Raw genomic sequence first — 57,671 nt, forward strand, 5'->3', positions numbered from 1 at the left:
GTGGCGCGGTAAGTCGGTTTGCGTCACATCACCGGTAATAACTGCCTTGGAGTTAAAGCCCATACGGGTGAGAAACATCTTCATCTGTTCGATGGTGGTGTTCTGGCTCTCATCCAGAATGATAAAGGCATCATTGAGTGTCCGGCCCCGCATATATGCCAGCGGAGCCACTTCAATCACGTTACGTTCGATCAATTTTTCAACGCGCTCAAAGCCAAGCATTTCAAACAGTGCATCATAAAGTGGGCGCAGGTATGGATCGACTTTCTGACTCAGGTCCCCGGGCAGGAAACCCAATTTTTCGCCCGCTTCAACGGCCGGGCGGGTCAGTAAGATACGGCGCACATTCTGGCGCTCCAGAGCATCAACTGCCGCGGCTACCGCCAGATAGGTTTTACCGGTCCCGGCAGGACCAATCCCAAAGGTAATATCGTGATCAAGAATATTGGCGATGTATTGCGCCTGATTGGGGGTACGCGGTTTAACCATGCCGCGCTTGGTACGGATATTCACGGCTTTTCCGTAATCGGGTACGCTCTGTGCCGTTTGCTCCAATACATGACTCTCTTTCACCGCAAGGTGGATATCTTCTGGGGATATCTCTGGGGTAACACCCCGAATGGGGGCGGTGTCAACATACAGATGGCGCAGGATATCTGCCGCTGCAACAACGCAGATATTCTTACCGACTAACTTGAAACGGTTGTCTCGGCGATTAATTTCAATACCTAACCGGCGCTCCAACTGCTTGATGTTGTCATCAAAAGGGCCGCACAGACTCAACAAACGCTGATTGTCGGTGGGCTCTAGCAAGATTTCTTGTGTCACTACGTGCAAACTATTTCTCTGAGTCACTGTGTTCCTCTGGATATATCATTCACGGATATTATTTGTCTGATACCCGATTATACCTTTCGTATTGGAAATGGCCTTGGGCATATAACGTCAATCATACATGTCATTTAAGAATTATTCATGGTGCATGGTGCTGACGCAAGTTTACTTATCAATCCGTGCTTTCACGCTCTATTCAAGTAGCGACCCTCTGGAGGTGCAACTTAAACAGTCCGAATCTGCGCAGCAGCCCACTAAAATAAAACAGGCACTGACAATGCAGCGCCTGCTAATGCGAGTCAACTCGAACAACTATGGTCAGGGTTGATACTGCCCCACGCCAATTTCATTTTCTTTTCGGGTCCGCGCAATGACCGATTGTGGCGATTCATGAACCCGTAGCGCCATCTGGTCTTCGGTGCGCTGCAAAATACCGCGCAGTGAACTGGCATAAACGTCTACAATTTCGACATCAACGAATTTGCCAATCATCTCTGGTGTACCTTCAAAATTCACCACCCGGTTATTTTCGGTACGCCCGGCCAGCTCCATCGCACTTTTGCGGGAGGGGCCTTCTACCAGAATACGTTGCACACTACCAACCATCTCGCGGCTGATTTCCATGGCCTGCTGAGTGATACGCTGTTGCAAAATATGCAGTCGCTGTTTTTTCTCCTCTTCACTGACATCGTCTGGTAGCTCTGCCGCGGGTGTGCCAGGGCGTGGAGAGTAAATAAAGCTGTAACTGGTATCGAAATGAATCTCCGCGACCAGCTTGATGGTTTGTGCAAAATCCTGCTGAGTTTCACCAGGGAAACCGATAATAAAATCGGAACTTATCTGGATATCTGGCCGCGCCTGCCGCAGTTTGCGGATGATAGCTTTGTACTCCAGTGCGGTGTGGGCGCGTTTCATCATGGTTAAAATTCGGTCGGAACCACTTTGCACTGGCAGATGCAGAAAACTCACCAGTTCTGGCGTATCGCGATAAACATCGATGATATCGTCGGTAAACTCAATCGGATGGCTGGTGGTAAAGCGAATGCGATCGATACCGTCAATGGCGGCAACCAGCCGCAATAACTCGGCAAAACTACAGATATCGCCGTCATAGGTGGCACCGCGATAGGCATTGACATTCTGGCCGAGCAGATTCACTTCCCGCACCCCTTGGGACGCTAACTGTGCAATTTCAAACAGAATATCGTCACTTGGGCGGCTGATCTCTTCGCCACGAGTGTAAGGCACCACGCAGAAGGTACAATATTTATTGCATCCTTCCATGATAGAAACGAACGCGGTCGGGCCTTCAGCACGCGGCTCTGGCAGCCGATCAAACTTTTCAATCTCAGGGAAGCTGATATCTACCACCGGACTGTGGGTGCCTTGGACGTGGTTAATCATTTCTGGCAGGCGATGCAGGGTTTGCGGCCCGAAAATGACATCAACACAGGGCGCGCGTTGGCGCAGATGTTCGCCTTCCTGTGATGCTACACATCCACCGACACCAATAATCAGATTGGGATTCTTTTCTTTCAGGAGCTTCCAATGGCCCAGCAGGCTGAATACTTTTTCTTGTGCTTTTTCGCGAATTGAACAGGTATTCAGTAGCAGTAAATCGGCTTCTTCCGGGATCTCAGTCAACTGGTAGCCATGGGTGCTGGCCAGCAAATCTGCCATTTTAGATGAATCATATTCATTCATCTGGCAGCCCCAGGTTTTAATATGCAGTTTTTTCGTCATGGCTTATCTACCATCAAAAATTCATCATAAATGTCACATCGCGCGGTGCGGTGATCCATGTGTTCGCCAGGCGCAAAGGCTCACTAGTTGCGGGGTATTGTAGTCATTTGCAGTTGCGATGACCACCGCAGTTCGGCTTAGTTATTCTGTGGGGTGATGAAAAATCCGGTACACTGAGGGCAGATAAAGTATGGATGTTATTTTAACTTTTAAAAAATGGCCAAAATGAATAAATCGCAACCAAATTATGATGTTGTGGTGGTGGGGGGCGGTATGGTCGGTGCTGCTGCCGCGCTTGGACTGGCACAAACAGGCTGGTCAGTCGCGTTACTTGAGCATGAAGCCCCAGCCCCATTTGAGGCTGACAGCGTGCCCGATTTACGAGTTTCCGCTATCGGCTGCACTTCGGTGTCGTTGCTGAAACAGCTCGGTGTCTGGCCGCAGGTACAGCAGATGCGTTATGCACCTTATCGTCGGTTGGAGACCTGGGAGCAGCCCGGTTCACAGGTGGTGTTTGATGCCGCCTCGCTCTCTTTGCCTGAGCTGGGGTTTATGGTTGAGAACCGGGTTTTGCAGTTGGCATTATGGCAACAGATAGCGGAATGCCCCAATTTAACGTTGCTGTGCCCGTCACGGCTGCAAACTATGGTTAGAGTAGATGAGTGCTGGCAAATCACGTTAGACGCTCAGCAACAGATACAGGGCCGTTTAGTGATAGGTGCTGATGGTGCCAACTCTCTGGTACGACGGTTAGCCGGTATCGGCACCAATGGCTGGCAGTATCGCCAGTCTTGCATGTTAATTACAGTAGAGACGGATACAGCTCAGCAAGACACCACCTGGCAGCAGTTTTCCCCAACGGGGCCGCGTGCTTTCTTACCGCTATTTGGCCAGTGGGCATCATTGGTCTGGTACGACAGCCCGCAGCGTATTCGTCAGCTTCAGGCGCTGCCGATGGCACAGTTGAATCAGGAAATTGCCAAGGCTTTCCCATCACGTTTGGGGGCTGTTAAAGCGATTGCTGCTGGCTCTTTCCCGCTAGTGCGGCGCCATGCACAACGTTATGTACAGCCGGGATTGGTCTTACTCGGGGATGCAGCCCATACCATTAATCCACTGGCCGGGCAGGGGGTGAATCTGGGATATCGCGATGTTGATGCGCTGTTGGAGGTGCTAAATCAAGCGCGTGAACGGGCAGAACCGTGGCACAGCGAGCGGGTATTACTGCGTTATCAACGCCGCCGCCGCACTGATAATCTGATTATGCAAAGTGGTATGGATGTGTTTTACACCACATTCAGCAATGATCTGCCACCGGTGAAATTCGTACGGAATCTGGCGTTGATAGCCGCTCAGCGCGCGGGCAAATTGAAAGAACATGCGTTGAGGTATGCATTGGGGTTGTAGGGGATGTCTGTTTTTTTGAGTTCAATACTTAATATTTGGGACAGTTCGGAGCTGGTTTCGGTTGATATTCGATCTGTTCTTTTGGCGGGCGTTGTCGCCTCAAGCAACCATCAATCGAAACCTAATCCAACCTGGACTTGAGACATCGGACTCAAGTAAGAGGGAATATAGTGAAATCCCAGAATGCAAAAAGCCCGCCGAAGCGAGCTTTTCTAAATTTGGCTGGGGTACGAGGATTCGAACCTCGGAATGCTGGAATCAGAATCCAGTGCCTTACCGCTTGGCGATACCCCAAAAGATGGTGGCTACGACGGGAATCGAACCTGTGACCCCAGCATTATGAGTGCTGTGCTCTAACCAGCTGAGCTACGTAGCCATCTTTAAATCTTTAATCTTGAGAAGTTGTATGGCTGGGATACCAGGATTCGAACCTGGGAATGCCAGGATCAAAACCTGGTGCCTTACCGCTTGGCGATATCCCAACTGAAATACAATTCTTTTTTATATGACAACTCTCTTGCCTTACAGCTATCCATCCAAAAAAAAGATGGCTGGGATACCAGGATTCGAACCTGGGAATGCCAGGATCAAAACCTGGTGCCTTACCGCTTGGCGATATCCCATCCGCTGTGACAAACCGATGAACGAATAATGGTGCGGGAGGCGAGACTTGAACTCGCACACCTTGCGGCGCTAGAACCTAAATCTAGTGCGTCTACCAATTTCGCCACTCCCGCAAAAAGATGGTGGCTACGACGGGAATCGAACCTGTGACCCCAGCATTATGAGTGCTGTGCTCTAACCAGCTGAGCTACGTAGCCATCTTTTTCCGCATTACCTTCATCGGCGTTGCGGGGCGCATTATGCGTATATGGCCGAATTGCGTCAACTAATTTTTTCCCAAAAAAGCGCTGAAAGGGTTCGTTTGTGTGGCTTGTGAACAGTCTGGTGATTAAAGCAGCACTTATGGTGATTAATTGTTGAATTTGCCAGCAAAAAACAAGGCTACCCTAGGGCAGCCTTGAGATTGGACAGTCAATATAGGCAGACCATCACATTCAATTATTTATAAGCGTCCTGATGCACGCCAACCGCACGGCCGGAAGGGTCATCCATACTTTTGAATGATTCATCCCACTCGATGGCTTTTGCTGATGAACAGGCGACTGATGGGCCACCAGGGACACATTCAGCGGCACTTGGCAGCGGGAACAGCTCTTCAAAAATTTCGCGATACAAGTAGCCTTCTTTTGACGATGGCGTGTTGTATGGGAAACGGAAGTGGGCAGTTTCCATCTGTTGATCAGTGACTTGCTCTGCGGCTTTCTCTTTTAGTGTGTCAATCCAGCTATAGCCGACACCATCAGAGAATTGTTCTTTCTGACGCCAGGCGACGCTGTGTGGTAAGTAAGATTCAAAACATTCACGCAGGACATGTTTTTCCATTTTGCCATTACCACACATTTTGTCCTGCGGATTGATACGCATCGCAACATCGAGGAAGTTCTTATCTAGGAAGGGGACGCGGGCCTCAACACCCCAGGCAGACATCGCTTTGTTGGCACGCGCACAGTCATACATGTGCAGGGCTAGCAATTTACGCACAGTCTCTTCATGCAATTCTTTCGCATTTGGTGCTTTGTGGAAGTAGAGGTAGCCGCCGAACACTTCATCAGACCCTTCGCCAGACAGCACCATCTTGATCCCCATCGCTTTGATTTTACGCGACATCAGATACATTGGTGTTGAGGCACGGATGGTGGTGACATCATAGGTTTCAATGTGATAAATCACATCACGGATAGCATCCAAACCTTCTTGCACGGTGAAATGAATTTCATGGTGCACGGTACCTAAATGGTTGGCGACTTCTTTCGCAGCACGTAAATCCGGTGAGCCAATCAGACCCACTGCAAAGGAGTGAAGTTGTGGCCACCAGGCTTCACTGCGCTCATCGTCTTCGACACGACGGGCGGCAAATTTTTTGGTGATAGCAGAGATAACGGAAGAGTCCAGACCACCGGACAGCAATACACCGTAAGGCACGTCAGACATCAAGTGGCTTTTTACCGCGTCTTCTAACGCGTTAGCCAACTGAACTTTGTCAGTTACATTGCCTTTGACGTTGTCGAAATCAAACCAATCGCGATGATAGTATTCGCGAATTTCACCCTCTTTACTCCACAGATAGCTGCCAGCCGGGAACTCTTTAATGGTGCGGCACACCGGCACTAATGCTTTCATCTCTGAAGCCACAAACATGTTGCCGTTTTCATCATGGCCCATATACAGCGGGATAATCCCCAGATGGTCACGGCCAATCAGATAGGCATCTTTCTCTGTGTCGTACAGGATGAAAGCGAACATACCTTGCAGGTCATCAAGGAAGTCTGGGCCTTTTTCCTGATACAACGCCAGAATCACTTCACAATCTGAGCCGGTTTGAAACGCGTAACGGTCACCATATTGCTGACGTAATGCCTGATGATTATAGATTTCACCGTTAACGGCCAAAATATGCGTGTGGGCCGCATTAAACAGGGGCTGGGCACCGGTATTGACGTCAACGATAGACAAACGTTCGTGGGCGAGAATGGCTTTATCATTTGCCCACACACCAGACCAATCCGGGCCACGATGGCGCATTAAACGTGACATTTCCAGCGCTTTTTTACGTAACTCAATGGGGTCGGTTTTAAGGTCGAGGACCCCGAAAATAGAACACATAATAATCTCCCTAACTTCTCTGCTTTGGCGGTGATGATGTTGAATTTGAGTCGTTCATCGCTGGATCTGTTTTTTCACACTTGCTTATGAGTGATGCAAGTTATGCCCCATGACGATGCAGTCATCCAAATTATTTCTAAACTAGATGTGAGAAATACATGCAATTTATACGCCAATTCACAGCGCTATTATTTTGGTGCAATGGTTGGTACGGCAATGGGTACCTATACCCAAAGCACTTGACGTTGCAGGCAGGCAGCCAGCGAGTCAGTCCCGATGAGCTTAACTCAGTCAAGTGATTCGGGTGAGTGAACCCAGCTAACACCCCAGCAGCTTCAAGGACGAAGGCTATAAAAGAAAATGCGCCAAAATAGGGCGTAATGGCAAGAAACTTTGGTGCACTGCACTAAAAAAAGGCATAGCGCTAAAGGGGGTGGGGGCAAAAAAGAGAGTGGCGGCCATGACATGACCGCCAACAGAGATTAGATAATATTGATATCAACCACGGAAGAGAAAACGTAGTTCGGGCGAAATGGCATGGCTTCAATATCTGTTAGCGTTGAAACACCGGACAGGACCAAAATCGTTTTCAACCCAGCCTGGAAACCGGCCAGAATATCGGTACGTAGGTTATCACCGACAATTACCGTGCTTTCTGAATGGGCATGCATTTTATTCAGCGCCGCGCGAATGATCCACGGGCTGGGCTTGCCCACATAAAACGGCTTGCGACCGGATATTTTCTCAATAGGTGCGCACAATGCGCCACACGCCGGAGCAAACCCGTGCCCGTGGCTATCGGGGTTGGTGGCAATAAAACGCGCACCATTGGCGACAAAATAGGCGGCTTTATGCATCATGTCCCAGTTGTAGGACCGGGTTTCACCGACAATCACAAAGTCAGGATTGATATCGGTGATAGTAAAGCCAGCTTTATAGAGTTCATGTACTAATGCACCTTCACCCACAACATAGGCTTTTTTACCTTCCTGATTGCGCAGGAAGTCGGCAGTGGCCATTGCCGAGGTATAAAAGGCACTTTCTGGGACATCCAGCCCAGCAGAACTGAAGCGGTTAGCCAGATCCTGCGCGGTTTGTGACGGATAGTTGGTCAGAATAACCAGCGGCATTCCGGCATTTTGGATCCGGGCCAGAAAGTCGTTAGCGCCCGGTATCGCTTTATTATCATGTAACAACACACCATCGATATCGCAAATAACGCTTTTAATTGTCATGGTTAAACCCAAATTAATTGGAGTTACAGTTAGGCAGCAAATGAGTGCATCCCGATGTGCTGACGCTGGTCAGTATTCGGGTCAGTGAGAGCAGCAGCCTCAAGTCAGAAGGGTATTATATTACTCATTTTTGCACGGCAATGGTCCACTATAACATGACCGATAAGACGTTTACCCCTGCCGTTGCCTTATTTGCATCTACGCGTTAGCTTTCCAGCAGGCGTTGCAATAATACACCGTTCAACATGGCGCGCTTAGCCAGAGCAAAAGCACCAATTGCAGACTGATGATCAAGCTGCGACGTCACGATAGGCAGATTCAGGCGGAAGTTTTTCAATACTTGTGTATTGATGCAACTCTGAATGGCTGGCAGTAGGATTTTATCGGCTTCAATGATTTCACCCGCAATAACGACTTTTTGCGGATTAAATAAGTTGATGGCGATAGAAATGGCTTTGCCCAGATAGCGGCCCACGTGCTCAATCACTTCGCTTGCCAGCAAGTCACCCCGGTTAGCCGCTTTGCAGATAGCGCCGATATGACAATCATCCAACGTTAATTTGCTTGGGTAGCCCTGAGCGAGCAGGTGGCGCACTCGATTTTCAATGGCTGCATTGGAGGCAACCGTTTCCAGGCAGCCAAAATTGCCGCAATAACAGCGCTCACCCAATGGATCAATCTGGATATGGCCGATTTCACCCACGTTACCGTTACTGCCCAAGAATATCTGGCTGTTTACGATAATACCCGCACCGGTACCACGATGCAGACGAACCAAGATGGAGTCTTCACAGTCACGAGTTGCACCAAAGTAGTGCTCCGCCAGTGCCAAACTACGAATATCGTGGCCAACAAAACTGGTGACATTAAAACGATTTTGCAGATTTTCGACTAATGGCCAGTTGCTGACACTGATATGGGGCATATAGCGCACGATACCTTTGTGCGGTTCAACCAGGCCTGGGAGGATAACCGCAATGGCAATCAGCTCACGCAATTTGCGCTGATAGGCTTCGATAAACTGACTGATAATAGTAAACAGCGCGTGTTCCAGCGTTTCTTGCGTGCGTTCAGGTAGCGAATAATGTTCTTCACCCAGTGATTTACCGCTCATATCAAACAGGGTAATAGTCGCATCATGGCGGCCCAGGCGCACCGCAATGGTATGGAACTGGCGGTTTTCTGTCACTATAGATATAGCACGGCGACCGCCGGTAGAGGCTTGCTGATCAACTTCCTTGATAAGCCCCCGTTCCAGCAGCTGACGCGTAATTTTGGTGACACTGGCGGGGGCGAGTTGGCTGAGATCGGCAATCTGAATGCGCGAGATCGGGCCTTGCTGATCAATAAGCCGGTAAACAACGGCACCATTGAGTTGTTTCACAAGATCCACATTACCAATTTGTGACTGTCCGCCGGTGCTCATCAATAAAATTACTCGCTTATTTTAAAACCTCGTTACCGTTAACGATGGTTTTAGTGATTTTATAATCGCGGGTAAAGGCAGTCAGGTTGGCCACTTTGCCGACTTCAATACTCCCTAACTGCTTATCCACGCCAATAGCGCGGGCCGCATACAGTGTCGCCATACGCAATGTTTCGTCCAGTGCGATGCCAACGTGTTCCACACTATTTTGTACCGCTTCGATCATCGTCAGTGCTGAACCGCTTAATGTGCCATTCTCATCCACACATAAACCATCGCGATAGTATATTGTTTTGCCAGCAAAAATAAATTGATCAATTTCAGCACCCGCCGGAGCGGTAGCATCAGTTACCAGTACCAGCTTGTCACCTTTCAGACGTTTTGCGTTGCGAATATTGGCCCAGTCGACATGCAGGCCATCTGCTATCACCCCGGTGTAGATTTCCGGCGTATCAAAAATCGCTCCGATCAGGCCGGGTTCACGCCCGGTGATGTATGGCATGGCATTATACAGATGTGTCGCAAAGCGGATACCGGCCGCAAAGCCTTGGCGGGCTTGCTGATAAGTGGCATTCGAGTGACCGGCTGAAACCAAAATACCGGCTTCAGTCAACTGGCGAATGTATTTGTCATCAACCATCTCTGGTGCCAGAGTGAATTGGGTAATCACATCCGCATTTGCACACAGATAATCAATCATCTCTGCGGTTGGTTTGCGAATAAACGCTGGGTTATGTGTGCCTTTCTTGAGCGGGCTAAGATATGGCCCCTCCAGATGCAGACCCAACGCTTTATGTTGGTTTTTTTGCAGGTATGAACGCATGACATTAATGCCGTGCTTCATAAACTCATCACTACATGTGATGAGTGTTGGCAGGAAGCTGGTGCAACCAGACTTTTCATTCGCGCGCTGCATGATATCCAATGTCTCTTCGGAGATAGCTTCGAGAGAATCATTGAATTGCACGCCGCCGCAGCCATTTAACTGCACATCAATAAAACCGGGGGCCAGAATGGCGCCACCCAAATCGCGCACCTCAATATCAGCCGGAAGTTCAGCGGCAGGACAGATACGTTCGATCAATCCATCAGCCACGACAACAGCATGATTATCCAGTACTTCGTGGCTGGTATAAATACGGCCGTGAGTTAAAGCGTACATCTTAGCCCCCTGATGACTGTTACAGACCTTTGATATTTTCAGCTTCCAATTCGTGGAAGTATTTTACAGTTTTAACCTTCAATTCCATAGTGGAAGGTTCATCACACACCATGATGGCTTTGGCATGCAGTTGCAGGCAACTGATGGTCCACATGTGGTTGATGCTACCTTCGACCGCAGCTTGCAAGGCTTGTGCTTTACCGTGGCCAGTGACCAGAATCATCACTTCTTCCGCATCCAGCAAGGTACCTACACCTACTGTAAGCGCATATTTCGGCACGAGGTTTGCATCACCACCAAAGAAGCGGGAGTTAGCGATGCGGGTTTCTTGCGTTAGCGTTTTGATACGAGTACGGGATGCCAAAGACGATGCCGGTTCATTAAATGCGATGTGACCGTCAACGCCCACGCCCCCCATAAACAGGTTAATTTTACCGTAAGACTTAATTTTTTCTTCGTAACGACGACATTCTTCATCGATATCTGGCGCGTTGCCATTTAACAGGTTGATGTTCTCGGCTGGGATATCAACATGATCGAAGAAATTGGAGTGCATGAAGGTGTAGTAACTTTCGGGGTGTTCTTGTGGCAAACCGACATATTCGTCCATATTGAATGTAACAACGTTTTTAAAACTGACGTCACCGGCTTTGTGCATCGCAACCAAATGTTTGTATGCTTCCATCGGTGTGCCACCGGTTGGCAGACCCAATACAAATGGGCGCTCAGCGGTTGGTTTAAATGCGTTGATACGGCTAACGATATGACGTGCTGCCCATTTACCAACTTCTGTGGTGTTTTTCAGTGGGATAAGTCTCATCTTGCACCTCTTGGATTGCTAATAGTGGCTATACTCTACGCGATTTGAATCATCAGCTAAGCGTAACCCAGATTTTGACTCATGCGTTGGTACAATGCTTTGTTCATTTTTCGAATGATAAAATAAGTTTTGTATCGTGGCTAGTGCATTGGTGCTTTTTCACTAGTTTTTGGTGACATTTATCACAGAATAGGGGGTTTTAATTTGCGTTACGAAATAATTTTTTTACACTCCGCAATGAGTAATACGTGCCGTGAATAAATAAAAAGTGTGCCATGCGTTTTTCTAAAAGGTAGTGAGTCAATTAAATAAACTACTTAAAGGGTCCGATAGCGGACGAATAGGGGGAAAGGTGAATATTCTTAGTTACTTACAAAAAGTGGGCCGGGCCTTGATGGTCCCAGTGGCCACACTACCAGCCGCCGCGATACTGATGGGCGTAGGCTATTGGATCGATCCGGTAAGCTGGGGTGGTGATAATGCACTGGCGGCATTATTTATCAAATCCGGTGCGGCGATTATCGACAACATGTCCGTGCTGTTCGCAATTGGTGTTGCTTACGGTATGTCAAAAGACAAAGACGGTGCGGCTGCACTGACCGGCTTTGTAGGTTTCCTGGTATTAACCACGCTGTGCTCGCCTGCTGCGGTGTCGATGATTCAAAAGATCCCGGTTGATCAGGTGCCGGCAGCTTTTGGTAAAATCAACAACCAGTTCGTGGGTATTCTGGTGGGTATTATCTCTGCTGAGTTGTACAACCGCTTTAGCAGCGTTGAATTGCCAAAAGCACTCTCCTTCTTCAGCGGCCGCCGTCTGGTTCCAATTCTGACGTCCTTCCTGATGATCGTGGTTGCCTTCATTCTGATGTACGTTTGGCCACTGATTTATAACGCGCTGGTGACCTTCGGCGAATACATCAAAGATATGGGTTCAGTGGGGGCGGGTATCTATGCCTTCTTCAACCGCTTGCTTATCCCAGTCGGCCTGCACCATGCCCTGAACTCAGTGTTCTGGTTTGACGTTGCTGGTATTAACGATATTCCTAACTTCCTCGGTGGCCAACAATCTATCGATTCTGGTAAAGCTGTTGTGGGTATCACTGGCCGTTATCAGGCTGGCTTCTTCCCAATCATGATGTTTGGTTTACCGGGTGCGGCGTTGGCGATTTATCACTGCGCGCGTCCTGAAAATAGAGCGAAAGTGGCTGGTATCATGTTGGCGGGTGCATTTGCAGCTTTCTTCACTGGTATCACCGAACCACTTGAATTCTCCTTCATGTTTGTCGCACCGGTACTGTACTTCTTGCACGCCGTGCTGACCGGTATTTCGGTGTTCATTGCTGCCAGCATGCATTGGATTGCCGGCTTTGGTTTCAGCGCCGGTTTAGTGGATATGGTGCTCTCTTCTCGCAACCCGCTAGCCACACAGTGGTATATGCTGATCCCACAAGGTTTGGTGTTCTTCGCCATTTACTACGTGGTGTTCCGTTTCACCATCCAGAAATTCAACTTGCTGACACCTGGGCGTGAATTGGCAGTTGAAGGCAGTGAAGAAGATGGTTATGACGTCAATGTTGATAACACCCCAGCAGTAAACGAAAGTGAAATCAACGGTTTGGCGCGTCGCTATATTGGTGCTATCGGTGGTTCAGATAACCTGACTGCCATTGATGCCTGCATCACCCGCCTGCGTCTGAACGTAAAAGATTCTGCCCAGGTTAATGACAGTGTTGCCAAGCGCTTAGGTGCGTCAGGTGTCATTCGTCTGAATAAACAAAGTGTGCAAATCATTGTGGGTACCCGCGCAGAATTGATTGCTTCGGCCATGCGTACTGTGTTGGCAGGTGGTTCGGTTCCTGCCGCCACCAGCAGTTCTGTGGCACCCGCAGACGTTAAGCCTCAGGCAGTTATTAACACCACTAAAACAGCCTCTCTGGTACTGGTTTCGCCTATTACAGGTGATGTTGTCGCACTGGATCAGGTTCCTGATGAAGCTTTTGCCAGCAAAGCAGTCGGTGAGGGTGTTGCCATCCGTCCTACTGATAAAATGGTGGTTTCTCCGGCGAACGGGACTATCGTAAAAATCTTCAATACTGACCATGCATTCTGTCTGGAAACTGAAACCGGCGCAGAAATTGTGGTTCATATCGGGATTGATACGGTAAAACTGAACGGTCAGGGCTTTGCTCGTCTGGTTGACGAGGGAGCCACTGTCGTTGCCGGTCAACCGATATTGGAACTGGACCTGGCTTATCTGAACGCCAATGCGCGCTCAATGATTAGCCCGGTTGTGGTAAGCAATATTGATGATTATGCCGGTATCTCGGTATTGGCAGGCAGCTCTGTTGTTGCCGGTCAAAGCCCGTTGTTTGAGATTCAGAGCAAATAATTGGCTTATACTCGTCATACTTCAAGCTGCATGTACGTTGGCTGCGTTCAATCACCCGAATCACTTACTACAGTAAGCTCATCGGGATTCATTCGCTTGCCGCCTTCCTGCAACTCGTATTATTTAGAGTATAGAATTCGCGGTAGTAGAGTACTTATGTATTGAATGACCGGACTGAGTTTTAATCAAATCAGCGGGAAGAGAGCAATCTCTTCCCGTTTTTTTGTTTTATTTCCTGTAACAAACGGTTGTTTCCAAGTCGGGCTTGTTGGATTATATGCGGTTATATTTGTTGCGTTTGCATTGAGGAATAGAACAATGAGTGAGGCAGAAGCCCGCCCGAGTAATTTTATCCGTCAGATAATTGACGAAGATTTAGCCAGCGGTAAACACACGTCGGTTCATACCCGCTTTCCGCCAGAGCCAAATGGCTACCTGCATATTGGTCATGCCAAATCTATCTGCCTGAACTTTGGCATCGCACAAGATTATCAGGGTCAGTGTAATTTGCGTTTCGACGACACCAACCCGGTGAAAGAAGACGTCGAGTTCGTCGAGTCGATTAAACACGATGTAGAGTGGCTAGGCTTCACCTGGAGCGGTGATGTGCGTTACTCCTCAGACTATTTCGACCAACTGTACCAGTACGCTGTCGAGCTGATTAATAAGGGCCTGGCGTATGTCGATGAGTTAACCGCTGAGCAGATGCGCGAATATCGCGGCACACTGACTGCGCCGGGGAAAAATAGCCCGTACCGTGATCGCAGTGTGGAAGAGAATCTGGCGCTGTTTGAAAAGATGCGTGCTGGTGGTTTTGCTGAGGGAACTGCGTGTCTGCGTGCCAAAATCGATATGGCGTCACCGTTTATCGTGATGCGTGACCCGGTGCTGTATCGTATTAAGTTTGCCGAACACCATCAGTCTGGTAACAAGTGGTGCATCTACCCGATGTATGACTTTACCCATTGTATTTCTGATGCGATTGAAGGGATCACCCATTCACTCTGTACGCTGGAATTCCAGGATAACCGCCGCTTATATGATTGGGTGCTGGATAATATCTCTATCGAATGTCATCCGCGTCAGTATGAATTCTCTCGCCTGAATCTAGAATACGCCATTATGTCTAAGCGTAAGCTGAATCAATTGGTGACCGAGAAAGTCGTGGAAGGCTGGGATGATCCACGTATGCCAACGATTTCTGGTTTGCGTCGCCGTGGCTACACCGCGGCTTCCATCCGGGAGTTCTGCCGCCGTATTGGGGTGACCAAGCAGGATAACAACGTTGAAATGATGTCACTGGAGTCTTGTATCCGTGATGATCTCAACGAAAATGCCCCACGGGCCATGGCGGTTCTTGACCCAATCAAGGTGATTATTGAAAATCGTGTGGCCGGGGAAGAGTGGCTGACTATGCCAAATCACCCGAATAACCCGGAGATGGGCACGCGTCAGGTTCCTTTCGATAGCGAGCTTTATATCGATCGCGCCGACTTCCGTGAAGAAGCCAATAAACAGTACAAGCGTTTGGTGCTAGGCAAAGAAGTGCGCTTACGTAATGCCTATGTTATCAAAGCTGAACGTGTCGAAAAGGACACAGAAGGCAATGTGACTACGCTTTATTGCAGTTATGACGCAGAAACCTTAAACAAAGATCCAGCCGATGGCCGCAAAGTTAAAGGCGTTATTCATTGGGTTTCTGTTAAGCATGCATTGCCGGCAGAAATTCGCCTGTATGACCGTCTGTTTAGCGTACCAAACCCTGCGGCGGCGGAAGACTTCTTGTCTACCATCAATCCTGAGTCGTTGATTATCCGTCAGGGTTTTGTTGAACCAGGTTTGGTTGATGCGGTTCCAGAGCTAACCTATCAATTTGAACGTGAAGGTTATTTCTGTGCCGATAGCCGCTATTCACGCCCTGATGCCTTGGTATTTAACCGTACTGTCGGTTTGCGTGATACTTGGGCGGCAAAAGCGACCAGTTAAGTTTTAGTTCTCACTCAGAACAGTAGAATTGGCGTGGCTTAGTCCACGCTTTTTTTATGCCCTGATTTCCTGCAAATTTGATGTTAACAACGGGTATTCACCCAAATCACATGACTGCGTAAGTTCATCCAGATAGCTGTGCGTTGTCTGGTTGCACACTCGGTTTATTAGAAATAAAACTGAAATTGTTTATTGTACTAAACACTAATAACTCCCTTTCTCTTTTCCACTTCTGCGTTTTATCCCCTGGTCAATGTCGACATATTGCTCCTTTTTTTAGCAACAAAGCGGCTGTCTGTAAGTCTTTCTTAAATATTCGCTTTACGAATTAACTGAGGAGAAATCCCTATTTCATGGAGAGAAAACGCAGGCTTTATTGCATCGGCTGAAACCATTCAATATGTCAATGAGAGAAGATTTATAATTAAGAATATGACGTTATTCATTGTTTTTAAAGCTTTTGTGAACTCTGTAATATTTTTTCACAGTTATGTGCTCGTTGTCATACTTTGAATAATTAGCGTTATTTTTAATTGATAATTCGCGTCGCGAAAAATAGTCTGTGTGGCAGCAGCAATCTACAGAGCGGTTGTTTTTCGCAACAGAAGTTTTTTAGCAGTAATGGCTGGTGGTTATTTCTCCTCAGCAAAAATTTTACCCACTAGGGTTTTTTTGAGGCTAAACCTGTGAGCTGTGGTGGACACAGGCAACGCACTTTAAATGTGATGTCAAAGAGGAATTTTTTCATATGGTTACGCACGGTGCTAAACGTAAAACGCTGGCGCTCGCAGTCGCGGGTGCATTGTTAGGAACGGGGTTCATGGTAGCCCCAGAGGCCAAGGCTAAAGGCTTTATTGATGATTCGTCACTGACCGGTGGGATTTATTATTGGCAGCGTCAGCGTGACCGTAAAGATTTAACGCCAGGGAGTGCGGAGTACGGCAAATATGTCGCCAACTTGCACCATTCTACCTTTAACGCCAATCTGGATTTCTCTTCCGGTTATGCGGCTGACATGTTTGGTATTGACTTGGCTGCTTTCGGCGCAGTTGAAATGACCAACAGTGGCCCGGCAGCGCCAAACGAAATTGGTTTCAGTGACGCTAAAACCCGTTGGGATGAGAAATGGACCGGTGATAAGAGTGGCGTCAGTGTTTATAAAGCCGCGGCCAAATTTAAGCTAGGTGATTTCTGGGCGCGGGGTGGTTATATCCAGCCAACGGGTCAGACACTGCTCGCACCACACTGGAGCTTTATGCCAGGGACCTACCGTGGGGCTGAAGGTGGCGCCAAATTTGATTTTGATACTGCCGGTGCCTTGTCCATGTCTTACATGTGGACTGATGAATATAAAGCACCTTGGTATCAGAATATGTACAACTTCCGCCAGGCTGATGGCAAGACCGGCGTAAGTTACCTGCACTCAATCGGTGCTAAATACGATTTCAAAAACAAACTGGTGATGGAAGCGGCATTTGGCCAGGCAAAAGATTACATGGACCAGTATTTCGCCAAGGCTTCTTACGCCTTCCCGGTGGCTGGCAATGATCTTCGTACCTCTTATCAGTTCTACGGCGCAAAAGATAAAGTTGATGGTGGTGCCAGCAATGTAAACGACGTCTATGACGGATTAGCCTGGCTACAAGCGCTGACATTGGGCTACACCACCGGGCCATTTGACTTGCGTCTTGAAGGTACCTGGGCCAAAGCTGACGGTAACCAAGGTTACTTCCTGCAACGTATGACGCCAGGCTATGCGACCTCTAATGGCCGTTTGGATGTTTGGTGGGATTCCCGCTCTGATTTCAACGCCAACGGCGAAAAAGCGCTGTTTGGTGGCGTGATGTATGACCTGAAAAACTGGAATCTTGCGGGTTGGTCAGTGGGAACCTCCTATGCGTATGGCTGGGATGCAAAACCAAGTACTAACCCAATTTATGACCAGAATACGCGTCTGAAAGAATCTGCTTGGAACTTTGATGTTCTCTACACTCTGCAAGAAGGCCGGGCGAAAGGCACGCTCTTCAAACTGCATTACACCATGTATGACAACCACACCAATATTCCAAGCTTTGGCGGCGGTTTTGGCAACGTATTCCAGGATGAAAAAGACGTTAAATTCATCGTGATTGCACCCTTTACCATCTTCTGATGTTGACCACTTTTTGATTGCCATCCCCGGTAACCAACCCGGGGACATAATGGAGCACCCGCCATGAAGAAAATGCTTTTTATTATTACCACAGTATTGGGATTAAGTGCCTGCGCACCACAAACCCCAGTTCAACCGGAAGATAGCAAACTCAAACAAGCCTACAGCGCGTGCATCAATGCCAGCGAAGGTTCGCCAGAAAGATTGATCCCCTGCAAGGCGGTGCTAGATGTGCTGAAACAAGAGAAAGCGCATCAGGCTTTTACTGAGAAAGAGACCGTTCGAGTATTGGATTACCAGCGTTGCATTGATGCTGCACATACCGGTAATGGTCAGGCCTATGACGCGCAATGCGGGAAGCTGTGGCAAGAAATACGCAGTAATAATAACCCAGATAAATAATAGTCCTGATAAAAGTGACCAGAATAACGGCAATTGAGCTAACAATAACGCTGCCAGCAGCAATACTGTCAATAGCCGTTTTGGCAGCAGTTATTAATTACGGATGAGGTTAGTGATGAATAAATTCAAATTAAATGCTTTAGCGGCGATAACCGCAACCTTTGGCTTGATGGGATATGCCAATGCTGATACCCGTAATCAACAACTTGTTGATCAACTCAGCACATTGAAAGTTAATTATAAATTGTTGGATAACCGTGCTGCTGAAAATGGCGTTGATTGCGCCAAACTGGGTGCCGACTGGGCATCATGTAATAAAGTCATGATTACTCTGACCAATACCGGGGATGAGATAGTCGGCCAAGACTGGGCTATTTATTTCCATAGTATCCGCCAGATTCTGACCGTCGATAATAGCCAGTTTAAAATTACGCATCTGACGGGCGATTTGCATAAAATTGAACCTACCGCCAAATTCACCGGATTCCCCGCCAATCAAGCGGTTGAAATCCCTATTACTGGCGAATACTGGCAGTTGTTTGCCACTGACTTTATGCCGCGCTGGTATGCCACTGCTGGCGATGCTAAACCCAAAGTACTAAAAAATACCGATACCGAAGATATCAATGAGTATCTGACACAGTTTACTGGCGATCAGTGGAAACGCACCAAAGATGACAATAATGTGCTGATGACGCCGGAATCACGCTTTGTTAAAAACGAAGCGGTAAAAACGTTATCTGTGGCTAACTTGCGTGGGCAAATAATCCCTACGCCTATGGAGATTAAGCTCTATAAACAGGATGTGGATCTGAGTCACGGGGTTGCGCTGGATCTGAGTGTATTGCCTAAAGCTGCCGCAGAGGCAGCTCAGCAGCGCTTCGAATTACTGGGTCTGAAGGCCAATTCAGCCGGTTTCCCGATAAAAACTGTGATTCAACCTGCCGCGTTTAAAGGTGACTTAGCGGTTTCCGGTGCTTACGAGCTGAAAATTGGCGAGAAAGGGGCACAGGTTATTGGTTTTGATCCGAGCGGCGTGTTCTATGGCCTGCAATCCATTCTATCGTTGGTTCCGACTGACGGCACTAAGACTATTGCCACTCTTGAGGCGAAAGATGCGCCACGTTTTGAATACCGGGGTGTGTTCCTCGATGTTGGCCGTAATTTTAAAACCAAAGATGCAGTGCTGCGCTTACTTGATCAGATGTCAGCTTATAAGCTGAACAAATTCCACTTCCATCTAAGTGATGATGAAGGCTGGCGTATTGAAATCCCAGGCTTGCCCGAATTGACCGATGTTGGTAGCAAACGTTGTCACGATTTGACGGAGAATACCTGCTTGCTGCCGCAATTGGGTTCTGGCCCAGACAGCAATAATATGGGTAGCGGCCATTTCACTCGTGATGATTATATTGAGATTCTGAAATATGCCAAAGCACGCCAGATTGATGTGATCCCTGAAATCGATGTGCCAGCACACGCCCGTGCAGCCGTAGTGTCGATGGAAGCCCGTTATAACAATCTAATGAAACAGGGCAAAGAAAAAGAAGCTAACGAATTCCGTCTGCTTGACCCGACTGATGATTCCAATACCACGTCAGTTCAGTTCTATGAGCGTAAAAGCTATCTCAACCCATGCCTCGACTCTTCTAAGCGGTTTGTCGATAAAGTGATTGGCGAAATGGCGCAGATGCATAAAGAAGCCGGTATGCCACTGACTACCTGGCACTTTGGTGGCGATGAAGCGAAAAATATCCGTTTGGGTGCGGGTTATCAGGACAAAAACGGGCCGATTGAAGCGGGTAAAGGCATTATTGATAAGAGTGTTGAAGATAAACCTTGGGCCAAATCACAAGTTTGTCAGGATATGGTCAAACAAGGCAAGGTGCAGGATGTTGAACATCTTTCCAGCTATTTTGCCATTGAAGTCAGTAAGTTGGTTAATGCTCACGGCATCGAGAAGATGCAGGCTTGGCAGGATGGGTTGAAAGACGCCAAAGACGCCAAAGCGTTTGCCACTAAACGCGTTGGTGTCAACTTCTGGGATACCCTCTATTGGGGTGGTGCTGACTCAATCAATGATTGGGCCAATAAAGGTTATGAAGTGGTCGCGTCAAATCCAGATTATGTCTACTTCGATATGCCATATGAAGTTAATCCGAATGAACGCGGTTACTACTGGGCAACCCGCTTTAATGACGAAGCGAAAGTATTCAGCTTCGCACCAGATAACATGCCGCAGAATGCCGAGACCTCAGTGGACCGCGATGGTAATCACTTTAGCGCGAAAAGCGATAAACCTTGGCCGGGTGTACATGGCATCTCGGGTCAGTCATGGAATGAAACCGTCCGCACTGATGAGCAGATGGAATACATGATCTTCCCGCGGATGTTGCCATTGGCCGAGCGTGCCTGGCATCGCGCTTCGTGGGAGCAAGATTACAAAGCGGGCCGCGAATATCAAGGTGGCCAGACGCATAGCGTCGATACCAAGGCGTTGGACATCGATTGGCAACGTTTTGCCAACATCATGGGCCAACGTGAACTGGCAAAACTGGATAAAGCCGGTGTGTCATATCGCCTGCCTGTCCCCGGTGCTCGGGTTGTGGCGGGGCAGTTGGAAGCCAATATCTCACTGCCGGGCCTGATTATCGAGTATTCAACTGATGGCGGTAAGCAGTGGCAGAAGTATGATGCGAAGGCAAAACCTACCGTGAGTGGCGAGGTGATGATCCGCTCCACCAGCCCAGACGGTAAGCGTAGTAGCCGTGCTGAGTCGGTTAAAGTCTGAAAATTGGTAGTATCGAGCTGTGTCTAATGTTATCTCCTGTTTGCTTTATTTTTTGGCTAAACAAATTTAAGTGAAGTTGAGTTGATGGTTTTTCCCCCGGCAGGTCCGGGGTTTTTTTTGCTGTAAAATTGATGCAGCTCGCTAAAAGGGGGAGAGTCAATAAATGGGGGCGATAAACAGTGAATTTGTCACTCAGGAAAGATCAATAACGGGATAGATACCCAATGTTATTGGTGTTGCAGATAGCTAGCAGGCGAACGAACCCAGAACATCGCTAATACTCTAGTGGCTTTCAGTACCAAGGGGATAAATATCAAGGACATAAATAAGAACGACCACCTGACTCCCAACCGAGAGATACTCAGGTATAGAACGGGAAAGGTGGCCATCTTGCTGATAGCTTATGTTAACCAAACAGTAGAACCTATCAATCTGGATTAAACATAAGCCGTAGTGTATTCAGTGCTTAAAATCTTTATAAGATAATGCTTTCAAAGCACATTATCTTTTATCGTGTGCCGACTCGTTTTCACGGCAATCACCGGTCTCACAATGGCCGTACAGATACAGACTGTGATTGGTCAGCTTGATACCATGCTGTTTAGAAATTTCACGTTGAAGCGATTCAATGGATTCATTGCTAAACTCAATCACTTTGCCGCAATCCAGGCAAATCAAGTGATCATGATGATGCTGCTGCGTCAGCTCAAAGACTGATTTACCGCCTTCGAAATTGTGGCGGGTAACAATACCGGCATCATCAAACTGGTTCAGTACGCGGTAAACCGTGGCTAAACCAATCTCTTCACCAATATCGATCAGCTTTTTATAAAGATCTTCCGCGCTGACGTGGTGGCACGCCGGATCTTGCAACACTTCCAGAATTTTAAGCCGGGGCAGTGTTACTTTAAGGCCTGCGTTTTTTAAGGCTTTGTTGTTGTCAGTCATGCGGATTCAGTCCTGTTACTATCGTTTCAAATTAAGGCTGTTCAGCCTATGACATCCGTGGCGCAATAATTACAATTGCGTCTCATTATAGAACTGCTAGCCCCAAATGAAAACCGTGGTTGTTAACAAAGATATAATTGCACACTTTGTAAGATTAATCATGCAGTGTATTGATGAATGGGGATAACACATCATTTAAGTGTACAGTGACGAGGGATAAAGTTACAAATTTGTAGCAGTTTATTTTCATTTTGCGCGCAGGAAGATGTGGATATGTGGGCCGCTTAACAAAGCACAATCGGATAGCCGGACGCGCTGTTCACCATGGATGGGAGCTAAAGAGAGAGAAAACAACGTTATGACAAAAAGCACAGCTCAAAAGGATAAAAGGCAACGGAAACGCCCGGCAGTGTTGAACACGACCATAGCGTTTCCGACAGGCTTGATTAACCCACTATCTCAGACAGGCTCAGTTCTTCAGTAATCTGTTTTACCCATGCCTCAACCCGCTCATTGGTAAGTTCTGGCTGACGGTCTTCATCAATTGCCAGACCAATAAAGTGGTCGTCATCCGCCAGACCTTTGGACGCTTCAAAATGGTAGCCCGCGGTTGGCCAATGGCCCACGATTGCGGCACCACGTGGCTCAATGATGTCGCGCACGGTACCCATCGCATCACAGAAATATTCTGCGTAGTCTTCCTGGTCACCACAACCAAACAGCGCCACCAACTTGCCATTGAAATCGATCTCTTCCAGTGTTGGGAAGAAATCATCCCAATCACACTGCGCTTCGCCGTAATACCAGGTTGGGATCCCAATCAGCAAAATATCGAAGCCTTCTAAATCTTCTTTACTGCTTTTGGCAATGTCGTGAACCTCAGCAACATCTTTGCCCAGTTGCTTTTGGATCATCTTGGCAATGTTTTCAGTATTGCCAGTATCGCTGCCAAAGAAAATGCCTACAGTTGCCATATAGCTAAATACCTTTTAAATTCAAATAGTTATGCAAATTACTGAGCGTTCTGCCCAATATTATAACACATGTATAGGGCGACATAATGCCAGAGAACCCCATCAGGCTTTTATCAAGTTTATGCGATATTAAATTTTTGTGAGTCGCTCAACCTTATAACGCCATTGCCGATAACCGTTGTGTAACTGAATAGTTGCAATTTGCGGTGCCAGGGGGAAACCCGTCAGATGAAGGTCTGCCGGCAAAGGAGTTGTCGTTAGCTGTATGAACGTCCTTTATTGCTTTTCGGTCATCAAATAACACCAGAGTCTCTAACGATAACTATCCGATATATAAGGGGAACGAACATGCAGTTTTTAAAAAATATTACTATCAGGGCGGCATTGCTTTGGGTACTTGGCGCATTTTGTCTGCTCTGGGGCGGTGTATCGGCCTATACCTTGTTATCACTCAACCAACTGACACAATCCTCCAACGCGAATACTGTGTTGGTTGAAAATATGAATTTGGTTAATCAGGGGACGGATCAATATTTCCGTATGGTGACACGTCTGTCTCGTTCAGTAGATTACCGCCAGAGCGGTAATATCGTGGATGCTGACAAAGAATTGAAATCATCCCATGTTGCATTGGAAAACCTGAAACAAAAGTTGGCAGAATTTAAAACTATTGACCATGCACAGTTAGACTCCGCTTTGGTTAGCGGCGTGATTGATGGATGGAGTGGGTTAATTGAACAAGGGGTTACGCCGCTGTATCAAGCTGCAATGGACAATAACAGCGCCGCTTATCAGGATTTAGCGAAAAAAACGGTACCTGCATTGAGTCGCCAGTATGGTTCAGTGGCTGAAAAGTTTAATCAGGCGGCATCAAAAGCTATCGGGGTGGCTAAAGATCAATTCTCTCATTTGACCAAAGTGAGCAGCATTACCCTTATCTCAGCGCTGATCGCCGGTCTGGTGATTTTACTGGCAACAGATCGCTATCTGGTTGCCAACCTGGTGCGCCCACTGGACGATATTCGCGAGCATTTTCGCGTGATTGCTTCTGGTCAGCTTGGTCTGCCTATTGCTGATTTTGGTCGCAACTGTGTTGGGCGGTTATTCCCGCTGCTGCGTGATGTACAAACCAGTTTGGTGAATACTGTTCAGGCAATTCGTAGTAGCACCGATGGGATCTATCATGGTGCAGCCGAGATTTCAGCCGGTAACACCGATTTGTCATCCCGCACTGAGCAGCAAGCTGCGGCGCTTGAAGAAACAGCGGCTAGCATGGAGCAGTTAACCGCAACCGTAAAACACAATGCTGATAATGCACACCATGCCAGTCAACTGGCGGCGAATGCCTCTGCCACCGCGAAAAAGGGCGGAATATTGGTAGCAGATGTGGTTAACACCATGAATGAGATTTCAGCCAGTTCGCGGAAAATAGCCGATATCACGACGGTAATTAACAGCATTGCTTTTCAGACTAACATTTTGGCACTGAATGCAGCCGTTGAAGCTGCCCGTGCCGGTGAACAAGGTCGTGGCTTTGCTGTGGTTGCCAGCGAGGTGCGTAATCTTGCACAACGCAGTGCACAGGCCGCGAAGGAGATTGATGGCTTGATTAATGAGTCGGTTAGCCGTGTCAGTAGTGGTTCGGCCTTGGTGGAAAGTGCTGGTATTACTATGGATGAAATTGTTCGTTCCATCACCAATGTGACCGATTTAATGGGTGAGATAGCTTCTGCATCTGATGAACAGAGCAAAGGTATTAGCCAGGTCGGACAAGCGGTGGCAGAAATGGACAGTGTGACACAGCAAAATGCCGCGTTAGTACAGCAAGCTTCCCGTGCTGCGGCCTCGCTAGAAGAGCAGGCCACTCAGTTAAACCGGGCGGTGGCCGTGTTTAAACTAAAGGCAGATGACGAACGAGTAAAACCGGCAGTGAAAACACGGGCAAATCCATTAACCGCAGCACCTGCCAGCGCGAGAGTGGATAACAACGCAAACTGGGAAACATTCTAAAAACCGCTAACAGCCCGGTGACTTCAGTATGAGCGGGGTAAAGTAAAAACGGCGTAGCGTAAGTGATTACGCCACGCCGTCGTGGTAACCGATAGGGTTAAAACCCTTCTTGTGAATGGGCTAATTGAGCCAGCAACATTTGTTCAATCAGCTCACTACGGCTGATGTTACGCTGCTCTGCAAGGCTGTTGAGAGCATCGACGGCATCGGCATTAATCTTCAGTTCCACGCGTCGTAAGCCACGCACTTTATCGCGCCGTAGTTGATTTCGCTTATTAATTCTAAGCTGCTCATCACGGGATAATGGATTTGTTTTCGGACGCCCCGGACGGCGTTCATCTGCGAACAGATCCAGCGTCGTGCGATCCGTTTGTTCTTTTGCCATAGGTAGCAGTACTACAAGGGATTTACATCAGAAAGCGTAACGAAGCCTTGTCTGACGATTCGGTTTACATGTTTCAGGTTGAGAACATAGCTTGAGCGCATTGAATAACCTATATACCAGCAGCCTGAATTTGCATTTGCACCGGTTACGATCTGTGAACAGCGACCGAAGTCCGCAGCAAAATTAGAGCGCGCCATAATACCCCAGCCAACTGAGCAACGACAATGCTTTACTGTGATTAGATTGTGCTAATTCGTTCTTTTTTGCACAATTTTTCCACAGGAAATACATTTTTTTTCCCCAGGGGATGATTTTTAATCAATCCCCATCGTGCACTGTACTTTTTTTATTCAGCCTCTTTTTCATCGATGCTGTTTTCATCAATAAAGCGGTGGATAGCCCGCAAGACAGAATCCGGCTTTTCCGCATGTACCCAGTGGCCAGTCCCTGCGACCACATAGGCACGGGCTTGCGGGAATTGGCGGGCAATATCATCACGATGGCTATCTTGAATATATGGCGACAGCTCACCGCGAATAAAGAGGATTGGGTGCGGCCACGGTGGAATAGGCTGCCAGCCGACAATATTTTCGTATTGATCCCAGAGTGCGGGCACATTAAACCGCCATTCGCCGTTGTGGAATGATTTCAATAAGAACTGAATGACCCCTTCTTCTTTTATCGACTCACGCATCAATTGAGCGGCTTCTTGTCGCTGGGTTATACCCGCAGTACTCACAGCATTGAGGGCAGTAAAGATAGTGTCGTGGCGGCGTACTTGATAGTTAACCGGGGCGACATCAATAGCGACCAGCTTTGCAATACGATGAGGAGCAATTGCTGTCAGTGCCATTGCCACTTTACCCCCCATCGAATGGCCGATGATAATGGCTTTCTCTATTGCGAGGTGGTCGAGCAGCTCCAGCACATCCTGCGCCATTGCAGGGTAATCCACTTGCGGTGAGCGGGGTGATAAACCATGGTCACGCATATCAACCTGAACCACGGTATGATCTCTTTGCAAGTCACGGGCCAAAACACCCAGGTTATCCAGATTACCAAATAGCCCATGAATCAGCATGATTGGCAGGGAAGGTGTGGCAGAAAGCGCGTTTTGTAAGCGGAAGTTTAATTTCATAGCGACGTTCATACTGAGAGATAATGTGGTTAGGATATCATGGCTGAACAAAGGTGTGCTGTTACACAATTATTTGCCTTATCATCAGTCATATGTAGATTATTGAGTTGCTGTGGGTGGGGTGGGCCATTTATCCCGATAAAGCCATTATAAAGGTACTCGTCAGCGCACTTTGACTTTATAATCCTAAGATATGTATAAGAAAGTAGAAACCCGTACTGGATAAAGATGAAAACTATTGAACTCGACGAAGAACTTTATCGCTATATTGCCAGCCATACGCAGCACATTGGCGAGAGCGCGTCTGATATTTTACGACGTATGCTGAAGTTTACGGCCGGTCAGCCGGTACCCAGTATCCCTGCCAGCACTGATGCGGTGAAAGCGGCTACAGCTCCAGCACCACGAGATCGGGTTCGTGCAGTGCGTGAATTGCTGTTGTCCGATGAGTATGCAGAGCAAAATAGGGCGGTTAACCGCTTTATGTTGGTGTTATCCACACTTTACACGCTGGATGCACAGGCGTTTACCGAGGCGACTGAATCATTACATGGTCGCACCCGGGTTTATTTTGCCGGTGACCAACAGACATTGTTGCAAAACGGGACGCACACCAAACCCAAACATGTCCCAGGTACGCCATACTGGGTTATTACCAATACCAATACCGAGCGTAAACGCAGTATGGTGCAACATCTCATGCTGGCAATGCAGTTCCCGCCGGATTTGACCGAAAAAGTGTGCGGGACTATTTAATTTCGTTGAACCGATACCCAAAGAAATTGGAGTTGCAGGTAGGCAGCAAGCGAACGACAAATGGGTTGTAAACCATGTTGAACAGCACTTGCACTGGCCCGCAGGGTGAGCCTCATCAGAGGCTCATAATCCCGATGAACTTACGCAAATATGCGATTCGGGTGAGTGAACGCAGCTTGCGGCTCCAAGTGCGAAGGGGATATATAGGGAGTAGTGACTGTGGCCAATCACCCTCGTGCCGGGCAACCCGCTCAGCAAAGCGATTTGATAAATGTTGCGCAGTTAACGTCGCAATATTATGTATTGCAGCCAGATGCTGAAAATCCGGCCCATGCGGTCAAATTTGGCACCTCCGGCCATCGTGGCAGTTCATTACGCCACAGTTTTAATGAAGCACACATCTTAGCAATCGCTCAGGCGATCGCCGAAGTTCGTCATCAACATGGCACTAGTGGCCCGTGTTATGTGGGTAAAGATACCCATGCACTCTCTGAACCGGCATTTATCTCGGTATTAGAAGTGCTGACGGCGAATGGTGTGGATGTCGTGGTACAGCAAGATAATGGTTTTACACCAACCCCGGCGATTTCACATGCTATTCTCTGCCATAATGTGCAGGGGAAAGCCTTGGCTGACGGCATTGTTATCACACCGTCACACAATCCGCCTGAAGATGGTGGCATCAAGTACAACCCACCGAATGGCGGCCCGGCCGATACCAATCTGACCTCGGTAATTGAAAAAAGAGCTAATCAGTTACTCAGCCTGAAATTAGAGGGCATCAAACGCCAAACGCTGGATAAAGCCTGGCGTGGTAATCATCTGCGTGAGCAAGATTTGATTCAGCCGTATGTTGCAGGCTTGGTGGATGTGGTCGATATTCCGGCTATTCAACGTGCTGGTTTGAAATTAGGTGTTGATCCTCTCGGTGGCTCCGGTATTGCTTATTGGCAACGTATTGGTGAGCACTATAAGCTGGATCTAACACTGGTTAATGATTCTATCGATCAGACCTTCCGCTTTATGCATCTGGACCATGATGGCGTGATCCGGATGGATTGCTCGTCAGAGTCCGCCATGGCTGGCTTATTGGCGTTACGCGATAAATTTGATTTAGCTTTTGCTAACGATCCCGATTATGACCGCCATGGTATTGTGACTCCGGCAGGGTTGATGAATCCGAATCATTATCTTGCAGTATCGATCAATTACCTGTTCCAGCACCGTCCACAATGGGGAGCTGAGGTGGCCGTGGGTAAAACCCTGGTCTCCAGTGCGATGATTGATCGCGTGGTGGCTGATTTAGGCCGTAAGTTGGTAGAAGTTCCGGTCGGCTTTAAATGGTTTGTTGACGGTTTGCACGACGGTAGCTTTGGTTTTGGCGGTGAAGAGAGTGCTGGGGCTTCCTTCCTGCGCTTCGATGGCACGCCGTGGTCTACTGATAAAGACGGTATTATCATGTGTTTGCTGGCAGCAGAAATCACAGCAGTTACCGGTAAAAATCCACAGCATCACTATGATGATTTAGCTAAACGCTTTGGCGCACCGAGCTATAACCGTATTCAGGCTCCGGCGACTCAGGCGCAGAAAAACGCGTTGTCTAAACTGTCACCTGAGATGGTGACAGCCAACATGTTGGCGGGTGATCCTATTACTGCTCGTTTAACCACAGCACCTGGCAATGGTGCATCCATTGGCGGCCTGAAAGTGATGACGGATAACGGCTGGTTTGCGGCCCGTCCATCCGGTACTGAAGACGCTTACAAAATTTACTGTGAAAGTTTTATCAGCCCAGAGCATCGTGAAAAGATAGAGCAGGAAGCCGTAGATATTGTCAGTGAAGTGCTAGCGGGTAAATAGTCATAACCGGTAAGAAATAGCGCCTATTGGCGCTATTTCTTCGCCAGAAGTTAGATCAGCCGATAAGCTGACACCTAATATTATATTTCTTCTTTTAGCCCTGTTTTCCATTGCCAGGAGCCGATTACCCCAATGCTACTAGCAATGCTCCGGCGGTAATTAGTGCGACGCCCAAGCTGGCCAGCAGAGAGATTTTTTCACCAAATAGGATAACCGCCAGAATTACCGCAAAAACCACACTGAGTTTATCAATCGGGGCCACTTGAGAGACATTGCCATGCTTGATAGCCATAAAGTAAAACAGCCAGGATAACGCACCCGCAACGCCACTGAGAATAATGAATAACAGGGCTTTTTTATCGGCCAATACACCACTGATCAGATTGAATTTCCCTTGAGCTAACACCACACCGACCAGGAACAGCGCCATCACGACAGCACGAACGGCAGTCGCAGTATTGGCATCCAACTGCTGCAAGCCGATTTTACCGAAGATAGCGACCAGAGAGGCGGTGAAGGCAGATAGCAGGGCGTAAATCAACCATGTACTCATGAATAATAAGACCTATTAGCATTTAAAAGTTTGATGCTACGCCGCTGACAGTTATTTTCCTAGTATCAATGTAAATTTTTATATCACACAAGGTGTTACGGGATAAAGCGATAGCCGACGCCGGTTTCAGTTAGCAGATGCTTAGGGCGGGTCGGGTCTGTTTCTAATTTCTGCCGTAAATGGCCCATATAAATACGCAGATAGTGGCTGTGTTCGACATAATTTGGCCCCCAGACTTGGCTTAATAACTGGCGCTGGGTAATGACTTTACCGGCATTCGCCAATAATGCAGAGAGCAGGCGAAACTCAATCGGTGTCAGGTGCAGATTTTCGCCGGCACGGGTAACCTGACGATTAATCAGATCAACGCTGATATCCGCAAAGCCCACCAGCGGGCTTTCCTGACTACCACCGCTATGGCGGCGCAAAGCAACCCGCACTCTAGCCAATAACTCACTGATTCCAAATGGTTTGCTTAGGTAGTCATCGGCTCCGGCATCCAACGCGGCCACTTTATCTTCTTCATTGTTACGAGCCGATAAGACGATAATAGGAATGGCACTCCACTGACGCAGGTCTTGAATATAAGTCAGTCCATCGCCGTCTGGTAACCCCAAATCCAAAATAATCAGGTCTGGTTTGCGGGTACCGGCTTCAATTAGCCCCCGTTGCAAGGTATCACTCTCGAATACTCGCCAGCCCTCACTCTCCAGCGCAATACGAACAAAGCGCCGGATCTCTTTTTCATCTTCTACGATTAGAATGTTAGTCGGGGATATAGTCACTTCTCCTTCATTAGGCTATTTTATTTGCCATTTTGAACCTGGGCAGTGCTCAGAATCCTCACGTACTCGGTGTACGCTCCGGTTCTTCCGCTCTGTCCGTGTTCAAACTGCCTGCAACAATGACGCCTACTGAGATAGGTTCTATACCCGTCATACTTCAAGCTGCTTGTGTGTTGGCTGCTTTCGTTACTCGGCCCGTCCATGGGCCTCGCCTCTGTGAGGCCGCTGCAAGCAGCGTTCAAATCTGCTCCTGGCAGGTTTGTCACCCCGGTCACTTACTTAAGTAAGTGACCGGGGACTTACTCAGTTGCCGCCTTCCTTCAACTCGAATTATTTAGGGTATATCATTTTTCAGCATCAAGGTGTTCACTATCAATGTTTTCACCATCAATATCTGGCGCTCTCTCGAGTGGTAGCGTGAAGCGGAAGCTAGCACCGCCATCTTTATTGTTCTCAACCCAGATACGCCCGCCGTGTACATCAATAATGGCACGACAAATGGCTAAACCCAAGCCGACACCGGGAATGGCTGACTCTTTGTTACCTCGGGAGAATTTATCAAAGATTAGCTGTTCTTGCCCAAGTGTCACTCCTGGGCCATTATCCCATACTTCTACATTTAGCCACTCACCTTGTACCGCGGCCCGAATCCCCAGCAATGCCCCCTGACCGGCATATTTATGTGCATTTTCCAACAAATTGATAAACACCCGTTCCAGTAAGCTGCCGTCACAGTTGATCAACACCATTTCATCCGGTAACTCGACGTTGATGTGATGATGATTGAGGGCGGTTTCTAGCATATGCAGGGCGCTACCCACGATCTCTTCCAGTGATTGCCACTCTTTACGTAGATTAAACCCACCCGATTGAATACGCGCCATATCCAATAAGTTATTCACCAGTCGGGTGGTACTCAGCACTTGTTGGCGGATTTGATTGGCTTGCGGCGCATGGCGTGAACCTTCCGCTGCCAGATCCAGCGTCAAAATTTCGGCCTGACCGAATAGCACCGTCAATGGGGTACGTAAATCATGAGATAGTGCCGCCAGCAGTGAGTTACGCAGTTGCTCGCGTTCGGCATCCAGTTTTGCCAATTCGGCACTGCGTGCCAGATGTAGCCTTTCCAGAGCATTGGCGATCAGACTGGTAAAGGTTTGCAGCAAGCGCTGCTGCTCCGGCACCATTAATTGGCGCAGGTTGGCAGGTTCGATTGCCAGCACGCCAAAAGTTTGCTTGGAGGCGGTCAACGGTAATAACTGATAGGGGACACCGGGCAGGGTGTCGGTACCGGCACCTGCCGGTGCGCCTTTGTCAAAACTCCAGCGGGCAATAGCCACATCAACAGAAAGTGCGCCGCCTTCGTCAGTGGCGACTTGCTGCAAGCGTCCATCTTCCTGTGGCAGTAACAGGTCAGTTTTCGCTTGAAAACTGCTGGAGAGAAAATGACGACTGGTTTTGACAATATCCGCAGGCGTTAGGGCACGGCTTAATCCGCGCGACATCTCATACAAATGCCTGGCGCGTTGCTCGCGATAACGGGCAATTCTGGCTTGATAGCGCACCCCAGCGGTAAGATTACCCACCACGATACCGACAATCAGCATCACGCCAAACGTCACCAGATACTGCACATCAGTGACCGCCAGTGACCCATGCGGTTGAACAAAAAACAGATCGAAACTGGCGACATTAATCACTGCCGCCAAGACTGACGGCCAGCGGCCATAGAACAGTGCAATAATCACCACACCCAGTAAGTAGACCATCACCAGGTTGGCTTGATCGAAACCGGGGATGAGCCACTGCGATAACACCGTAATCAGGGCACACAAGCCGATGGCTGCCGCACAGCCACGCAGTTGCATCCGCCACTTTTCAGTAAAGGTACGAGAATCACTCTCTTTCACCACACTGGGGGGGGTATCGCCCTCCAGTGCAATAATCACCAAATCCAGATCTGGCCCCAGCTTGCCCAGGCGATCTGCAAAGCTACCACGCAGTTTCCACTGTTTTTCCGTGCGGCGACCAATGATGATTTTCCCCAGATTATGTTCTCGGGCGTAACGCAGGATGGCCTGTTCTTCACGGGGTTCTGACAGCGTAGCGGTTTCTGCTCCTAACTCTTGCGCCAATTTTAGTGTGCGTAAAATGGCCCGGCGCTTCGCTTCCGGCAGGCCATGCAGACGGGGTGTTTCCACATAGACTGCATGCCAGATACACCCCAATCGGGCTGCCAGCCGGGCAGCAGTTCGGACCAGTTTTTCGTTACCGCTGTTATGGCCAATACACAATAAGATGGCATCACGGGTATGCCAGACACGTTCGCGCCCCTGAGTGTCACGGAAAGCACGCATCTGATCATCAACCCGATCCGCGGTACGGCGCAGTGCCAGCTCGCGTAGGGCGATTAAATTGCCCTTACGGAAGAAGTGCTCAATGGCTCGCTCCGCCTGACCCGAAATATAGACCTTGCCTTCATTCAGCCGCTGGCGCAGGTCATCGGGGGGGAGGTCGACCAAAACCACTTCAGTGGCTTCATCAAACATATGGTCGGGCACGGTTTCCCGCACCCGGATACCGGTCACGCCGCCGACCACATCATTCAGGCTTTCTAGATGCTGTACATTGACGGTGGTCAGCACATCAATGCCAGCATCCAGCAGTTCTTCAACATCCTGCCAGCGTTTCGGATGGCGCGAGCCATAGGCATTACTGTGCGCCAGCTCATCCATCAGGATCAGTGCCGGGTGGCGTGCCAGGGCCGCATCCAAATCAAATTCACGTACCTGACGATTGCGGTGATGAATTCGTTTTTGCGGTAGGATGGTCAGCCCTTCGAGCAGCGCTGCGGTTTCGCTACGCCCGTGTGTTTCCACCACACCAACCAATACATCCAGCCCTTGAGTCCGCAGGCGCTGAGCCTCTTGCAGCATGGCGTAAGTTTTGCCTACCCCCGCACAGGCCCCGAAAAACACTTTTAGCCGGCCACGGGTCTTCTCATTGGCTGCTGCGAGCAGGCTGTCGGGATCGGGGCGGGTTGGTTCTGCATCCACCATGTTATGTCCTTAAGATTTTGCCGGGTTGATCGGTACTTTTACCGGGCTTTGGGCATCCAACGCCATATTCAGATTCAGCACATTCACCACTGATTCACCGAAGAAGTTCGGTGTCGCTTTTTGCACACTACTATCAATCAACTGCTTCACTTCAGACAATGGCATCTGGCGCACGCTGGCGATGCGGGGAGCCTGATAATAGGCCGCTTCCAGTGAAATACTGGGATCCAGACCACTGCCTGATGCTGTCACCAAATCAACCGGGACTGGGCCAGTTTGTGTCGGGTTAGCCTGACGCAGTAATGTTACTCGCTCACTGATAACCTGATCCAGTGCGGGATTGCTGATGGACAGATTACTCCCACCAGAGGCCATTGGATTATAAGGCATATCTGCTGTTACCGATGGGCGGCCGGCAAAATAGCCTGGCTGAGTAAAGTTTTGGCCTAGCAAGGTAGAGCCGACAACTTCATCACCCAGCATCACCAGTGAACCACGCGCTTGCTCGGCAAACATCAATTTTGCCAATCCGGTAGTCAGCAGAGGATAAGCTATCCCGGTGATAAGTGTCAGTAATATCAGTAGAACCAATGAAGGTCGCAGGTATGACATGGATATTGCCTCTCTATTCGGTCTTAATAGCGGCCACGAGCAAAACACGCCGTGGCCATTGCAAACATTAATTACTGAGTTTTCAGCTCATCATTAGGGCGGTCAGTACCAGATCGATCAGCTTGATACCGACAAACGGCACCAATAGGCCACCCAGCCCATAGATCCACAAGTTACGGCGCAGCAGCGCCGCTGCACTCATCGCCTTGTAACTCACCCCTTTCAGTGCCAGCGGGATCAGGAACATAATCACCAGTGCGTTAAAAATAACCGCCGACAGTATGGCCGACGCCGGGGAGTGCAACTGCATGACGTTCAGGGCATTAAGCTGCGGATAGGTAGCTGCAAACGCAGCCGGGATAATGGCGAAATATTTAGCAACGTCGTTGGCGATACTGAAGGTGGTCAGCGAGCCACGGGTCATCAGCATCTGTTTACCGATATGCACCACTTCAATCAACTTGGTCGGGTTAGAATCCAAATCCACCATGTTGCCAGCTTCTTTCGCCGCTTGTGTCCCCGAGTTCATCGCCACGGCGACGTCAGCCTGCGCCAGTGCCGGGGCGTCGTTGGTACCGTCACCGGTCATTGCCACCAATCGGCCTTCGGCCTGATACTGGCGAATCAATGCCAGTTTGGCCTCTGGCGTGGCTTCCGCCAGAAAATCATCCACACCCGCTTCTGCGGCAATGGCGGCTGCTGTCAGGCGGTTATCACCGGTGATCATCACTGTTTTGATGCCCATTTTGCGCAACTCGGCAAAACGTTCTTTGATGCCACCTTTGACGATATCTTTCAGCGCCACTACACCCAGCACCCGTGGCCCATCGGCCACCACCAGTGGCGTACCACCGGTGCGGGCGACGCTTTCCACCGCGTCTTCCACTGCCCGCGGGAAATGGCCCTGATTGGACTCGACATGGCGGCGAATAGCATCCACAGCACCTTTACGGATCATTCTGTCCTGCACGTTCACACCACTCATCCGTGTTTGTGCCGAGAAAGGCACAAAGGTGGCATTTAGACTGTGCAAGTCACGTTCGCGCAGGTTAAAGCGCTGTTTCGCTAACACCACGATACTGCGGCCTTCTGGCGTTTCATCCGCCAAAGAAGAGAGTTGCGCGGCATCGGCCAGTTGTTGCTCGGTGACACCCGGTGCAGGTAAAAACTCAGACGCCTGGCGGTTACCCAGTGTGATAGTGCCGGTTTTATCCAACAACAGCACATCAACGTCACCGGCCGCTTCCACCGCGCGCCCGCTGGTGGCAATCACGTTAGCGCCCAGCATCCGGCTCATCCCGGCAACCCCGATGGCTGATAGCAGGCCACCGATAGTGGTTGGGATCAGACAAACCAGCAGCGCCACCAGTACCGTAATTGTCACCGGTGAACCGGCATGGTTGGCCTCAACACTGAACACCGAGAACGGATAGAGTGTCGCCGTCGCCAGTAAGAAGACAATAGTCAGAGCCACCAGCAAAATGGTCAACGCCACTTCGTTAGGGGTTTTACGCCGTTTCGCGCCTTCAACCATGGCGATCATCCGGTCGAGGAAGGTTTCGCCGGGGTTAACGCTGCACTCAACTACCAACCAGTCGGACAGCACGCGGGTACCGCCGGTCACGGAAGAGAAGTCACCACCGGATTCACGGATAACCGGAGCAGATTCGCCGGTAATGGCGCTTTCATCAACGGATGCACCACCTTCCAGCACTTCGCCGTCACAGGGCACGGTATCGCCAGCTTCAATCAACACCACATCGCCTTTGCGCAAGCTATCGGCGGAGACTTTCTCCTGTGGCGCATCAAAGCGGGCTTCTGACAATTTTTTGGCCCAACTGGTTTTTTTCACCCCACGCAGACTTTCTGCTTGCGCTTTACTGCGCCCCTCGGCCAAAGCTTCGGCGAAGTTGGCAAACAGCACGGTAAACCACAGCCACAGAGCCACATTGCCGGTAAACATGGCACTACCGGTGGTTTGGCCGCTTAATATCGCCAGCCAAATCAGAGTGGTCAGCCAACTCCCCAGATAGACCACGAACATCACTGGGTTACGCCATTGGACGCGTGGGTCCAGTTTCTTCACGGCATCAATAAGCGCAGTACGAACCAGTGCTGGCTCAAAAATCGCGCGTTGTTTGCGTGTCATAGTAGTTCTCTCATCAATGTGCTAACCAAACTTGCAGATGCTCAGCAACCGGACCTAAGGCCAGCGCTGGGATAAAGGTCAATGCGCCGACCAACAGCACCGTACCTACCAGCAAACCGATAAATAGTGGTCCAGCGGTTGGCAGCGTGCCATTACCCGCGGGTTGCCGCTTCTTCGCCACCAATGAGTTGGCAATGGCCAATACCGGCAGAATCACGCCAAAGCGGCCGAAGAACATGGCGGCAGCCAGCAGCAGGTTATAAAACGGCGTATTGACACTCAGACCAGCAAAGGCGCTGCCGTTATTGTTGGCCGCAGAGGAGAGGGCGTAGAGAACTTCGCTAAAACCATGCGCACCGGGGTTAAGAATCCCCGCCCGCCCGGCATCAGTGCAGAGTGCCAGTGCGGTACCCAGCAGCACGATAGCCGGGGTGACCAGAATGGCCAGCGCGGTCATTTTCATATCAAATACGTCAATTTTCTTGCCAAGATATTCAGGGGTACGACCAATCATCAACCCGGCAATAAAGACGGTCAGCAGCACGAATAGCAGCATGCCGTATAACCCAGAACCGACCCCACCAAACACCACCTCGCCAATCTGCATTAACCACATCGGTACCATGCCACCTAAGGCGGTAAAGGAGTCATGCATGGCGTTAACGGCCCCACAAGAGGCTGCGGTAGTGACCACGGCATACATACTGGTTGCCAGAATGCCGAAGCGGGATTCTTTACCTTCCATATTGATATTGCTGTCGGCACCTAACTGAGTTAAGTGCGGGTTACCGGCCAGTTCTGCATACATCACCACGACTACGGCCACCACAAAAATCAGTGACATAGCCCAGATCAGCGCATGGCCCTGACGGCTATCACCCACCACCTGACCGAAGGCAAAACAGAGTGCACAGGGTATGAGGAAAATCGCCAGCATCTGCACAAAGTTACTAAAAGCAGTCGGGTTTTCAAATGGATGTGCGGAGTTAGCGCCAAAAAAACCGCCGCCGTTGGTCCCCAACATTTTTATGGCTTCCTGCGAGGCTACCGGTCCCATTGGTAGGGTCTGTTTTACCCCTTCAAGGGTGGTGATATGCAGGTAGCCATCCAGGTTTTGTAATACCCCCTGACTGACGAAAATTAGCGCGATAATCAGCGCAATCGGCAGCAACACATATAAGGTGATGCGCACCAGATCGACCCAGGCATTTCCCAGTGTGTGGGCAGAATGGCGGGCAAAGGCACGGATCAGAGCAAAAGCGACGGCAATGCCGGTTGCAGCAGAGAGGAAGTTTTGTACCGTCAGACCGGCCATTTGACTCAGATAACTGAGGGTGTTTTCGCCGCTATAGGCTTGCCAGTTGGTGTTAGTGACAAAGCTGACCGCGGTATTTAAGGCCAGATGCCATGACATACCCGGCATGTGTTCAGGATTTAGCGGTAACGAACCTTGCGCCATCAACAGCGTGAACAGCAAGGCAATACCCAGTAAGTTAAAGCAGAGAATGGCGAGCGCATATTGCCAGCCGTTCATCTCTTCATTTTTTACACCGCTACAACGCCATAAACCGGCCTCGACTTGGCGCAATGGCGCAAAGGGTTCGCCTTCGATTATGCGAGCCAAAAAGCTCCCCAACGGACGGGACAGCACCAACAACACCAGCATGAAGCTGGCGATAAGCAGAAATCCTGACGCTGCCATTTAAAAATCCTCCGCATTAAACAAGGCATAAACCAGATAGCCAAGAAGCAGTAGGACCAACAGCGCACCACTAATGATGCTGAAACTCACGATACACCTCCACAACGCTTATTTTTGATAACAACAGCTTATGAAGTCGAGCGAAAAGTTCCTGATAAAAAATGGCCGAGAGGTGTAAAAAAAGTATAAAAACGGTCAAAAAATAGACATAAAATGGGTGTAAATTAACCAGTGGCGGCGCAGTATCGCCAATTCTGGCCCTTGAAGGGTTAGGCACTGAGTCAATACATATAATGTGCCAATTACTAAAGAGTACATAACTGTAATGTAACTAATGATTGGTTTTAAATTAACCTTGCTGTAACAAAATTACAGAATTGACAATTTATTTCGGATTTTGACGTAATTGAGTGGTCGGATGAGTGGTAAAATTTCAACCGATACGGTAAAATTTTGTCCAGTTTCCAATTTTGTTTATTTTATTTTTAACGCCAAGTTGTAAATCGACTCTCTGTTTAACCGAGTTGGCTGTTACACCAAGGCGTTTTAAAGGAGGATCGTTATGACCATGTACAACGCATACCCATTGCATCAGGTTCTCTTGCGCCGGAGCGCAGTGATTCTGGTCGGTTTACTGGCACTGCCGGTGATGCTTTTCCGCAAAGAACGCGCCCGTTTTTACAGCTATCTGCACCGGGTTTGGGCTAAAACCAGTGATAAGCCGGTGTGGTTGGCACAGTCTGAATCGGCAATACAGGATTTTTACTGAGATAAATCAGTAAGCTGCTCGTAGATAAAAACGGCGTAAAATTAATGGCCCGTGGGTTAACACTCGCGGGCTTTTTACTGCCTTTATATCTGCCCCAGATATAAAGGTATCAAGCAAGAGCGTGGTTCTCGGGCAACAACTGTTATGCTGTGATGAGAAAAGCTGCCAAGGCCAAGGGAGAATAGAATGCTGGAGAGTAATCAGGTAACCCACAGTATCGAGTACTGCCATGCGCGAGACGAGCTTGATGCGTTATATGCAGCAGGCATAACACGTGGCCAATTGATGGATTTTCATAGCCGCTATAAGTTAGTGCTGTTGGCGCATTCGCAGCCTGAATACCGCGAAATCGGTCCTTTTATTGCCTCAATGGATAGATGGTCATCATTAATTGAGTTTACTGATGAGTATCGTCAGCGTTTACTGCATTTGTTGTCTCATCAGCCAACGTCCGCCAATCACACCAACGTATTAATGCATGTACAGGGTTATTTTCGGCCTTACCTTACGTCAACACAACGTCAGGCATTGGCACAGCTTATCGAGCAGTATCGGGTAGGTGAGTTGCCTTTGAGTGTCCCCATCGGCCAAATAAATGCTTACTTGGTTGAATTCCCGAATGAGTATCTGGCCGGACAACGCTATTTTACATTTTACTCGGCACAAGGATAAGGCATGGCGACGCATCTGGTCTGGTTTCGTAATGATTTACGCGTAACGGATAATCTGGCGCTGCATGCCGCTTGTCAGGACCCACAAGCCACTGTGATTGCGCTATTTATCGCGACCCCTGCACAATGGGCCGCACATGATATGGCCCCTCGGCAGGCCACCTTCCTGCTGCAAAACCTACAACAGTTACAGCACGCACTGGCTATCCGGGCGATACCGCTACACTATCATCAGTGTGATGATTTTCAGGACTCCATTATCTGGCTGGATGATTTTTGTCAGCAGCAGCAAGTTGATGCGCTATTTTTTAACCAACAGTATGAGTTAAATGAACAACTGCGAGATGGGGCGCTAGTGACGCGGCTCAATCATCGGCAAGAAGCCGGTCACACCATTACCTGCCACCGTTTCGATGACAGTGTGTTATTGCCGCCGGGCAGTGTCCTGACCGGTAATAATGAGATGTACAAAGTATTTACCCCGTTTCGTCGTGCTTTTATTCAGCGTTTAATGATGAGTGAATGCCGTTGTGTCCCTGCGCCAAAAACGCGCGATAACGTGGTAGCTGCCATGCCATTACCACTGCTCCCGTTTGACTATCCGCAACAACCGGTAGATAGCCAATTATTTCCGGCAGGCGAAGAGGCGGCATTACATCGCCTGCGCAGTTTTTGTCGCGAGCAGGTTCAGGACTACCAGCAACAACGTGATCTGCCTGCTGTGGCAGGAACCAGTTGTTTGTCACCTTATCTGGCGTTGGGGATACTTTCGCCCCGTCAATGCTTTAACCGCTTGTTGGCAGAATGTCCCGCGTTGCTGGAAAACTCCGACGGCGGTGCTTTTACTTGGCTCAATGAGTTGGTCTGGCGTGAATTTTATCGTCATTTGTTAGTGGCTTATCCGCGTTTATGCCAGCATCGTCCCTTTATTGACTGGACTGATGGCGTAATATGGCATCACTCAGAACAGCAACTACTTGCCTGGCAGCAGGGACAAACAGGTTACCCTATTGTTGATGCAGCTATGCGGCAGTTGAATGAAACCGGCTGGATGCATAACCGCCTGCGAATGATCAGCGCCAGTTTTCTGGTTAAAGACCTGTTGATCGATTGGCGACACGGCGAACGCTATTTTATGTCCCAACTATTGGATGGGGATTTGGCCGCCAATAATGGAGGCTGGCAGTGGGCTGCCTCCACGGGTACTGATGCTGCACCCTATTTTCGTATTTTTAATCCCACCACCCAGGGCGAGCGTTTTGACCCGAGCGGCGTTTTTATCCGCCGTTGGTTACCTGAGCTGGCTAGGGTGCCAGACAGTGATATCCATCAGCCATGGCGCTGGGCGCAGCGGCAACAGCAACATCTGGATTACCCACTACCGCTGGTGGATCATAAGCTGGCCAGATTGGCTACACTCGCGGCATTTGAAGCCGCTAAGCGGGATGGCCGCAAGGATCCCTAATCACCAGGAGCTTGCATGTTTTTGACATATATTTCGACTAAATTCTGTGTTTCAACTAAAACCCATGTTTTAACGAAACCCACGTTATGTACCAATAAGATAACCCACATGGTGCTTAACGCCGGGCTGATTTTATCGTTTAGCCTATATAGCTCGCTGGCAGCGGCCGGTTTTGAGGTGGTGGCACTGGGGGTGGATGGTGGTGTCAGCGATGGCAATCTGACATCTTATCTGATTCGTGATGATAGCCAGCCGGTCTATTTAGCTCTGGATGCCGGTTCGGTGCTACCGGGTATTGCCAAAGCTCTGGAGAAGGGCGCTTTCCCCGATATTACCGATGAAACCGCCGCCCCGCTGACACGTCAGGGTTATATCTTTCGCCAGCGCATCAACAGCTATTTTCTTAGTCATGCCCATCTTGACCATGTTTCCGGCCTGATTATCGGTTCGCCGCAAGACAGCAACAAGCCCCTTTATGCCTCGGCAGACACGATTGATGTATTGCGAAACTACTATTTTAACTGGCGTGTCTGGCCTAACTTTACTGACAGCGGCAGCGGTACCCGGCTGGGAACCTATCGCATGCAAATGGTGCGGCCAAACCAGCCTCTAAGCCTGGGCTTAACCCGTTTGACGGGGGAATTGTATCCACTGAGCCATGATAAGTCCCCCTCTGCTATGTTATTGATCAGTAGTAATAATCAGTCATTTGCCTATTTTGGTGATACTGGCCCGGATGAGATGGAAAAGTCGAAAAATCTGGATACGGTGTGGAGTAACTTGGCCGAAAAGGTTAAACAGCAGCAATTGAAAGGGATGATAATCGAAGTTTCTTTCCCCAATGACGTTGCTGATAACAAGTTGTACGGCCATATGACGCCTAAGTGGTTGCTGAAGGAATTGAAAAATCTGGAGAAATACAGCGGTGAAGGCCAACCATTAAAGGGGCTGCCGGTGGTTATCAGTCATATAAAACCTTCATTTAAACAGGGACAAGATGTGCGTAAAACCATTGCCACTGAGTTGCAACAAGGTAATGATATGGGGGTTAATTTTATCCTGATGGAGCAAGGCGATAGCCAGCGTTTTTAACTACCCATTTATATTTTTTGAGGCTGATGAAATGCGCAATACCGAACTGGAAACTCTACTCAATAGCCAACTGAATATCTCGGCTTTTCAAGACTATGCACCCAATGGTTTGCAAGTTGAGGGGCGCGAAGAGATCAAGCGCATTGTCACCGGCGTGACCGCCAGCCAGGCACTATTGGATGCTGCGGTTGGGCAACAGGCCGATGCTATTTTGGTTCATCACGGTTATTTTTGGAAAAATGAACCGGTCGTGGTGCGTGGAATGAAACGTAACCGGCTGAAAACATTGCTTACCAACGATATCAATTTGTATGGCTACCATTTGCCACTGGATGCTCATCCTGAATTAGGCAATAACGCGCAATTGGCTAAATTACTGGGTATTCGGGTGTCGGGTGAAATTGAATCTTTCTTACCTTATGGTGAGTTTGATGCACCGTTAAATGCGGTAATTTTACGTGAACGGCTGGAAAAATTGTTGGGCCGTGAGGTATTACATTGTGGTGATCGAGCGCCAGTAGATGTGCGTCGTCTTGCCTGGTGTACCGGCGGCGGGCAGGGTTTTATCCAACAAGCGGCTGATTTTGGTGTTGATGCATTTATCACTGGTGAAGTTTCAGAGCAAACAATTCATATTGCCCGGGAGATGGGCGTGAATTTTTATGCTGCGGGGCATCACGCCACTGAGCGCTACGGTATCAAGGCGTTAGGCGAATGGTTGGCTAGCAAGCATCAATTTGAAGTTATCTTTATCGATATCCCCAATCCCGCCTGACCATTATGCAACATTATGCACTGGTAATAAGTATCGGTGCATAATCTACTGTAGGTATCTCCTTGTTTATGTGCAATTAAACCATACTTTAAACAAGGTTTTATCCTCTCTCTGGCTATTTAAAATCATCATCTGGCCATAGTTGGATGATAAAGCGACAGTTTTTAAGAATGTTTGCTCTCTATAGCCTGATTCTAAATAAGAAAAGAATCGATTATTTACCACTTTCCTTCGTAAAAAACTTCAAAATACGCTGTTTTTAGCGGTTAATTTCAGGATTTACATTGAATCTAGTGATTGCTGATATCTATTGGTTGATTCAGTTCTATTGACAGCAGTTAGGTGCTAACGCATAAATATGTCCTTATAAAAGCTATTTATCTAATGAAAATAAAAACTATACATGTCTTAGGGGGACGGGAGTGCAAAGAGCACGATGCTATTTATTGGGAGAGAGTGCGGTGGTTCTGGAATTGGAACCGCCGGTAACATTAGCAAGCCAGCAACGGATCTGGGGCTTAGCTGATCGTCTGATTCATCATCCTGATGTCCTTGAAGCGATTCCGGGTATGAATAATCTGACTCTATTATTGTCAGATCCACAAAATACGGCGCTGGACGCCATTGAACGCCTCCAACGCTGGTGGGAGGAGAGCGAATCATTAGTGCCTGAATCACGTGATATCACCATTCCAGTGATTTATGGCGGTGAGGCAGGCCCAGGCCTGGCTGAAGTGGCTCGTCACACTGGCATGACAGAGCGTCAGGTGGTGGAGTGCCACGCTGGCGCGAGCTATATCGTCTATTTTTTGGGGTTCCAGCCGGGCTTCTCATATCTGGGGGGGATGCCGGAAAAACTCGCCACGCCACGGCGTGCTGAACCACGTTTAGTGGTCGCGCCCGGTTCTGTCGGTATTGGCGGTAGCCAAACCGGTATCTATCCACTGGCAACGCCCGGCGGCTGGCAACTTATTGGCCGCACATCATTGGCACTGTTTAACCCGCTGGAGATGCCGCCAACCTTGTTACGGCCCGGCGATAATGTGCGCTTCCTGCCCTTAAAGGAGGGCGTATGCTGAATATTATTCGTTCAGGTATTTATACCACAGTACAAGACAGTGGCCGTGGCGGTTTTCGCCGTTTGGGAATCAGCCAGGGTGGGGCACTCGATTTACCGGCGCTCAGCATGGCAAATATGCTGGTAGGTAATGAGCCTGATGCTGCCGGGCTGGAAATTACCCTTGGTCAGTTTACGGCACAATTTACGCAACCAGGCTGGATAGCGGTGACAGGAGCTGGTTGCGATGCCCGGCTTGATAATCAGTTGCTGTGGACCGGCTGGCGTTATCCGGTCAAGCCGGGGCAGCAGCTAAAACTCAGTGTGCCACATCGGGGAATGCGCAGCTATTTAGCCATCTCTGGAGGGATTGCAGTACCGGAGATGTTGGGTTCACGCAGCACCGACCTGAAAGCCGGTTTTGGCGGTTATCAGGGGCGACTGATCAAAGATGGCGACACCCTGCCATTAGGCCAAGCCACACGTTTACCACGTGAATCAGTCGGTATCAAACAACTGTTATTTGGTAACCGTGTCCGGGCTGTTCCTGGCCCGGAATATCATGAGTTCGACGATATCGCACAGGGTGCTTTTTGGCGTGAAGCCTGGCAACTCAGCCCACAGAGCAACCGTATGGGATATCGCCTGACCGGGCGCGAATTAGCGCGCACCACGGACCGCGAGATGCTATCCCACGGATTATTACCTGGCGTGGTGCAAGTGCCGCACAACGGCCAGCCGATTGTGCTGATGGCTGATGCGCAGACAACCGGCGGTTATCCGCGCATTGCCTGCGTTATCGAAGCAGATCTTTATCATTTAGCTCAGCTTAGGCTCGGCGAACCAGTGCATTTTGTGCCATGCACAGTTGAGGAGGCGCTGCGGGCCAAAGCGGAGCAACAGCATTTCTTAAAACAGATCGAATGGGGTTTACAGCAAGGATTCGATGCGACGGAGGCCAAATGAAGATTGATTTAAACGCCGACTTAGGTGAAGGCTGCGCTAATGATCAAGCACTGCTGCAATTGGTCAGTTCAGCCAATATTGCCTGTGGCTTTCATGCCGGTGATGCGCAGACCATGCGCCAGTCGGTGCGCTGGGCTATGGAATATGGCGTTGCTATCGGTGCGCATCCGAGTTTCCCTGATCGCGAGAATTTTGGTCGAACCGCGATGCAGTTACCCCCTGAGACGGTGTATGCCCAAGTGGTTTATCAATTAGGTGCCTTGGCAGCTATCGTGAAGGCGGAGGGCGGCGTGATGCAACATGTGAAGCCTCATGGCATGTTGTATAACCAGGCGGCGGTTGATCCTCTGCTGGCGGATGCCATAGCGAAAGCGGTGAAAGCCGTGGACACATCGTTACGGCTGGTTGGATTGGCGGGAAGCGAATTGATCCGTGCCGGTGAATGCGCAGGTTTGGTGACCCGACAAGAGGTATTCGCTGATCGTCGCTATCAGCCTGATGGCACTCTAGTGCCGCGCAGCCAGCCAGATGCCTTAATTGAAAGTGACGAGTTGGCGTTGTCACAAACGTTGGCAATGGTGCAGCGTCAGCAGGTTCAGGCTCGTGATAGCAGTTGGGTAGCGGTACAGGCGGATACAGTATGCGTCCACGGTGATGGAGCCCATGCCTTGGATTTTGCCCGCCGTTTACGCCACAGTTTTCAGCAGCAAAATATCACGGTAACCGCGCAGTAAGATGGACGTTGGGCAGTAAAAATTATAACCGCCTGGCCCGGGTGGAATGGCTTCATCAATTAGCTACATATCACACTTTATAACAACACTTTAGGACAGGAGAGTCACCTTGGAACAAACGGTAAACCTTTGGCCGCTAATTGGTATTGCGGCGATCGTAATCGGATTTTTACTGCGTATCAACGCAGTACTGGTGGTGATTACCGCCGGTATCATCACTGGTCTGGCGGCGCTAATGCCAATGGCCACTATTTTGGAAAAACTGGGTGAAGGTTTTCTCAATACCCGCAACCTGCCTCTGATTCTGTTACTGCCACTGGCTGTTATCGGCTTGCTGGAGCGCCACGGCTTGAAAGAGCGAGCGCAGGCGTGGATTTCACAAATTAAAAGTGCCACCTCTGGCCGTTTATTGATTGTGTATCTGTTTGTGCGTGAAGCGACAGCCGCGCTGGGTTTAACCAGTCTGGGTGGTCATCCGCAAATGGTACGGCCATTACTGGCACCGATGGCAGAAGGGGCGGCTGAAACCCGTTATGGTGAGTTACCGGAGAAAGTGCGTTATCGCCTGCGTGCAATGTCTGCCGCGACCGATAACGTTGGGTTGTTCTTCGGTGAAGATATTTTTGTCGCTTTCGGTGCGATTATTTTTATGCACAACTTTATGCTGGAATCCGGTGGCATTCAGACCGAGCCGTTACACATTGCGTTGTGGGGTATCCCGACGGCGATTTGTGCTTTCCTGATCCACGCCTACCGTTTGCAACGTTTGGATAAACACCTCGCCGCTGAGTTAACCGCGCTGAGTCAGTCTGCTTTGGCTACCAAGGGAGACGCAAAATGATTTTCCAACAACAATATCTTTATTGGCTGGCTGGCGTAGTGCTGTTGATTGTCGCGTTAATGTCATTTCGTGATAAGGCCAACCCGCGCCGTATCACCACCGGTTTATTTTGGGGATTATACGGGCTGATTTTCCTGGTGGGTGATTGGACCTATCGTCTGGCCAATACTTTGGCGGGCGAGGGACCGGATGAGAAGCGCATTCTGAATATTACTGTCGGTGTGGTGGTGGTGATTATGGCGCTGATTGCCGGTTTTGGTGGGGTAAAACTGGGTAGCTATCATCAACGCACTCCAGAACAGCGCGAAGTGAGTGCCAAGCGTTTGGGGAACCGGTTGTTCATCCCGGCATTGGCTATCCCAGTGGTGACGGTTATTGGCGTGCTGCTGTTTAACAATATCCCCGCGCTGGATCAATGGCTGTTTGGCACCGGCAACCACGCCACCTTAGTCACCTTATTCTCGATGACTGTTGGTTGTGTTCTCGGTTTGATTATTGCGGTCGTCATGACCCACGAAACCGCGGCACAACCGGTGCAGGAAGCTCGGCGTTTGCTCGATTCCATCGGCTGGGCATTTATCTTGCCACAGATATTGGCCACCCTTGGCCTGCTGTTTACCACCGCCGGGGTCGGAACTGCTATTGCCCATCTGACACAGGAATATCTGGCAGTCGATCATCGCTTTGTCGCCGTGGCGGTCTATGCTATTGGCATGGCACTGTTAACCATGATCATGGGTAATGCCTTTGCTGCTTTCCCCATCGTCACTGCCGGTATCGGTATTCCAATTTTAGTATTGCAACACGGCGGTAATCCCGCAGTGATGGCAGCTATTGGTATGTTCTCAGGGTACTGCGGTACCTTAATGACGCCGATGGCAGCCAACTTTAATATCGTTCCTGCTGCGTTACTGGAGTTGCCGGATAAGAATGCGGTGATTAAAGCCCAGATTCCAACCGGGGTGACTCTATTGATTGTTAACGTATTCTTGCTGTATTTCCTGATGTTCCTCTAGGAGTGGTGATGAGAAGTGTATTAATTACCGGGTTTGAGCCATTTGGTGGGGAGCGAGTAAATCCTTCTTGGGAAGTGGTCAAACAATTGAATGATTTAATGCTGGGTGGGGTCAGAGTGGTGGCTCGTCAGTTGCCTTGCGCCTTTGGTGAAGCATTAATTGCGTTGAATGCCGCGATAGATGAAATTCAGCCAGTATTGGTGTTGGCTGTCGGTCAGGCCGGGGGACGCGCCGATATTACTATCGAACGGGTAGCTATTAACGTTGATGATGCCCGTATTCCTGACAATTTGGGGAATCAACCGGTAGATCAGCCGATAGTTGAGGATGGCCCGGCGGCGTACTTTACCCGTTTGCCCATCAAGGCGATGGTGCAGGGTATCCGTGAGGCGGGCATTCCGGCCTCGGTCTCCCAGACGGCCGGAACCTATGTCTGTAACCATGTGATGTACGGGTTATTGCATCGGTTAAATCAGCTCAATAGTGAGGTGAAGGGTGGTTTCATTCATATCCCTTATCTGCCGGAACAGGCGGTAGCTCACCCCGGATCACCCAGTATGTCAACACATTCAGTGCTGGTAGCCTTAGAACTGGCTATCTCTATTGCCATGCAAATTGAACACGATCTGCATATATCAGGCGGCGCGATCCACTGATTTCTCTATAAAAAAACGCCACCTTCACCGGTGGCGCTCTCATCATAAACAGTCTAATTACTCTGCTTATTTCTTCAGTTGACTATTGAAGTCACGTTCGGCATAACCGGTATAAAGCTGACGCGGACGGGCAATTTTAAGGCCCTCATCGTGCATTTCATTCCAGTGAGCAATCCAGCCAATGGTACGGGCAATCGCGAACATCACGGTAAACATTGAAGACGGGATCCCCATGGCTTTCAGGATGATACCTGAATAGAAGTCCACGTTTGGATATAGCTTTTTCTCAACGAAGTAGGGGTCTTCCAGTGCGATACGTTCCAGCTCTTTCGCGACAGCAAATAGGCTGTCATTTTCCAGTTTGAGTTCTTTCAATACCTCATCACAGGTTTCTTTCATCACCGTAGCGCGCGGATCGTAATTCTTATACACGCGGTGACCGAAGCCCATCAGGCGGAATGAGTCGTTTTTATCCTTCGCGCGTTTGATAAATTCTGGAATATGCTCGACAGATTTAATCTCTTCCAGCATTTTCAGGCAGGCTTCGTTCGCGCCGCCGTGAGCTGGCCCCCACAGGGATGCTATCCCCGCGGCGATACAGGCAAACGGGTTAGCGCCCGAAGAACCTGCGGTGCGCACAGTAGAGGTAGAGGCGTTCTGTTCGTGGTCGGCATGTAGGATAAAAATACGATCCATCGCGCGTTCCAGCACCGGGTTGACTTCATACTCTTCGCACGGTGTGGAGAACATCATACGCAGGAAGTTACCGGCATAGGACAGGTCGTTACGTGGATAAACAAACGGCTGGCCGATGGAATATTTATAACACATGGCAGCCACTGTTGGCATTTTAGACAGCAGACGGAAGGCGGTAATTTCACGATGGCGCTCGTTGTTTACATCCAGTGCGTCATGGTAGAACGCGGCCAGTGCACCAGTCACTCCGCATAATACAGCCATCGGATGTGAGTCGCGACGGAACCCACGGAACAAGCTGGTGATTTGCTCGTGGATCATGGTGTGGCGGGTTACTGTCGCTTTGAAGGTTTCATACTCTTCTGCTGTGGGGGTTTCGCCGTACAGCAAAATGTAGCAAACTTCCAGATAAGTAGAGTTTTTTGCCAATTGATCAATAGGGTATCCACGATGCAGTAGGATCCCTTTATCACCATCGATAAACGTGATTTTTGATTCGCAGGACGCGGTAGAGGTAAACCCAGGGTCATAGGTAAAATACCCTTTAGAACCTAAAGTGCTGACGTCGATCACGTCAGTGCCGAGGGTTGGGGATAGAACCTTCAGTTCAATCGCAGCTTCGCCTGCCAGATTCAGCGTCGCTTTTTTATCAGCCATTTACAGTCTCCTTCGCGCTTATTTTAAAAACCGCTAACAACTGGAATGTCTTAGATGCCTGTAGGGCATTATCTTATCGGCACTGCTCTGTTTGATTCACGATTAAACGTTTTATTCACGATTAAAACATGATTTAGGGTACAGAGTGTCTTACCAATGCGGCCAGCGATCCGAGAGGCTGGATCGATAGCGACGTTACAAAGTTGTTAACGATTTGTCGGATGCTTATCGTTTATAGTTCATTGCCTACGATATCTATGGGGATATTCACTTAATACACTGTTGCATAACTTAGGCTTATGGGGAAGTGTATCCGCAGACCTTTAGTGCATCATAGGGCTTATTTCTACCCTAGTTGTAATGGAAATGTTTATTCTTTGTCAAATCAGATAATTAATTTTATATAAATTGTGTAAATCGTGATCCTAATCACTGTTCAGGGGAAATGTTACCAATCGGTTTGTGTGGGAATTGTAATAAGAATGTGAACCCCCTATACTGCCGCCAGGTCTCCGGATTACCCTGAAGTAGGAGCACCCAGCGTTATATAGAACACGTCATTTAGGCATGCAGGATGTTATGTTTAAATGTGCGATGTGAAGGGTTTCGGCTCTTAACGCTGTCTGATCCCAACAAGGCCCGGAGGAAGGAAAATAATAAGAGCTGTGTGGGCAAAACCGTGAAAAAACAAAGACCTGTCAACTTGGATCTGCAAACGATTCGATTTCCCGTTACTGCGATAGCGTCCATTTTACACCGAGTCTCTGGCGTAATTACTTTCGTTGCCGTTGGTATCCTCCTTTGGCTGTTAGGTTTGTCTGTTTCCTCGCAAGAGGGATTCATGCAAGCAGCGGCTGTCATGAATAGTTTTATTGTTAAATTCATCTTCTGGGGAATACTTACTGCGCTGGCCTATCACGTTTGCGGTGGCATCCGTCACTTGCTTATGGATTTTGGCTACATCGAAGAGAGCTTGGCTGCGGGGACCCGCTCCGCACAAGTAACAATGGTGTTAACCTTGGTGCTGTCAGTTTTAGCTGGAGTCCTCGTATGGTAAGCAATGCTTCTGCGTTAGGGCGTAATGGAGTACACGACTGGCTGTTACTGCGTGCTTCTGCAATCGTCATCACTCTTTATATTCTTTATATCCTGGGCTTCGTCGTTATTGTCCCGGACATCACCTATGAAATCTGGCGCGGCTTTTTTGCCTCGCACATCACAAAAGTATTTACCCTGCTGACCTTGCTGTCGATTCTGGCTCACGCTTGGATTGGTCTGTGGCAGGTATTAACGGACTATATAAAGCCGCTAGCGGTACGACTGGTGTTACAACTGGCCGTTGTGGTTACGCTGCTGGTCTATCTATTGTATGGAACAATTGTGGTGTGGGGTGCTTAAATGAAACTGCCGGTCAGAGAGTTTGACGCTGTCGTCGTCGGTGCAGGTGGTGCAGGTATGCGCGCCGCACTGCAAATTTCACAAATGGGGCTGTCTTGTGCCCTGATATCTAAAGTTTTCCCTACCCGTTCCCATACGGTATCTGCGCAGGGCGGTATTACCGTGGCGCTGGGTAATACCCATGAAGATAACTGGGAATGGCATATGTATGACACGGTAAAAGGTTCCGATTATATTGGTGACCAGGATGCCATTGAATATATGTGTAAAACCGGTCCAGAAGCGGTACTCGAACTGGAACATATGGGGTTACCTTTCTCCCGTTTAGAAGATGGCAGCATTTATCAGCGGCCATTTGGTGGGCAATCGCGCAACTTTGGTGGTGAGCAGGCGGCGCGAACTGCGGCAGCCGCAGACCGTACCGGCCATGCGCTATTACACACCCTTTATCAGCAAAACCTGAAAAACCACACCACTATCTTCTCTGAGTGGTATGCACTGGATCTGGTGAAAAATCAGGATGGCGCCTTCGTTGGCTGTACTGCTATCTGTATTGAAACCGGTGAAGTGGTCTATTTCAAAGCGCGGGCCACGGTGCTGGCCACCGGTGGTGCGGGTCGTATCTATCAATCAACCACCAATGCGCACATTAATACCGGTGACGGCGTGGGGATGGCACTGCGTGCCGGTGTACCGGTGCAGGATATGGAAATGTGGCAGTTCCACCCGACGGGTATCGCTGGGGCGGGGGTGCTGGTTACCGAGGGTTGCCGTGGTGAAGGTGGCTATCTGCTGAATAAGCACGGTGAACGCTTTATGGAACGTTATGCCCCGAACGCCAAAGATTTGGCGGGTCGTGACGTGGTTGCACGTTCCATTATGATTGAAATCCGTGAAGGTCGTGGCTGTGATGGTCCTTGGGGCCCACATGCCAAACTGAAATTAGATCACTTGGGTAAAGATGTGCTGGAATCCCGCCTGCCGGGCATCCTTGAGTTATCTCGCACCTTTGCTCATGTTGACCCAATCAAAGAGCCTATTCCGGTTATTCCAACCTGTCATTACATGATGGGCGGTATTCCGACCAAAGTGACCGGCCAGGCAATTACAGTAAATGAAAAGGGTGAAGATGTTGTCATCCCTGGTTTGTTTGCGGTCGGTGAAATCGCCTGTGTTTCCGTCCACGGTGCCAACCGCCTGGGGGGCAACTCATTGCTGGACCTGGTGGTGTTTGGTCGTGCTGCCGGTATGCATCTGCAAGAGTCATTACTGGAGCAGGGTGCTAGCCGCGATGCCAGCGAATCAGATATTGAAGCCTCACTGGAACGAATGAACCGTTGGAACAACACCCGTTCAGGTGAAGATCCCGTTGAGATCCGCAAAGCACTGCAATCTTGCATGCAGCATAACTTCTCGGTATTCCGCGAAGGTGATGCGATGGCGAAAGGATTGGAAGAGTTAAGAACTATCCGCGAACGTCTGCAAAATGCCCGTCTGGATGACACTTCCAGCGAGTTCAATACCCAGCGTATTGAATGTCTGGAATTGGATAACCTGATGGAAACTGCGTTTTCCACCGCCGTATCAGCAAACTTCCGTACCGAAAGTCGTGGTGCTCATAGCCGCTTCGACTTCCCGGACCGTGATGATGCTAACTGGCTGTGCCATTCGCTCTATTTGCCAGACACTGAGAGCATGACCCGCCGTGAGGTAAACATGCAGCCTAAGCTACGCGCGGCATTCCCGCCGAAAGTGCGTTCTTATTAATGCATGTGTTGTGTTGATAGGGTTAAACCTAACCCGTTGCGGAGGAAAAGGTCATGAAACTTGAGTTCTCAATTTATCGTTATAACCCGGACATCGATAACGCGCCGCACATGCAGGATTATGAGCTGGAAGCGGAAGAAGGCCGGGATATGATGTTGCTGGATGCGCTCATCCAGTTGAAAGAAAAAGATCCTACCCTGTCGTTTCGCCGTTCATGCCGTGAAGGTGTGTGTGGTTCAGACGGTTTGAATATGAATGGCAAAAACGGTCTGGCTTGTATTACGCCAGTCTCGGCATTGCAAAAGGGTAATAAAAAGATTGTGATTCGCCCATTGCCGGGGTTACCGGTGGTGCGGGATTTAGTGGTCGATATGGGGCAGTTTTATACTCAGTACGAGAAAATTAAACCTTACCTGTTGAATGATGGCAAAAATCCGCCGGCACGTGAGCATTTGCAATCCCCGGAACAGCGCGAAAAACTGGATGGTTTGTATGAATGCATCCTGTGCGCCTGTTGCTCGACATCTTGTCCGTCATTCTGGTGGAATCCAGATAAGTTTGTCGGCCCGGCAGGGTTACTGGCTGCTTATCGCTTCCTGATTGACAGCCGTGATACCGAAACAGCAGCACGGTTGGATGACCTGGACGACGCTTTTAGTGTTTTCCGCTGCCATAGCATCATGAATTGTGTCAGTGTTTGTCCTAAAGGCCTTAACCCGACCAAAGCAATTGGTCACATTAAGTCTATGTTGTTACAGCGTAGCGCATGATAGTTACAGCGTAGCGCATGTATAGCTACAGGGTAGCGAATGATAGTTGCAACGTAGTGCATGATGTGAGTTTATTAACCCGGGGAATGTATTTCCCGGGTTGCTTCAAGGTAGGGAATCTCTAAAAGCCGGCATGCAGTCAGTTTTTAGAGGTTCCTTGAACGGGACCGTTAAGGTCCATAACAGAACGTGCATTGAGCATGTCGAGTGAACCGTTTTTACGGCAAACCGTTGATACTACGGTGTATATGTTAACCACGGCGAAAACTGAAGCTTCAAAGCTTAAGGGATCATGATGCAGAACGGCGCAATGAAGGCCTGGCTGGATTCCTCCTATCTGGCGGGCGCGAACCAGTCCTACATAGAGCAGCTCTATGAAGACTTTTTAACCGATCCTGGTTCCGTTGATGATAGTTGGCGTTCAATTTTTCAACAGCTACCAACAACGGGTGTAAAACCTGATCAGTTCCACTCTCAAACACGTGAGTATTTCCGTCGCTTGGCGAAGGATTCCTCTCGTTATAACTCATCCATCAGCGATCCTGAAAATGATGCCAAGCAAGTTAAGGTGTTGCAGTTAATCAACGCCTTCCGCTTCCGTGGTCATCAACATGCCAACCTTGATCCACTCGGTTTGTGGAAGCAGGAGTCTGTTCCAGACCTTGAACCTTCCTACCACCACCTGACCGAAGCCGATTTCCAAAATACCTTCAATGTGGGTTCTTTTGCTATTGGCAAAGAAACCATGAAGTTGTCTGACCTGTATGCAGCACTGAAACAGACCTATTGCGGCTCTATCGGCGCTGAATACATGCACATTACCAACACCGAAGAAAAACGCTGGCTTCAGCAGCGTATTGAGTCGGTGGTTGGGAAACCGACATTCAGTGATGAAGAAAAACGTCGCTTCCTGAGCGAATTGACTGCCGCTGAAGGTCTGGAACGTTATTTAGGGGCTAAATTCCCGGGCGCGAAGCGTTTCTCGCTGGAGGGCGGCGATTCGCTGGTCACCATGCTGAAAGAGATGATTCGCCATGCGGGGAAAAATGGTACCCGTGAAGTGGTTCTGGGGATGGCTCACCGTGGCCGCCTCAACGTATTGATCAACGTTTTGGGTAAGAAGCCGGAAGATTTGTTTGACGAATTTGCCGGTAAGCATAAAGAGCATCTGGGGACCGGTGACGTTAAATATCACCAAGGCTTCTCATCCGATGTGGAAACTGAAGGTGGCCTGGTTCACCTGGCACTGGCCTTTAACCCATCCCATCTGGAAATTGTCAGCCCGGTGGTTATCGGTTCGGTACGTGCACGCCGTGATCGTCTGGATGAAGCACGCAGCAATATGGTTCTGCCAATCACTATTCATGGTGATGCGGCGATTACTGGCCAGGGCGTGGTGCAAGAAACACTGAATATGTCACAGGCACGTGGCTATGAAGTGGGCGGGACGGTGCGCATTGTTATCAACAACCAGATTGGTTTCACTACCTCGAACCCACTGGATGCGCGTTCTACCCAGTACTGTACCGATATCGCCAAAATGGTACAGGCTCCGATTTTCCACGTGAATGCTGATGATCCTGAAGCTGTGGCGTTTGTTACCCGTCTGGCGTTGGATTTCCGTAACACCTTTAAACGTGACGTGATGATCGATCTGGTTTGCTATCGCCGCCATGGGCATAACGAAGCCGATGAGCCAAGTGCAACGCAGCCCGTGATGTATCAGAAGATCAAAAAACACCCGACGCCGCGCAAGATTTATGCTGACAAGCTGACCGAGCAAAATATCGCCAGCCTGGAAGATGCCACGGAAATGGTCAACCTGTATCGTGATGCGTTGGATGGTGGTGACTGTGTGGTGGAAGAGTGGCGTCCGATGAATCTGCAATCCTTCACCTGGTCGCCGTATCTGAACCATGAGTGGGACGAAGAATATCCAAGCAAAGTTGAGATGAAACGCCTGCAAGATCTGGCGCGTCGCATCAGCCATGCGCCGGAAGCCATTGAAATGCAATCCCGTGTTGCCAAGATTTATGGCGATCGTGCTTTGATGGCAAGTGGTGAGAAGCCGTTTGACTGGGGTGGGGCTGAAACACTGGCTTACGCAACGCTGGTAGATGAAGGGATTCCGATTCGTTTGTCCGGTGAAGACGCGGGTCGCGGTACCTTCTTCCATCGTCATGCGGTGATCCATAACCAGAAAAATGGCTCGGTTTATGTGCCGCTGGCGAACGTACACAGTGGGCAGGGTGACTTCCAGGTTTGGGACTCCGTGCTGTCAGAAGAAGCGGTGTTAGCATTTGAATATGGCTATGCCACCGCAGAACCACGCACCCTGACTATCTGGGAAGCGCAGTTTGGTGACTTTGCCAACGGTGCGCAAGTGGTTATCGACCAGTTCATCAGCTCCGGTGAGCAGAAATGGGGCCGGATGTGTGGCCTGGTGATGTTGCTGCCACATGGTTATGAAGGGCAAGGTCCAGAGCACTCATCCGCACGACTGGAGCGTTATCTGCAACTTTGTGCCGAACAAAATATGCAGGTGTGTATCCCCTCTACGCCGGCGCAGGTTTACCACATGATCCGTCGTCAGGCATTACGTGGTATGCGTCGCCCGCTGGTGGTAATGTCACCTAAGTCATTGTTGCGTCATCCGTTGGCCATATCATCGCTTGATGAATTGGCAAATGGCAGCTTCTTACCAGCGATTGGTGAAGTTGACGAGCTGGATGCGAAAGGCGTCAAACGTGTCGTTATGTGTTCAGGCAAAGTGTATTACGACCTGCTGGAACAACGCCGTAAGAATGGGCAAACCGATGTTGCTATCGTGCGTATTGAGCAGCTTTATCCGTTCCCGCATCATGCTGTACAAGCGGTGTTGGAACAGTTCGCTCATGTGCATGATTTCGTCTGGTGCCAGGAAGAGCCGCTGAACCAGGGTGCCTGGTATTGTAGCCAGCACAACTTCCGCGAAGTGATTCCATTTGGTGCTTCCTTGCGTTATGCCGGTCGCCCGGCATCAGCTTCACCGGCAGTTGGATACATTTCCGTACACCAGAAACAACAACAAGCTCTGGTTAATGACGCGCTTACCGTCGAGTAGCGAGCCGGTTAACATATAAAGGATAGAGAATGAGTAGCGTAGATATTAATGTTCCTGACCTCCCTGAGTCTGTCGCTGATGGCTCTGTAGCAACTTGGCACAAGAAACCGGGCGACAGCGTTAAACGCGATGAAGTGCTGGTTGAGATTGAAACGGACAAAGTGATTCTGGAAGTTCCGGCCAGTCAGGACGGTATTTTAGACGCCATTTTGGAAGACGAAGGCGCGACTGTGACCTCACGTCAGGTACTGGGCCGTATTCGTCCAAGTGACAGTTCAGGTAAGCCGACGGAAGAAAAAAGTCAAAGCACTGAGTCCACTCCGGCGCAGCGCCAGACCGCTAGCCTGGAAGAAGAGAGTAACGATACTCTCAGCCCGGCAATTCGCCGTCTGATTGCAGAACATGACCTTGATGCTACTGCCATTAAAGGCAGCGGCGTGGGTGGCCGTATTACCCGTGAAGATGTCGATAGTCATTTGGCAAACCGTAAAACGGCACCGGCAGTGGCTGAGACCAAAGTAGCCGCCGCCGCACCTGCGGCACTGGCTAGCCGTAGCGAAAAACGCGTACCTATGACCCGCTTGCGTAAACGTGTTGCTGAGCGTTTGTTGGAAGCGAAAAACAGTACAGCAATGCTGACCACGTTTAACGAAATCAATATGAAGCCGATCATGGACCTGCGTAAGCAGTACGGTGAAGCTTTCGAGAAGCGCCACGGTGTTCGTCTTGGCTTTATGTCCTTCTATATCAAAGCGGTAGTTGAAGCTTTGAAACGTTATCCTGAAGTGAATGCTTCTATTGATGGCGAAGATGTGGTCTATCACAACTACTTTGATGTCAGTATTGCGGTTTCTACCCCGCGCGGTCTGGTGACGCCAGTGTTGCGTGATGTAGATACCCTGGGTATGGCTGATATCGAGAAGAAAATCAAAGAACTGGCTGTAAAAGGCCGTGACGGCAAACTGAAAGTAGAAGAGCTGACTGGCGGTAATTTCACTATTACCAATGGCGGCGTATTCGGCTCCCTGATGTCGACTCCGATCATTAACCCACCACAAAGCGCGATCCTTGGTATGCATGCTATCAAAGACCGGCCAATGGCGGTAAATGGTCAGGTAGTGATTCTGCCAATGATGTATTTGGCACTGTCCTACGATCACCGTTTGATTGATGGCCGCGAGTCCGTGGGTTATCTGGTGACGGTGAAAGAGATGCTGGAAGATCCAGCTCGCT

45 protein-coding genes and 6 tRNA genes (2 of these 51 only partly in view) are annotated in these 57,671 nt (G+C 49.3%); 26 read left to right on the forward strand and 25 right to left on the reverse strand.

Features of this window, described 5'->3' with window-relative positions; genetic code table 11:
- Both Q2T72_RS06720 and miaB read right to left on the reverse strand, forming a co-directional pair.
- Positions 1-855, reverse strand: partial view of a PhoH family protein gene (locus Q2T72_RS06720; protein WP_193784699.1) — the 5' portion only. The gene continues 219 nt to the left of window position 1, outside the view; 855 of the gene's 1,074 nt are visible here — the first part of the coding sequence; the start codon lies at positions 853-855; its stop codon lies off the left edge, out of view.
- Between the two features lie 297 nt (positions 856-1,152).
- Entirely contained in the window at positions 1,153-2,577 is a 1,425-nt protein-coding gene (gene miaB / locus Q2T72_RS06725) for a tRNA (N6-isopentenyl adenosine(37)-C2)-methylthiotransferase MiaB (protein ID WP_083159649.1), read from the reverse strand.
- A gap of 225 nt (positions 2,578-2,802) precedes the next feature.
- Here miaB and ubiF point away from each other — a divergent pair, with 225 nt between their 5' ends.
- Positions 2,803-3,984: a 3-demethoxyubiquinol 3-hydroxylase gene (ubiF, locus tag Q2T72_RS06730; protein ID WP_372568857.1), complete on the forward strand. Its 1,182-nt coding sequence runs from the start codon at positions 2,803-2,805 to the stop codon at positions 3,982-3,984.
- A gap of 219 nt (positions 3,985-4,203) precedes the next feature.
- Here the strand turns inward: ubiF and Q2T72_RS06735 are convergent.
- From Q2T72_RS06735 to nagB, 11 genes are all read right to left on the reverse strand, one after another.
- A tRNA-Gln gene (locus Q2T72_RS06735) sits at positions 4,204-4,278 on the reverse strand.
- A 5-nt stretch (positions 4,279-4,283) separates the two neighbouring features.
- A tRNA-Met gene (locus Q2T72_RS06740) sits at positions 4,284-4,360 on the reverse strand.
- 31 nt (positions 4,361-4,391) lie between these two features.
- Positions 4,392-4,466, reverse strand: a tRNA-Gln gene (locus tag Q2T72_RS06745).
- Between the two features lie 66 nt (positions 4,467-4,532).
- A tRNA-Gln gene (locus tag Q2T72_RS06750) sits at positions 4,533-4,607 on the reverse strand.
- A gap of 29 nt (positions 4,608-4,636) precedes the next feature.
- Positions 4,637-4,721: transfer RNA gene (locus tag Q2T72_RS06755), tRNA-Leu, on the reverse strand.
- Positions 4,722-4,728: 7 nt separating this feature from the next.
- Positions 4,729-4,805: transfer RNA gene (locus Q2T72_RS06760), tRNA-Met, on the reverse strand.
- A gap of 241 nt (positions 4,806-5,046) precedes the next feature.
- Positions 5,047-6,711, reverse strand: coding sequence for an asparagine synthase B (gene asnB / locus Q2T72_RS06765; RefSeq protein WP_372568858.1), 1,665 nt, complete (start codon positions 6,709-6,711; stop codon positions 5,047-5,049).
- A gap of 482 nt (positions 6,712-7,193) precedes the next feature.
- Entirely contained in the window at positions 7,194-7,946 is a 753-nt protein-coding gene (locus Q2T72_RS06770) for an HAD-IIA family hydrolase (RefSeq protein ID WP_032908027.1), read from the reverse strand.
- A 205-nt stretch (positions 7,947-8,151) separates the two neighbouring features.
- A complete protein-coding gene (locus tag Q2T72_RS06775; protein ID WP_193784698.1) occupies positions 8,152-9,372 on the reverse strand; it encodes an N-acetylglucosamine repressor in 1,221 nt (406 codons plus the stop codon).
- A 16-nt stretch (positions 9,373-9,388) separates the two neighbouring features.
- The gene (nagA, locus tag Q2T72_RS06780; protein WP_083159641.1) at positions 9,389-10,534 is read right to left on the reverse strand and encodes an N-acetylglucosamine-6-phosphate deacetylase; all 1,146 of its coding nucleotides are present in this window, start codon (positions 10,532-10,534) and stop codon (positions 9,389-9,391) included.
- Positions 10,535-10,553: 19 nt separating this feature from the next.
- Positions 10,554-11,354 carry a glucosamine-6-phosphate deaminase gene (nagB, locus tag Q2T72_RS06785; RefSeq protein WP_083159640.1) on the reverse strand — a complete coding sequence of 267 codons (801 nt, stop codon included), beginning with the start codon at positions 11,352-11,354 and terminating at the stop codon, positions 10,554-10,556.
- Between the two features lie 352 nt (positions 11,355-11,706).
- Here nagB and nagE point away from each other — a divergent pair, with 352 nt between their 5' ends.
- The 5 genes from nagE to Q2T72_RS06810 all read left to right on the forward strand — a co-directional run bounded on the left by nagE (position 11,707) and on the right by Q2T72_RS06810 (position 21,074).
- The gene (gene nagE, locus Q2T72_RS06790; RefSeq protein WP_083159639.1) at positions 11,707-13,743 is read left to right on the forward strand and encodes an N-acetylglucosamine-specific PTS transporter subunit IIBC; all 2,037 of its coding nucleotides are present in this window, start codon (positions 11,707-11,709) and stop codon (positions 13,741-13,743) included.
- 318 nt (positions 13,744-14,061) lie between these two features.
- Positions 14,062-15,729: a glutamine--tRNA ligase gene (gene glnS, locus Q2T72_RS06795; protein WP_372568859.1), complete on the forward strand. Its 1,668-nt coding sequence runs from the start codon at positions 14,062-14,064 to the stop codon at positions 15,727-15,729.
- A gap of 748 nt (positions 15,730-16,477) precedes the next feature.
- Entirely contained in the window at positions 16,478-17,881 is a 1,404-nt protein-coding gene (locus Q2T72_RS06800) for an OprD family outer membrane porin (RefSeq protein WP_083159637.1), read from the forward strand.
- A 63-nt stretch (positions 17,882-17,944) separates the two neighbouring features.
- The gene (gene chiQ, locus Q2T72_RS06805; protein WP_083159636.1) at positions 17,945-18,283 is read left to right on the forward strand and encodes a ChiQ/YbfN family lipoprotein; all 339 of its coding nucleotides are present in this window, start codon (positions 17,945-17,947) and stop codon (positions 18,281-18,283) included.
- Positions 18,284-18,398: 115 nt separating this feature from the next.
- Complete coding sequence (locus Q2T72_RS06810; RefSeq protein WP_083159635.1) at positions 18,399-21,074, forward strand: beta-N-acetylhexosaminidase; 2,676 nt, start codon at positions 18,399-18,401, stop codon at positions 21,072-21,074.
- A 501-nt stretch (positions 21,075-21,575) separates the two neighbouring features.
- On the opposite strand, the gene fur is transcribed toward Q2T72_RS06810, so the two are convergent.
- Together fur and fldA are read right to left on the reverse strand one after the other, a co-directional pair.
- Positions 21,576-22,022 carry a ferric iron uptake transcriptional regulator gene (gene fur / locus Q2T72_RS06815; protein ID WP_083159634.1) on the reverse strand — a complete coding sequence of 149 codons (447 nt, stop codon included), beginning with the start codon at positions 22,020-22,022 and terminating at the stop codon, positions 21,576-21,578.
- Positions 22,023-22,468: 446 nt separating this feature from the next.
- On the reverse strand, positions 22,469-22,996 hold the full coding sequence (gene fldA / locus Q2T72_RS06820) for a flavodoxin FldA (RefSeq protein ID WP_083159633.1): 528 nt from the start codon (positions 22,994-22,996) through the stop codon (positions 22,469-22,471).
- A gap of 348 nt (positions 22,997-23,344) precedes the next feature.
- Here fldA and Q2T72_RS06825 point away from each other — a divergent pair, with 348 nt between their 5' ends.
- Positions 23,345-25,006: a methyl-accepting chemotaxis protein gene (locus Q2T72_RS06825; RefSeq protein ID WP_083159632.1), complete on the forward strand. Its 1,662-nt coding sequence runs from the start codon at positions 23,345-23,347 to the stop codon at positions 25,004-25,006.
- Positions 25,007-25,103: 97 nt separating this feature from the next.
- Here the strand turns inward: Q2T72_RS06825 and ybfE are convergent, their stop codons facing one another.
- Both ybfE and ybfF read right to left on the reverse strand, forming a co-directional pair.
- The gene (ybfE, locus tag Q2T72_RS06830) at positions 25,104-25,391 is read right to left on the reverse strand and encodes a LexA regulated protein (protein ID WP_005163374.1); all 288 of its coding nucleotides are present in this window, start codon (positions 25,389-25,391) and stop codon (positions 25,104-25,106) included.
- Positions 25,392-25,737: 346 nt separating this feature from the next.
- Complete coding sequence (gene ybfF, locus Q2T72_RS06835) at positions 25,738-26,529, reverse strand: esterase (RefSeq protein WP_372568860.1); 792 nt, start codon at positions 26,527-26,529, stop codon at positions 25,738-25,740.
- A 228-nt stretch (positions 26,530-26,757) separates the two neighbouring features.
- On the opposite strand from ybfF, the gene seqA reads away from it, so the two are divergent.
- Positions 26,758-27,285, forward strand: coding sequence for a replication initiation negative regulator SeqA (seqA, locus tag Q2T72_RS06840; protein WP_083159628.1), 528 nt, complete (start codon positions 26,758-26,760; stop codon positions 27,283-27,285).
- Positions 27,286-27,504: 219 nt separating this feature from the next.
- On the forward strand, positions 27,505-29,145 hold the full coding sequence (gene pgm, locus Q2T72_RS06845) for a phosphoglucomutase (alpha-D-glucose-1,6-bisphosphate-dependent) (protein ID WP_372568861.1): 1,641 nt from the start codon (positions 27,505-27,507) through the stop codon (positions 29,143-29,145).
- A gap of 124 nt (positions 29,146-29,269) precedes the next feature.
- Here the strand turns inward: pgm and Q2T72_RS06850 are convergent, their stop codons facing one another.
- The 7 genes from Q2T72_RS06850 to Q2T72_RS06880 all read right to left on the reverse strand — a co-directional run bounded on the left by Q2T72_RS06850 (position 29,270) and on the right by Q2T72_RS06880 (position 38,095).
- On the reverse strand, positions 29,270-29,698 hold the full coding sequence (locus tag Q2T72_RS06850) for an EamA family transporter (RefSeq protein ID WP_083159626.1): 429 nt from the start codon (positions 29,696-29,698) through the stop codon (positions 29,270-29,272).
- Positions 29,699-29,793: 95 nt separating this feature from the next.
- Positions 29,794-30,483, reverse strand: a complete 690-nt coding sequence (gene kdpE / locus Q2T72_RS06855; protein ID WP_083159624.1) for a two-component system response regulator KdpE — start codon at positions 30,481-30,483, stop codon at positions 29,794-29,796.
- Between the two features lie 344 nt (positions 30,484-30,827).
- Positions 30,828-33,542, reverse strand: coding sequence for a two-component system sensor histidine kinase KdpD (kdpD, locus tag Q2T72_RS06860; RefSeq protein WP_372568862.1), 2,715 nt, complete (start codon positions 33,540-33,542; stop codon positions 30,828-30,830).
- Positions 33,543-33,551: 9 nt separating this feature from the next.
- Positions 33,552-34,154, reverse strand: a complete 603-nt coding sequence (gene kdpC / locus Q2T72_RS06865) for a potassium-transporting ATPase subunit KdpC (RefSeq protein WP_372568863.1) — start codon at positions 34,152-34,154, stop codon at positions 33,552-33,554.
- An 82-nt stretch (positions 34,155-34,236) separates the two neighbouring features.
- Complete coding sequence (kdpB, locus tag Q2T72_RS06870) at positions 34,237-36,303, reverse strand: potassium-transporting ATPase subunit KdpB (protein WP_083159618.1); 2,067 nt, start codon at positions 36,301-36,303, stop codon at positions 34,237-34,239.
- 13 nt (positions 36,304-36,316) lie between these two features.
- Entirely contained in the window at positions 36,317-38,005 is a 1,689-nt protein-coding gene (gene kdpA / locus Q2T72_RS06875) for a potassium-transporting ATPase subunit KdpA (protein WP_083159617.1), read from the reverse strand.
- The gene (locus Q2T72_RS06880) at positions 38,006-38,095 is read right to left on the reverse strand and encodes a K(+)-transporting ATPase subunit F (RefSeq protein WP_032907040.1); all 90 of its coding nucleotides are present in this window, start codon (positions 38,093-38,095) and stop codon (positions 38,006-38,008) included. It lies immediately after the preceding gene.
- 472 nt (positions 38,096-38,567) lie between these two features.
- On the opposite strand from Q2T72_RS06880, the gene Q2T72_RS06885 reads away from it, so the two are divergent.
- The 11 genes from Q2T72_RS06885 (at position 38,568) to pcp (ending at position 48,047) form a co-directional block, all read left to right on the forward strand.
- Positions 38,568-38,774: a YbfA family protein gene (locus Q2T72_RS06885; RefSeq protein WP_372568864.1), complete on the forward strand. Its 207-nt coding sequence runs from the start codon at positions 38,568-38,570 to the stop codon at positions 38,772-38,774.
- Between the two features lie 186 nt (positions 38,775-38,960).
- Complete coding sequence (locus Q2T72_RS06890) at positions 38,961-39,446, forward strand: YbgA family protein (protein WP_083159615.1); 486 nt, start codon at positions 38,961-38,963, stop codon at positions 39,444-39,446.
- Between the two features lie 3 nt (positions 39,447-39,449).
- Positions 39,450-40,910 carry a deoxyribodipyrimidine photo-lyase gene (gene phrB / locus Q2T72_RS06895; RefSeq protein ID WP_083159614.1) on the forward strand — a complete coding sequence of 487 codons (1,461 nt, stop codon included), beginning with the start codon at positions 39,450-39,452 and terminating at the stop codon, positions 40,908-40,910.
- 108 nt (positions 40,911-41,018) lie between these two features.
- Positions 41,019-42,002 (forward strand): MBL fold metallo-hydrolase, encoded by a 984-nt coding sequence (locus Q2T72_RS06900; protein WP_372569864.1) that lies wholly within the window; start codon positions 41,019-41,021, stop codon positions 42,000-42,002.
- A 31-nt stretch (positions 42,003-42,033) separates the two neighbouring features.
- Positions 42,034-42,777 (forward strand): type 2 GTP cyclohydrolase I, encoded by a 744-nt coding sequence (locus tag Q2T72_RS06905; protein ID WP_083159613.1) that lies wholly within the window; start codon positions 42,034-42,036, stop codon positions 42,775-42,777.
- A gap of 422 nt (positions 42,778-43,199) precedes the next feature.
- Complete coding sequence (gene pxpB, locus Q2T72_RS06910) at positions 43,200-43,856, forward strand: 5-oxoprolinase subunit PxpB (RefSeq protein ID WP_372568865.1); 657 nt, start codon at positions 43,200-43,202, stop codon at positions 43,854-43,856.
- On the forward strand, positions 43,850-44,800 hold the full coding sequence (gene pxpC / locus Q2T72_RS06915; RefSeq protein ID WP_372568866.1) for a 5-oxoprolinase subunit PxpC: 951 nt from the start codon (positions 43,850-43,852) through the stop codon (positions 44,798-44,800). The genes pxpB and pxpC overlap by 7 nt, the downstream gene beginning before the upstream one ends.
- Positions 44,797-45,534 carry a 5-oxoprolinase subunit PxpA gene (gene pxpA, locus Q2T72_RS06920; RefSeq protein ID WP_372568867.1) on the forward strand — a complete coding sequence of 246 codons (738 nt, stop codon included), beginning with the start codon at positions 44,797-44,799 and terminating at the stop codon, positions 45,532-45,534. The genes pxpC and pxpA overlap by 4 nt, the downstream gene beginning before the upstream one ends.
- 109 nt (positions 45,535-45,643) lie before the next feature.
- The gene (locus Q2T72_RS06925) at positions 45,644-46,375 is read left to right on the forward strand and encodes a DUF969 domain-containing protein (protein ID WP_372558356.1); all 732 of its coding nucleotides are present in this window, start codon (positions 45,644-45,646) and stop codon (positions 46,373-46,375) included.
- Positions 46,372-47,391 carry a DUF979 domain-containing protein gene (locus Q2T72_RS06930; RefSeq protein ID WP_372558357.1) on the forward strand — a complete coding sequence of 340 codons (1,020 nt, stop codon included), beginning with the start codon at positions 46,372-46,374 and terminating at the stop codon, positions 47,389-47,391. Before Q2T72_RS06925 ends, Q2T72_RS06930 begins: the two co-directional genes overlap by 4 nt.
- 8 nt (positions 47,392-47,399) lie before the next feature.
- On the forward strand, positions 47,400-48,047 hold the full coding sequence (pcp, locus tag Q2T72_RS06935; protein WP_083159607.1) for a pyroglutamyl-peptidase I: 648 nt from the start codon (positions 47,400-47,402) through the stop codon (positions 48,045-48,047).
- 66 nt (positions 48,048-48,113) lie between these two features.
- On the opposite strand, the gene Q2T72_RS06940 is transcribed toward pcp, so the two are convergent.
- Positions 48,114-49,400 carry a citrate synthase gene (locus tag Q2T72_RS06940; RefSeq protein WP_083159605.1) on the reverse strand — a complete coding sequence of 429 codons (1,287 nt, stop codon included), beginning with the start codon at positions 49,398-49,400 and terminating at the stop codon, positions 48,114-48,116.
- 667 nt (positions 49,401-50,067) lie between these two features.
- On the opposite strand from Q2T72_RS06940, the gene sdhC reads away from it, so the two are divergent.
- The 6 genes from sdhC to odhB all read left to right on the forward strand — a co-directional run.
- Complete coding sequence (gene sdhC / locus Q2T72_RS06945; protein WP_083163805.1) at positions 50,068-50,457, forward strand: succinate dehydrogenase cytochrome b556 subunit; 390 nt, start codon at positions 50,068-50,070, stop codon at positions 50,455-50,457.
- Positions 50,451-50,798, forward strand: a complete 348-nt coding sequence (gene sdhD / locus Q2T72_RS06950; protein WP_050098880.1) for a succinate dehydrogenase membrane anchor subunit — start codon at positions 50,451-50,453, stop codon at positions 50,796-50,798. Before sdhC ends, sdhD begins: the two co-directional genes overlap by 7 nt.
- Entirely contained in the window at positions 50,799-52,565 is a 1,767-nt protein-coding gene (sdhA, locus tag Q2T72_RS06955) for a succinate dehydrogenase flavoprotein subunit (RefSeq protein WP_083159603.1), read from the forward strand.
- A 53-nt stretch (positions 52,566-52,618) separates the two neighbouring features.
- Entirely contained in the window at positions 52,619-53,335 is a 717-nt protein-coding gene (locus Q2T72_RS06960) for a succinate dehydrogenase iron-sulfur subunit (RefSeq protein WP_083159601.1), read from the forward strand.
- A 295-nt stretch (positions 53,336-53,630) separates the two neighbouring features.
- Positions 53,631-56,438 (forward strand): 2-oxoglutarate dehydrogenase E1 component, encoded by a 2,808-nt coding sequence (gene sucA, locus Q2T72_RS06965; RefSeq protein WP_083159599.1) that lies wholly within the window; start codon positions 53,631-53,633, stop codon positions 56,436-56,438.
- 29 nt (positions 56,439-56,467) lie between these two features.
- Positions 56,468-57,671, forward strand: partial view of a 2-oxoglutarate dehydrogenase complex dihydrolipoyllysine-residue succinyltransferase gene (odhB, locus tag Q2T72_RS06970; RefSeq protein WP_083159597.1) — the 5' portion only. The gene runs 17 nt beyond the window's last position; only the first 1,204 of its 1,221 coding nucleotides appear in the window; it begins with the start codon at positions 56,468-56,470; its stop codon lies off the right edge, out of view.

The organism is Yersinia sp. 2466 StPb PI (genome assembly GCF_041538325.1).
Taxonomy (GTDB): domain Bacteria; phylum Pseudomonadota; class Gammaproteobacteria; order Enterobacterales; family Enterobacteriaceae; genus Yersinia; species Yersinia enterocolitica_E.

Bases quoted from the DNA above. Each gene is read 5' to 3' on its own strand.
- nagB (WP_083159640.1), bottom strand. From the start codon at position 11,354: ATGAGACTTATCCCACTGAAAAACACCACAGAAGTTGGTAAATGGGCA.
- Q2T72_RS06930 (WP_372558357.1), top strand. From the start codon at position 46,372: ATGATTTTCCAACAACAATATCTTTATTGGCTGGCTGGCGTAGTGCTG.
- Q2T72_RS06905 (WP_083159613.1), top strand. From the start codon at position 42,034: ATGCGCAATACCGAACTGGAAACTCTACTCAATAGCCAACTGAATATC.
- seqA (WP_083159628.1), top strand. From the start codon at position 26,758: ATGAAAACTATTGAACTCGACGAAGAACTTTATCGCTATATTGCCAGC.
- Q2T72_RS06770 (WP_032908027.1), bottom strand. From the start codon at position 7,946: ATGACAATTAAAAGCGTTATTTGCGATATCGATGGTGTGTTGTTACAT.
- sdhA (WP_083159603.1), top strand. From the start codon at position 50,799: ATGAAACTGCCGGTCAGAGAGTTTGACGCTGTCGTCGTCGGTGCAGGT.
- Q2T72_RS06940 (WP_083159605.1), bottom strand. From the start codon at position 49,400: ATGGCTGATAAAAAAGCGACGCTGAATCTGGCAGGCGAAGCTGCGATT.
- fldA (WP_083159633.1), bottom strand. From the start codon at position 22,996: ATGGCAACTGTAGGCATTTTCTTTGGCAGCGATACTGGCAATACTGAA.
- pxpC (WP_372568866.1), top strand. From the start codon at position 43,850: ATGCTGAATATTATTCGTTCAGGTATTTATACCACAGTACAAGACAGT.
- miaB (WP_083159649.1), bottom strand. From the start codon at position 2,577: ATGACGAAAAAACTGCATATTAAAACCTGGGGCTGCCAGATGAATGAA.
- sdhD (WP_050098880.1), top strand. From the start codon at position 50,451: ATGGTAAGCAATGCTTCTGCGTTAGGGCGTAATGGAGTACACGACTGG.
- Q2T72_RS06850 (WP_083159626.1), bottom strand. From the start codon at position 29,698: ATGAGTACATGGTTGATTTACGCCCTGCTATCTGCCTTCACCGCCTCT.
- sucA (WP_083159599.1), top strand. From the start codon at position 53,631: ATGCAGAACGGCGCAATGAAGGCCTGGCTGGATTCCTCCTATCTGGCG.
- kdpC (WP_372568863.1), bottom strand. From the start codon at position 34,154: ATGTCATACCTGCGACCTTCATTGGTTCTACTGATATTACTGACACTT.
- pcp (WP_083159607.1), top strand. From the start codon at position 47,400: ATGAGAAGTGTATTAATTACCGGGTTTGAGCCATTTGGTGGGGAGCGA.
- fur (WP_083159634.1), bottom strand. From the start codon at position 22,022: ATGACTGACAACAACAAAGCCTTAAAAAACGCAGGCCTTAAAGTAACA.
- Q2T72_RS06890 (WP_083159615.1), top strand. From the start codon at position 38,961: ATGCTGGAGAGTAATCAGGTAACCCACAGTATCGAGTACTGCCATGCG.
- Q2T72_RS06775 (WP_193784698.1), bottom strand. From the start codon at position 9,372: ATGAGCACCGGCGGACAGTCACAAATTGGTAATGTGGATCTTGTGAAA.
- asnB (WP_372568858.1), bottom strand. From the start codon at position 6,711: ATGTGTTCTATTTTCGGGGTCCTCGACCTTAAAACCGACCCCATTGAG.
- Q2T72_RS06885 (WP_372568864.1), top strand. From the start codon at position 38,568: ATGACCATGTACAACGCATACCCATTGCATCAGGTTCTCTTGCGCCGG.
- nagA (WP_083159641.1), bottom strand. From the start codon at position 10,534: ATGTACGCTTTAACTCACGGCCGTATTTATACCAGCCACGAAGTACTG.
- Q2T72_RS06810 (WP_083159635.1), top strand. From the start codon at position 18,399: ATGAATAAATTCAAATTAAATGCTTTAGCGGCGATAACCGCAACCTTT.
- phrB (WP_083159614.1), top strand. From the start codon at position 39,450: ATGGCGACGCATCTGGTCTGGTTTCGTAATGATTTACGCGTAACGGAT.
- ybfE (WP_005163374.1), bottom strand. From the start codon at position 25,391: ATGGCAAAAGAACAAACGGATCGCACGACGCTGGATCTGTTCGCAGAT.
- Q2T72_RS06825 (WP_083159632.1), top strand. From the start codon at position 23,345: ATGCAGTTTTTAAAAAATATTACTATCAGGGCGGCATTGCTTTGGGTA.
- pxpA (WP_372568867.1), top strand. From the start codon at position 44,797: ATGAAGATTGATTTAAACGCCGACTTAGGTGAAGGCTGCGCTAATGAT.
- glnS (WP_372568859.1), top strand. From the start codon at position 14,062: ATGAGTGAGGCAGAAGCCCGCCCGAGTAATTTTATCCGTCAGATAATT.
- ubiF (WP_372568857.1), top strand. From the start codon at position 2,803: ATGAATAAATCGCAACCAAATTATGATGTTGTGGTGGTGGGGGGCGGT.
- Q2T72_RS06960 (WP_083159601.1), top strand. From the start codon at position 52,619: ATGAAACTTGAGTTCTCAATTTATCGTTATAACCCGGACATCGATAAC.
- Q2T72_RS06900 (WP_372569864.1), top strand. From the start codon at position 41,019: ATGGTGCTTAACGCCGGGCTGATTTTATCGTTTAGCCTATATAGCTCG.
- kdpA (WP_083159617.1), bottom strand. From the start codon at position 38,005: ATGGCAGCGTCAGGATTTCTGCTTATCGCCAGCTTCATGCTGGTGTTG.
- Q2T72_RS06800 (WP_083159637.1), top strand. From the start codon at position 16,478: ATGGTTACGCACGGTGCTAAACGTAAAACGCTGGCGCTCGCAGTCGCG.
- kdpB (WP_083159618.1), bottom strand. From the start codon at position 36,303: ATGACACGCAAACAACGCGCGATTTTTGAGCCAGCACTGGTTCGTACT.
- chiQ (WP_083159636.1), top strand. From the start codon at position 17,945: ATGAAGAAAATGCTTTTTATTATTACCACAGTATTGGGATTAAGTGCC.
- kdpD (WP_372568862.1), bottom strand. From the start codon at position 33,542: ATGGTGGATGCAGAACCAACCCGCCCCGATCCCGACAGCCTGCTCGCA.
- ybfF (WP_372568860.1), bottom strand. From the start codon at position 26,529: ATGAAATTAAACTTCCGCTTACAAAACGCGCTTTCTGCCACACCTTCC.